This is a genomic window from Halomonas sp. 707B3 (assembly GCF_024158645.1).
Classification (GTDB): Bacteria; Pseudomonadota; Gammaproteobacteria; order Pseudomonadales; family Halomonadaceae; genus Vreelandella; species Vreelandella lionensis.
The window spans coordinates 1-49424 of record NZ_JAMZBE010000004.1; the positions used below are offsets into that span (position 1 = coordinate 1).

The following is a 49424-nucleotide window of genomic DNA, read 5'->3' on the forward strand; positions in this document are numbered from 1 at the left end:
AAATAGTAGATTGCTCCCGCCGCTACTACGGCTGCGCCGACTGGCCCACCAACAAGAGCCATGGCCCCGGCAGCGACCCGACCCGATGCCGCCAAAAGTCCGTTAGCGCGAGTGGCGGCAGTGGCAGCAGTGGTATATGTGCCCATTGCAGCAGTCGCAGCAGCATCGGCCCGTGTTTTTTCCACGCTCGCCATGGTGGCAGCGCGCTTAGCCGATGCCTCGGCAGCTTCTGCTTGTGTCAAGCGCTGGTTGGCTGCTGTGAGCTGGTTGGTAACCGCTGTTTCAGAGGCGCGCAACTCGGCTAAGCGAGCGATAGACTGCTGGCGACCTGTGGCGCTGATTTGCGCCTGTAGCCGCTGCGTTTCGAGCGCACGCTCGGCAGCCAAGGCGGCTTGTGTAGAGGCTAAGCGCTGGGCATCTTGGGCAATGGCGGCACGGTCTTGCGCGGCTCGCTGTGCGGCAATGCTGGCACGCTGTGCAGCGGCGGCTTGCTCGGCTGCCGTGGTGCGCGCCATGGTCGCAGCTCGACCGGCTTCCATCGCCTGATTCTCAGCCAGGGCGATAGTGTGGGCGCGAGTTACGGTGATATTGTTAACTATGCCCGCTGCGCTGCTAGCCAAAGAGGCGGTTAATCGAGCCCCGTAAATAGCGGCAATTCCTATTCCCGCGTCAACTAGTAAATCAATATTTTCGGTCAGGCCTACAATGCTATCGCCTAGCACATTTACTGCGGAGCCAACCTGTTCGCTTGTGCCTACCCATTCAATAATCTGAGTATTGGCAACCTCCATCTTTTGCCCAAAAGAGGCGATAGAGCCACCGAAGGTCTGGTCGATTTCCTCGCTTGCTAACTGCAATGCTTCAACGACAATCTCAGCGGTAATGCCGCCAGTGGCCGCAAATTCGCGAAGCTCGCCAATGTTCATGTTGAGCGATTCAGCGACAGCTCGCAGGATTCCAGGGGCTTGCTCAGCAACGCTGTTGAACTCGTCGCCCCGCAGCGCTCCAGCCGCAAGACCTTGGCTTAGCTGGGTTATGGCGTTAGCGGCTTCCTCGGCAGTCGCGCCGGATACCGCGAAGCTCTGGTTGATGGTGGTGGTTAGGTTTAAGAGATCTTGCTGGCTAAGGCCAAGCTCAGTGGTGCTGCGCGCTAGGCGCGAATAGAGGTTCGCTGTTGACTCAAAGTTGGATCGGGTATCCAGCGCCACTTGAACTAGCTTTTGCTGTACGTCCAAAAGCTCTTCGGAGGTGCTGGTTACTTGCTGAATCTGGTTAGTGGTGTTTGTCCAGGCGTCAGCGTAGCGGATGATTTGACCGGCAGACATAGCTCCAGTCAGTCCAGCCAGAGCGCCAGTCGCGGCCATTGCTACGCCGCGAGTGCTGGCGATGCCATCGTTAACGCGTTCAACAGCCCCAGAAGTGCGAGTGCCTGCGCGGTCTACCTCGTTCAGCCTGCTTTCAAAGCGCCGCAGCTCACGCTCTCCAGAGCGCGCATCGACAATTAGTGCTAAACGGCTCTGGTAAGCCATGAGCTTTCCTCCAGGCAATAAAAAAGGCCGCCGAAGCGACCTTTTGGTTGTTTGCTATTTATATCTCAGCAGAGAATCGGGTGAGCTTTTCTGTCCCAGGGTCAAAGTACCAGCGACGCGCCTTATTCATTGGCTCGCCACAGTACAGAAAGTAATAGTCCTCGCCCGTTGCGCGAGAAAACCCGCCGCCATCACGCATGACTGCAGCGCTACAATCATCGTCCTGCATTAGCTCAGCAATCGCACCAGCAAACCCTTCCAAGTGCTGATCGGCATCTTGTGATAGAGCGGCTATCTCACGCGCTTCTTGCATGCGCGCCTCTTGCTCCTCCTTTGGCTCACCACACCCGGACAGCAAAAGAAGAACCAGGGTTACCAAAATCATCCGCATCATTGCCATTCCCTCACGCATTCTTGAGCTAGCCGAATATCAGGGTCGCGCTTGATAGCGCTCATGGCCCGCTTAAGGTCTGGCTCTTTCGCGGCCTTGAACTTGCAGCGCTTGAAGTATGATGAAACCTTGGCAGCATCAGCCTTCGTAGGCCTGTTGGTAGATGCTACGGCATACATGATGGTTGCTAAAGCATCTCTATGATTACCTTCGAGGCGATGAATGTTTGCGCGGTCTACCCAAATAGGAGAGAGAAGATTCAGAAGCTGCTGAGGAGTAAACCCACGCTGAGTCGCGCTAGTAGTCCATTCATCTTGCTGGCTTTGAAGGTGGGTCCATGCATCGTTATAACGCTTTTCGCGAACTGCTTGCTTGGATGCATGCTTCGCCTTAGCCGCTTCCCCTAGATGGTCCGTCATCCTCCCCCCCTTATTATCCTTGCTCAGACTCTTCTTTGTTTTTGCTCTCTTTCTGCGCCGCATGGCTGCGCGTGCGTATAAATACGGCAGCTATTGCGGCCACCCCGCCAAGCGTCATGGCAGAAGCCACGATCTCCATACCCTCGGTAGCCAGATAGACGGTTGCAGCGAGATAGCCGAGCGACAAGATGAAAGCCATCCATTGACCCCGGCGGATTTCGCCGTTGGCGGCGTCCTGCGCTCTCGCGTTAGCTTCAGCAGTCTCGATATTGGCCTTCATGGCCTTCGTATTGATGTCTTGCTGCTCTTTTTCGCGCTCGTGTCGATGCGCCTGCTCCTTCTCAGCCATACCAAAGATGCGTTCAGCGGAGCCAGGAAAGGCACGCTCATAGTGCTCGATCTCTTGTGCCGAGGGGATAGGACTAGAGGATTTAGTGACGGTATGTTGCGACAAAAGAAGCCGGTGCTGCTGCCTCATCTGCTCGGAAAGGTCATTCCCTGATGATTGATTGCTCATGCTTCCTCATCGCCACGCGCATATCCGTGCCCACCGCCATGAAGTCGCTCCACAGCGCTTCCTGATCCGTGCGGCCTTCGTAACCTGTCTCCAGCAGTGGGATAGGTTCAATTTTGCGCCGACGTGGCGGCGTGATGCTGACGATGCTCGCGAGCGCTGAGCCAAGTCTAGCCATCTCCATGTAAGCCTCCGATTGAGCGGGGTTGTTACCTTAGATTAGCGCACCAGGGGAGGGCGGCGCTAGTTTGGGGTGTCGGGAACCACTGAAAACATCACCTCAGAACGGCAGCTCATCGGGAAAATCATCGAAGTTGCTATCACTAATACCCGCTTCTTTTTTTTGCTCGCTTGTTAGCACAAAGGGTTTTACTGCTGGGCTGTGCCTGAATTGGTCTACATGCTCAACTATTGAATCCCAGTATCGCCTGATAATGCCTACCTCCAGGGCATGCGCATGAATCGGCAGGTTAGGCGAGGGCATATAACCCGATCGCCATAAGTCAGGCGATGCTTTCACAGTCTCCCAAATTCGCATCTGATCGTAATCAAGCAAGGAAGGCTTATGCAGTGCTAGAGCGGTGAGTCGGGTGGCCTCGTCTGTTGACCAAAGCTCATCAATCATATCGTTGTAATAAGTACCGCTATTCTGATCAAACTGCACTTGAGCCGCCGCTCGCTCAATCGCCCATTCGATCACACCCGTTATTGTTCGCTTCTGATCTCTTGCAAGCAAATCAATAAGATACTTAGTTTTTGGATCGATTCGCAACGAGACACTAATGGTCGGGTTGCTAGATTTGTTCGTTGCTTTCTTAGTCGCCATATCTACTGCCCCGTAAACACTGTAAAGGCAAGTATTTACGGCATTGTTGCTAGCGTCAACGAGCACAATTTGTGTTTATGTGCAGATTTTGCTTGCAACAAATTATTTATGCTTCTAATCTACGTATACAAACACACCGGAGGTAACTATGAACGACCACAAAAAAGCTTACTCCCTTCGCTTGCACGAAGAGATTGGCAACAAGGTAAAGAAGCTTGCAGACGAGAATCGGCGCACCGTTAGCGCTGAAATGGGCCTGCTGATCGAGCAGGGCATGGCTTGGAGAGAGGAGAAATATAATGCCATGCAAGCGCAAAAATGAAGAAACCCCGGCGATGGGGGTCGCCAGGGTCTCAAAATCACGCAAACCGCTTAAGAAAGGTGATATCAAATGAATACTAACACTGTGCTTCATTCAAATCCAGATTCTTCCGCCGCCAGCATGACCAGTTTGGAAATTTCCGAACTTGTCGAGGCTCGCCATGACAGCGTTAAGCGGGCAGTGGAACGCCTCGCAACCCGCGCCGTTATCACTTTACCACCGTTGGTGGAAAAGCCTACAAGCGGTCGTCCGAGCACCTATTATGTTTTCGAAGGCGAAAAGGGTAAGCGCGATAGCTACGTTGTTGTCGCCCAGCTATGTCCCGAATTCACCGCTCGCCTTGTTGATCGCTGGCAGGAGCTAGAAGGGCAGACCGCTAAGCCAGCTCAACTCTCCCGCATGGAAATTTTACAAATCGCTCTTGAGTCAGAGCAGGCCCGTATTGCTGCCGAATCTGAACGCGACCAAGCGATTGCCACCAAGGCCCAAATTAGCAGCAGCCGCGAAGCCTCGGTAATGGGCAAGCTATCTGCCGCTTCTCGCAAAATGCAGAAGCTGGAGCAAGAGCTAGGCCGCAATGCTACAGAAGCCACCATGACCGCCGTGGAAAAAGCGATGAGCAAGAAATTCGGCGGCCAAGGCTTCCGGCCTCTAAAAAAGTGGTGCACGGACAACGGCGTAACGCCAAGCAAAGTGCCATGCCCGCGCTATGGCGAAGTGGTCGCTTGGCCTGCGCAAGCTTGGCTCGAGTGCTACGGCGTCGATCTGTCAGAGCTTTTTGGACGGGAGGATGCAGCATGAGAAACCTAGCCCACAACCTCGTTGAGCAAGCCGAATCCCTAGACGCCATCTCTCAGCTTTTGGAACTAGGCGCTCGCAAAGAGGGCGCTTCATTCGCTGCTATCGCCAAGTCCTGCGGTCGTGACATAGCCTGTGGCGCTCAAGCATTGCGTATTGTGGCAGGGCTAATTGAGCAGCCTAATAAACAGCTTGGCAGCACGACAATGCCTTTGGCGCTGCGTCAGCGCATCGCTGTGTGGTTTGCTGGCAAACACAACGAAGCCGATATAGGCGAGCTGCTTGAAGACTACGCCTCCTGTGCTTTTGAGCTTGCTGAGCATTCGCTATCCACGGCCTGTGAACTGGATCACGACAGCTTGGTGTTAATGCAGGCTCATCTCTGGTTGAGAAACTCAATCATGACCCTAGGCCCGTTAATGGAAGGCATATACGACTACTGGCGGAGCATTGATAACCAGAAGGTGGCCGCATGAAATTCATCACACTTGAGCTTAAATTCTTCAGCAACCTCTACTTCAAGCCCCGCTTCGGCGGGGCTTATTCATCCCGCCAGCGCTGCGACTGCTAATAGTCTCATCCTTCCCCCTTTTTATTTTTCACCCATTGGCTGAATAGCCCTGAAAATTACCAAAGGCGTCATTGAGAAAGTACCTGCCCCTCGGCCAATACCCGTTTTTAAAGCCTGTAGCATATGGCAAATAGAGTTGGACAGGTCGCTTGTGGCAAACGGAGTTGGCGGAGGAATTAAGTCATCATCTTTATGGCCATCCAGAATGCCGATCGCATGCCACTCCCCGCTCAAGAACGCACCATTCGAAAGAGAAAGGGATGTCGGGTTTACGCGCATGTGCCTTTGCTCAAGAGCAGACCAAATGACCTGTTTGTTCGAATCTTTTATATAGATTTGGGGGTTGTTGGGGAGAATCTTGATCATTTCTCCGATCATGTCCAAATGATCGATTTCGCTCTGATGAGTGCGTTTTTGGCTGCCCTTTGGCTTTCCGCTATTAATACCCTTATCTGCCAAGGCCATGCGCTTGAAAACGTCGATACCGGATTGGATGAAACTGATATCAAAAAGCTGAACACTGCCAGAGGTCTGCACCAGGGAGCCAATAGGGCAGGAATTGATGTCCTTATGGATCATCCCTTCACGGCTAAGAAGGTCTAGCAACATCAAAGGTCTTGACCACTCGGAACTGTACGTGCGCTCAATAGCATCTTGGAAAGATTCGGTGCTGGCCAGACCTCCCTCTAAACCAGCCTTAAAGCCAGCATTGCTCGCGCTGCCTTCGGTTTTTGAGCTCTTTGAGCTCAGGCTGTTTAGAACACCATCCTGGTCAAGCTGGGCAAGCCAGTGGTTGATTCGATCACCATCAAGATAAAAATAATCAAAGAGTGAATCGATGCCCTGAGTTTCTTGCTCCATTCTTCTTATCCCTATTGAACTCTTTACGCTTCTGCTCCATGCGCTTTGTCGCCTGCTGTATTTGCTCAGCAGCTCTGTCGAAATTTTCTTCCGCCTTTTTGAGGCGGTCATCTCGATTCAGGCGATCAAGAAGCTGTTCTATGTTCATGGTCTCCTCCCCGCATAGGGGCGATGGCATCAGCGCTCAGCGTTATAGTTTATTCGACAGCGTAGCGTATTTTTTGATCCTCAGCTTGCAGATTACTATCGTCATGGACTAATCGACAAGGGGAGGAGGGCTATGCGCAGATTTATGAGATTGTGTTACCCGTGCTTGTAGACGTCAAAAGCGCGATCCACCCATACAACATGGAATACGCGATCAAGCCTATATCCTACGATAGGTGCTTTCCCATTGAAGCGAAAAGCCAAGAGCTCGACGTCTTCCGTGATTGCAGGGGGTATGGGGGCTTGAAATGAGCTGCGGCCAATTTTTTCATAGCCAAGCCCATGACGAGGCGCTGCTCGAAGCTCTCGCCAAGTCAAGCTGCTCAACTTTCTTAGCGTTTCTGCAAGGGCTGAACGCTCGTCTCTGGTGCACTGAGAAATGCAGTGGCTAGGACGCAGGTTGGCGAAGCAAAACCAAGGCGTCATAGCGTCAACAGAACGCTTTTCAGGAGAGCGCTCTGCCACACCTTTGCCAGTAGGCTTGTTCCTGTTTTTGATCTTTGCCATGAAGCATTATTCCAATAGGCTAGGGAAAAACGCCTCAAGGTCTTCTAGTTTAATTTCGCTTGATCCGCTGTTGGCATCGAAGCGATTGATCCAAGGATCTTCTTCATGGGTCAGATTGCGTAGGTGCCAAGCTGAGTGCTGAGCGTACACATTGAAAACCTCATCAACCAGCTCTGCGGTTTCCTCATCTATCTCTACCTCTTCAAGAGGCATGATGGCCGGGATCTGCGCATTTCCATGATCTTTATAATGGTGGTAAACCGTTGGTATGACAGGGCCATGCATCCAAGCTTCGATTCTGTCATCGAAAGCCGGGCGCTTTAGTAGAACGGCATGAAAGCCCTGCACATAATACAAAAGCTTTTGCAGCTTGAGATTAGAAAGCTTTGCACGTTCGCCTTCTGATGCGGCGGCTTTAGCCAATAAATAGTTGGCAATATTCAATACGTTAGCCATATGTGTATATCCTCCCCTTTACGCAGTCGTGTCATTCAGAGGTATCACGATGCGCTTTTGCGTTGAGAATAGGGGCTGAAAGGAGTGATTACAACCTGTGCTGGTGTGTATTTTTATGGCTTGCGGTTTCGCACGCGCGCCGCTTCGCGTTAGGCCAGTGGCAAGCATAACTGCATGCGCTCCCTCCAGTAGCGCTCGCTTGCTTACAGCGGACGATTTTCCCAGCGCTAATGGACGAGACTGCGGCCTTCTTGTCTGCCAGCGCCTAGATGCCCCTTCCCCCAATGTGCGGTAACGACATCTGCACTTCCTGAAATCGGCGCTCAACCTCGTTGGCATACTGTGGGCGAACATGTTTGTGACGGTTAAGCTCTCGGCCTGCGCGGCTGCCGCGCTCATCTTGAGTCTTGAGCGCTTCAACTGCTTCTTGTAAGCGCTCCAGCGGCGAGGCGAAGTAGTTATCCTCTAGCGCCTCGAAAACATCCCACGCTTTATTCGTTTCCAGCATCTTGGCGTGACGTGCGGCGCCGCGCTGCGTCCAGAGGATGACAGACCGCGCCTTGAGCGAAATTTGTGAGTGTCTTAAAGACACTCGCAAATCAGAAAGCTCTTTCCCATCAACCTTGTAATAGTGCTTTCCCTCAATGAAGCGGGACTTGTTTCGGCTGTGGTTTTTGCGAATTTGGCTTTCCGTCGCCCCATAGAGTCGGGCGAGCATTCCTGATGTAACAACCGGCTTTCCGTGGTACTTGAATGCCGGAACACTTTCAGGGGTTAGCTTAACCACGTTTGACATGATGTTATTCCTCATTAGAAATGAGCCTCGTTGCCCAGAACTACAGCCCCAGAGCTAGCCGTAGCTCTCCGAAGCTCATTTCTGTTGAGGCCCTGGTGATCGCGCCGGGCATGGCGCATACGAAAAAGCCGCCTCAGTGGGCGGCTTGGTGTTGCTGCTTTGATTCGTGTAGTTCGCGGTAGGCGTTATCCATGCGGCTAATCACCTCTAGCAGCTCTTCGTCATCGCAAGGCCATCGTAGCCGGTCGGATAGATAGAACATGCTAGAGGGCGGTATCTGCGCGATGCCGCCCATGGTGACAGGGCGCTCCCGGTTGCAAAGCGAGAATGCGCGCATCCAGAAGCTTGTCCTGTTATCCAGTTCAGGTGCGTCGAACTCAACGCCCAGAAACTCACAGTCGCGCCGATATTCCTCAACCGCCTGTTCGTAGGTCTGACCTACTCGCTGGAAGCGGCCTTGCCAGGAGATGAAGTGCGCGGCTTTTTTGCTTGAGACTCGATATGCTCCTGCTCAAAGCGAGCCATATCACGCGATTTGCGGCGCACGGCATTGAACAGCGGTTCATCGTTCATTAGCAGCGTGGTAGCGTTTTCGATGGAGTAGGGGACGTTGCTACCGTCAGCGGCTTCCATATCCTCCCAGTCGCGCAATACGCCCTCTGCCCATTCGCGAGCCGTGGCGCGCAGGCGCTCCATGATCGGGACGTCACCTTCCGGGTATTTCTTGTTCAGCTCTTTGGAAATGCGCTCGCTCGCCTCCAAGTGGACTGTGTTGCCGCTCTTTGCGATCTTGAACCGACCGCCTTCAAACTCGGTCCATTCGCCATCAGTGATTTTTTCTTGATCGAAGCGGTTAAATTTGTAGCCCATGATGCTTTCCTCTCAGTCTGTGGTGTCTGTTGGAAGAAAAGAGGCCCCGCCACGCGACAGACGGGCACGCTTAGGGGCCAAACGGGTTAGGGGGCGACCGGCACGGTGCGGGTGATGGTAATCATCTGGCCATCGCTGGCTACGGCCGCCGTGCCTTCCACGCTCATGTCGAGAATGGCGTCGAGCGCACCAGAAGGCGGCTCAGTGGATAGGTCAACGTGCCCAAGCGCGAAGTCATAGGTGTAGCCATCAGCACCCATGGTGAAGGCCAGCTCAACCGGCACGTTGGCGATAGAGTTGCGCCAAAGATCCAGTGCTGACGACGCCATGCGGATGGTGCTGCTGGTGGTGATATCGCAAGAGCCTTTGAAATGGTTCTGGAACTGGAAACCAATGCACTGGTCGGTCTGATGGTTGTTGTTGATCGTGATATCCAGTGCCTTGAAGCACGTATTGGTCAACGCTGATCCATCCACCGTAATGCCATTCAGGTTGCTGGACGCATCGAAGATAATGCTGGTCGTGGCATCGGTGAATGTGGCGCCAGTCACGTCATAGTCATCATCCACGGCGCGGCCCATGAAGGTGATTTGGCCGGTGATTTTCTGCCCGGACTGGGCGCTTAGAGAAAGCTGGCCCACCTCCATATCGCTGAACATGATGTGCTCATCGTCAGCCAGGTAGCTTTTCAAAATGTCGAACCGCTTGGTTGTGGTACCAACGGTCAGGACATCTGCTGTCCAGTCGGTGCAGAGCGCAGCCGCCAGGAAGTCATCAAACGAACCGGCGGACATTTCAAAGTCCACGGTGCCGCCCGCGGTAATCGTCGTGACTTTTTGGCCTGAGCGCTGACGGTCGGAGCGCACTTCATCGGAGCGCTGAACCTCAGTGCCCGCTGTTAGCGCGTCATTGGTTCGGCGGATGATCTTCCAGGGGTCTGTGCTGCCCGCTACGCGATACGCGATTCTGACGCGATTGCTTTCAGACATTGGGTTTTACCTCGTGGTGGAGTTACAAAAAAACCGCCACGAAGGCGGTTGGGGTGGTGCGGGTTTGCGGGCTAGCCCATTCGGAAAGGCAGGCTCACCCGATACATGTACCAGCCATCGGAGTCGCCTATGCGCTTAACGCTGGCGGCCTGCGTCTCGAACTGTCCATCCTGGTGATACTCGAAGTGAGCGGCCAGCGAGTCGGCCAGCAGAGCAGCAGGGCGGGAACCCTTGAGCCGGTCAGTAAATACTTGAAACTGAATTAGGCCAGTACGCCGAACGCATGGGCTGCTGCCAATGCCTGCCGTAAAGCTGTCACCATGCTGAATCGTGCACCGCACCCAGCTTTGTTTAGTGGTGATCGCCGTCTTCAGCTCTAGCGTTTGTGGCGCGCCGTCATATTCCACGGGGACGCCGTCCCAGCTCGCCAGTCGGCGCTCAATGGCCAGCCGGATGCCTTCAAACGTTGGATTCATCGTCCGTAGCGCTCCCGCGTGTTGTTGTAGGCGATGGAGTAAACGCCATACGGCGCTTGCCCAGACCAACCGTCCTCGATGCGCTCGCCATACGGGATGTTCGTCTGAATGGTGACCAGCTTGAACGGTGAGGGATTGGTCGCCAGGATCCGCTCGGCTTCGCGCATTGATTCATCGGGCCCGTAATGAGGCACCTTTTCATGGTCGACGTCATCGATCGTCAGAAAGTGGGAGCCACGGTAGGCGCCTTCATCGACGGGGGAATGAATGATCAGTTGCTGCAGGGCGTAGAGCACCATTTCAGCGCCTTGTTTGCTGAGCTGGCTTTCTACTTCCTGAATGAAGCCGCCGAGCGGCATGGACCAGCCACCCTTAGCCATTACGTCCTCCGAGCCTGGATGATCCAGGCGGCGTCTGCAGGATCCTTTCGGACGTCAAGCACTGTGAGGCCGTTGATCACATCATCAACCTGCGGCACTTCCGGCGTATTTGTGACCTCGCCATTCTCGACCCGCCAGATTTCGTTCTGCAGGGCCGTGATCTTGGTATCGGTGGCCAGAATGCGGCTGCCATCGATCTCGAACTGGCGGAAGCCGCCGAACACGCCGCGCCCCTGGTAGCCGATGGTGGTTTGGGGCGTGGTGCCGGTCTCGGCATCATAGTCACCGGTCACCACTTCGCGCGTACAACTGAAGGCTGTCACTGCGTCGGCCAAGCCGTCGACGTCATCAAATGCCTCGGCAATGTCGGCTTGTAAGTCTTCACGTAGTCCCATGTCAAAGCCTCGATAAAACGCGAACGCGGGAGCCGAACGGGTTCAGCCACGGCTTGAGCAGGTCGGTCACGTAGGCCATATCGCCAAGAACAGCGCGGGAGCCATCGGCGTACTCGGTTTCGGACTCGACGCTATCGGCTTTCACCCGCTTGCGCTTCACGTCGCCCCGGGTATCGGCGTACAAAGTGCCTGCCGCTGCCATCTTGGCGAGATAAGCACCGGCGCGAACAATGCGGTCGTCGTCAATGTCGGCAGGTATGTTTCGGCTGGTGAGCCAGTCATTGGCTTGCATCACAGCACTAGGCTTTGCTGCTTCCTGTGCCCAGGCATCACCCAGCGCTAAATCCACGTCTTCAACTGTCACATAGATGGTCATTTCGCTAGCTCCAGTTGATCGATGCGATGTTGCCGTTAAAGCCTTGCTTCACTGGCATGGGGAAAAGGTGGGCCAAGCGCTCAATGTCGCCCCGGTCCATGTGCAAGTCAGGCAAATCGGCTGGCCGCTTCCGGACAATGACACTCACGTTATAGCCGTAGGTCTTGGCCATTGCCTGTGAGCAGTCAAAGCTCGCCAGGATCAAGCTGTAGAGCAGCAGGCCTGCATTCCATAGCGTGAGGTGACCGCCCACAATCTCCGGCTTCATCGGTGGCACGGTGACCGCCAGGATGCCGTTATCGTTAAGGTCGGCGTAACATTTGCGTAGGAACTTGCCCGGGTCGGGCTGATGCTCCAGCACATGGCTAGCCCAAATGGCGTCAAACTGACCTACATCGGTTTCGCAGTAGTCGCCAATGATATCGGCCTCGCCTGTGTAAGCGATGGTCGTTACCTGCTTGCCTGCCTCACGCATTGCGCGGGCATGCTCGCCAGCGCCGGAGCCGACGTCCAGCACTGTCGAGAACTCCATGCTCAACAGCTTGCGAAACGCTATCTCGGCATTCATTGGTCACCGCCATGCTCAGCGTTGATTAACTCGGCATAACGCTGCTCAAGCGTGTCATCTTTGCTCCGTGCCCCAGGGCGCTTGCCGCCGAGTCGTTCGATCTCGTCTAGCAGGAAGTCACGGCGTGATGGCTCGCTATCGCCTCGCGGCTCACTGGCATCGCCTACACCCTCAAAGCCTTCACCGGTTAGCAGATGGTCGATAATGAACGCCGCGCACTGCTCGGCTTCACTGGCCAGCCATTGACCGTATGCCACGCGAGCGAAGTAGGCGCGACGATCATCCAGGCTAGGCAATTGCTCGCCGGATAGCTCGGCATAGGCCGCTGATAGGTCGCAGACCAACGGCACGCCAGCCATCAATGCCTCATGGCCTGCGTTGCTGTTGTAGGTGACCACCAGCCTTGCGCCTTCAAGCGCGTCGCTTAGAGAGCCTGTGTCACGCTCTACGCCTTTCAAATCAACGCCGCCACGTGGGTGCGGGCGATAGAGAATATTGTCAGCGCCGTAACGCTCGACCTGTTCTTTCAGCCATGCCTCGTGGTTCACGCCAGCATGGGCAGCGTCACCGGGCATTTGCCCGATGAGCAGAATATAGCCCTCGGCATCGCCACCTTTTGCGGCAATTTCCAGGCCGAGGGAGTCAAAGCGGTCGGTTGGGCAAGGGAAGGGCGGCAACCGGTTAAGATTGCCAATTCCCACTTGCCAATGACCGCTGTGCACTTCATCGTGGTTATTCACCCGATGCAGGTAGCCCCAATCGACTACCAGCGCCGGTTGATCGTAGGCCGTCACAATGCGACGGCCTGCACGCATACCACCCACCACCAGGAAATCACACGGCTCAATCTCTCCGCGCCAATAGCGCGGGTTGCGCATTTCAATGCGGTGACCCATGGCAGACAGAGCCCCGGCCAGTGCCGTTGCCAGCACTGACTGAGAGTAGATAAGAACTCGCATGATTTATCCCGAGAGTGGTTTAGGAGCCAGAGCCAGAAGCGGACGCAGAGCCGGAGCCAGAAGCATCGGCCGTGCTGATCAAGAAACCGGCAGTGTTCTTGTTGCTGGTGGCGTACTTCGTCCAGTTGCCACCGGTGCCGATAGCCGCAAGGTTGGGGTTTTCGGAGCCGGTCCAGCTGTAGCCCATCAGCCCAACGTTGAACGTACCCTCAGCGCGGAAGCCCATCGCCAAGTTTTCTTGGTTATCGATAAGGTAGGAGCGGAAGCCGGGCGCCTGAGACTCGGTGATGCTGACAGAGCCGGACTGGAGGCCGAAGATGGTGTCGGCAGGGCACATATCCGTCACTAGGACAGGCTTACCCATAGTGCCGGGTTGTCCGCCGTAGATCACTACGTCTGTCTCACCGTAAATCTTGTCGGCGATAGACTGATCCACCAAGTCGAAGTAGGTGGCGGAATCCATTACCCAGATAGCGACACGACCAAAGCGGTCGCCCAGCGTGCGCAGACCCTTGGTAAGCACTTTTTTACCGTCGACAGCAAATGAGCCAGCGACCGACATAGCGCTGTTGCTGCCAATTGAGGCCTCTAGAGCGGCCATTGCGTACTCAACACGACCGACCATGACCGCGTCAGCGTAGTCTTGGCCGACCAGCATGGAGAACTCTTCAGGCGAGCGCGCACGGCGCTTGAAAGCTTCCTCAGTAGTTTCGTAGGGACCGTACTTGAACGGCACTTTAATGTCGGTCATTTCACCAGCGCCAATCTTGATGCCGCTGACCGTGGCGGTAGAGTTGACGTTGCGGTGCTGAATGGAGCCGCCGATTTTGTAGAAGGCGCGCTTGCGCAGGTCGCCTTCGATCAACTCGGAGTCTAGAATGATCGCGCCCTGGGAAGCGGCGTTGAATACTTCAAACACCTCTTGGATGCGCTCCAAGTAAGCGGTCTGCGCCAGATCGTTGTAGATGATCAGGTCAGAGTTGACGGTTGTTGCCATGTGAAATTACCTCAAGCAGGAAGTCGCAGATAGGCTTGCTGGCCGTGCTTCTGGATGTAGGCGTGCTTTTGCTCGGCAGTCATTGCAGACCGCTTCTGGCCGCCGCCTTTGCCATCATTACCAGGTGCTTGGCCGCCCTTGGGCGTTGGGAACCAGTGAGACGCGCTGTCGCGCATTGATTCCAGCCATGATTCAGGGGTTAAGGGTTTGCCGCTGGCATCAAGACCAGCCGCCTCGGTGGGTACGACATTGCCTTCGTCGTCTACTTCAAACAGGTCTTTGGCTCGATAAACGGCGTCAGTGACAGCGGTATCCACGATGCCGACCTTGGCGGCCGCGCTGCGGATTTCGTCGCTCAGAACGCGAGACCGGAATTTTCCGGCAAACGTCTTTGCGGCTTCTGCCTCCTTTTGCGCGTCGGTCAGCTTGCGGTCATAGTCGGCCCGCATGCGTTCGGTGCGCTGTTGGATGACTTCATCCATCTTGCCTTCTGCAATCAGCTTGGCCTCTTCGTCCTGCTCCAGGCGCGAGAGCATTTCGCGAGTTTTTTCCGGGTCGATGCCGTCGAATTGCTTTTGCATCTCGCGTAGCTGACGGTCGCGCTCCTTCTTCTCGCTGCGCTCTTTTTCCAGGGCCGACTTCAAGCCCGTAGGGTCTTCGTAACCATCCAGGTCGAGGCGAAACTTACCGCCTTCGGCCTCAACGTATTGGTCACGCACCGTTTCAGGAATGTTATCCAGGCTGTCGACTTCAAAGGGTAATGCCATGAGATCAAACCTCTCGTTTGATTCGCCCGTCTCGGGCTGGTGGATGCTGCCCGGCGTCTCACCGGGAAGCGGAAACAAAAAAGGCCGCCCGAGGGCAGCCTGTTAGAAAGAGCTGGGGTTACGTGAGGCGCCGAAGCTCTTCAAGCGCGTCGTTATCAAGCGTGATGCTCGCGGTGTGATCAGGGCCGATGCCAATGCATAGATCAGTGTGCGGCGTGACGTAGGTGCGTTTCACTGGAGAGCCTGCTAATCGGTCACTGTTGCGGCGTAATAACTCGGCCAGTAGCTCAAGGTCTGTGAATTGATCCATTTCGCCTCCATCGGCTACAAAAAAGCCCCGGCGAATGCCAGGGCTGATATGAAAATGCCCGCTCGAAGGCGGGCAGGGTGGTTAAACGTATCGCACGTCGCGAGACCACATCATGTAGCGGCTGAGCACCGATAGAATCAACTCGTTGGTGAGCATATCTGGATCTTTATAGAGCCTGATGCAGTGCGCTTCGCGATGCCGCTGGGTTCGAATAAGCTTGCAGCACCCTACAAGCGCGGATTCTAGGCTGCTGGCGAACACGGTTTCAGGAAAGGTGGGGAACCTCGAGTCGAAAAGGTGGGCCTTGATATTGCTGCAAGATAGTTGCTCAAGATGAATTACGAAGCCTGCGGCGGGATGATTGATACGTATGATTTGGATTGGCGTCATTTTTTTCTCCGATAATTAATGACAGTGAAGACCATTCTTCACTACCAATATTTATATCTGGAGCAATTTAAACGCCGATTTTGGCCGTTTTTTGGCACTTTTTACACCGCATACGAAAACGCCCCGGCAATAAGCCAGGGCGTTGAATAGCGTCGGTGATCTGGTCGGGCACCAAAACCACACGTAGCAGAAACCGTACTCTAAACTATCACCCTTATCAAGCCACTAGTCATCCAGCGCGCCAAGCTTGCGCTGCATGGCCATGCTCAGCTCCCAAGTCATCTTCATGATGATCAGGTCGTGAAAGGTAGCAATGCCCGCTTGTTGCCGCTGCCAGCATTGCCACCAAGTGTGAAATTGCGCATCGCAGGGTGTCATTGCCTCAGCTTAACCTATGCAGCGTCGGCGAACAGCCTTTCAAACGTTTCACGGTCGCGAGCGCGCAGCTCGGCAATCGTCAGCTCACCGCCAAGCGGGTCGCTGAACCGCTCAATTTTGTAGCCGCCTTTCTTGTAAAGCTCGTAGCGGGTAGGGCCAAGCCATTCACGCTGCAAGCTGGCCGGTTGCCGTGCGAACCATTGCGGCCACTTGGTGTTTGCCGATACCTGCCCAATCATATCTTCGGGACGCTGATCTTTGGGTATCTGGCTAACTGGCTTGAATGCTTTGACGTAGGGCCGCTGGCCCATGATATTGGCACCGAACGACGGGGCCTGGACTGTGCGACAACGATAATGATACGGGGGCCTGGGGTGAGCGGTACCGACCTTGTGCCTACGGCCATCTATCGAAGCACAATATTTTGTGACCCTAAAATCAATCGTGGCCACGTCAACGACTTCTTCAACACCAAGCGCTTCATAGGTCGATTCGTACGCCACATTGCTGACATGCCCACGGCTGGTGCGAACTAAGTTATCAATCTCGTTGCGCGTCCAGTTCAGCGCGCCATCCTTGTACTTGAGCGCCTTGGTGCCGCGCAGCGCTCGAATGATCTGCTGATTCGTATTGCCGTTGCTAATGCCTTGCCTGATCTGGCTGTAAACGATGTTGCGGGTACGCCTAGGCACCTCGTCAAACATATCTTCAACCATCTGGCCTAGCACTGGCTGCTGCATGGCCGACTCATACACAGCAGCGGCGGCAGGGGCAGCGGCTACCGCACCGGTAACGGCATCGGCTACCAAGCTGCGAGCAAAGCCAGCCTCATAACCGGCCAGCTCTTCGAGCGACTTGGCATTTTCAGCGGTGACCGCCGTTGCTAGCGACTCAGCCCATTGGTCAATCAGGTTGCGCAGACCTTTAAGCCGGTCGGTCGTGTATCGCCCACGGCTAAACGCGGCAAGTTCGGCAGGCGCTAGGTTATCCAGGCGCTCGGCAAGCTTGGCGGCCAACTCTCCCGCTAGCTCATCAAATTCAGCCACCATGCGGTTAACTTGGGCGCTGCTAGCACGATGCAACCACACCGTGTGCGTGGTGATAGCCTCGACCACGACTTCCTGAGCAATGCGCCGTGATTCGCGGTCGTTTGGCATTAGGCATCCTCAAGACGCGGCATCACCTCACCGCCTTCTCTCATTATGTCGAGCTGATCGTCAGCAAGGTCGGTTAGGCCAATCTTCCGTAGCGCGTCATACAGCACCGCCCTTGGCGCATCGCCAGACAGAACGATATTCGAGACCACCTGGAGCATAGCCGCGTCCACTTCCTGCACTGAGAATTCAGGCTCAACTTTGAACGTCACTAAATCGGGATCAATCCCCATCCAGTAGGCAATGTATTTTAATTGCTGCTCCACAGCCTCAGCCGCAGTGATGCACACCGAATACAAAGCGCTGTGCTGATCTGCCTGTCGAGCCTTACGCGCCTCGCCTGACTCCTGACCACCAATGTCGATCACCTTAGCGCCTGACTCAGCGGCGGCGTTCTGCTGATCCTGCATAGCCTTGCGCAACGCCTCGATGCCTGCGCCCTGGAACTCAAGATAACCGGCCTGGGCATCCTTGGGCAGCATCCAGGCCGCCATCGGGCCGGTGACGCGGATATCGTCGTCTGCACCCATGCCGCTAATCCACGGCTGCGGGTGAGCCGTGTAGTGGAGCGCGGCGTAGTAGTCGGCACTGAGCTGGTAATACTTCAGCGCCGCCTTGGCCATCGTTTGCAGCGGGGTCTCGTCAACGTCGGGATTGTTGTCAGTGCTGCCAGCGAACACGACCGGGATGAAGTTCAGTGGTGTTGATTGGCTGCCACCCACTAAGCCGGGGTACTCCTCTGCTTCAATTGGATTTCCCGCTTCATTGAGGATGCGCACCCGGTACCGGTTGTCGATCAAGTCCAGTACGCGATAGACCGTCTCATATTCGGGCTTGAACTCATCAGCGCCGCCGCCTTCCTTGAGGCGCTTCTCGCTGAACACCACTAGCGTTAGGTCTTGGCGACCGCCAACGTTCGATGTGAGCCAATTGGGGGCTGTTTCGGCGGTGTAGGTGGCGATGTAGGGATTGCCTGCGTCGTCGAACTCAGCCAATAGCGGCTTGCGGCCCTTGGTCAGCAAATCAGAGACGATGCGGAGGTAGAGCTGCTTTAGGCCAAAGCCATCACAGGTAGCCTCATGCTCCAGCGCCTTCATGCGATCCGGCAGCACAATCTCCGGCTCTTGCCGAGATACCAAGCCGATCATCGTGCGAAGCGAGTCTTTCACCCACAGCGGATATTCGGCGCGTCGCTTGTACGCGAGGTAGAGCTGCTTAGCCTGCTCGACCGTTAGCGGGCTGTTATCCGTTGCCGCTAGGGATTCGGCCTCAATCATGCCCGAGGTTTTGGGCAGGTAGGTAATGCCGCCTTCCAGGATGGCACGCGGCCCGATAAGGGCATCTTCCATTTCCTGCCATTCGTCAATCATGGCGGTAAATTGCGGTTTTTGCGATGTGACCGCCATTATCCGAGGCCTCCGATTCGTTTCATGCCAGCACGTGGCTTGTGGATGGGGAACATGCGGTGAACAAAGTAGCCAGCCGCATCGGGCGCGTGGTCCAAGCCTTGCGTTTTATCCGGCGCGCCGTGCTTGTCGTAAGCCTGTTGCTCCAGGCAGGACGTGTACTCAGGGCACCGCTTAACGTTAACGCGATAGCGGCGCTCACCCTTGGCGTTGCTGAACGCGGAGCACATGGCTAGCACGCGGTCACGAACACTTGGGTTGGCGTTATCAACCTGCACCGAAAAGCCAGCCTGCCTAAGCAGTGCGAGATCATTTGTCGATGCGTCTACTGTCTTGCGTCCCTTACCAGAAGCATCGGGGTAAATCGTCAGCTTATGCTCTGGATAGCGAGCCTTTAGCAGCTCAATCATGGCGGGTGTGTCCAGCACGCCAGTTAGCTCACCAACAGCAATCGGGTCACCGTCGCGGATAACGTGGATCACGGCGCTCATGGCCTGGACGTTGAAGTCCATGCCTACATGAAGATGCTCGCCACGCTGCTCCACTGCGTCGCTGGCATTTAGCTCGCGGCTAAACGTGTGATAAACGGTGCCGCTAGTCAGGTTGACAAACTCGCCCATCAAGTAGGCTTGCAGAAGCGCCTCTGGGTATATCGCCCTTAGCGAGTCGATGTAACCTTCTGGTAGGTGAGGATTGGATTCCGTAGGCGCCTGGATGATCCGGTAGCCGGGTCGCGGGTTTTGCTTCCACGTTTGGTAGACAAAGCGGAACCCCTCGGGCGTTGTCGTGGTGCCAATTGTGTTTGGCTTGCCGTCGGGCTTCTTCTGGCGATTACGCGACAGGATTCTTCGCCATACCTCGGCGGCATCTTTGGCCTTGAGCGTATCCAGCTCGTCAACGTCAGCATCGCCATGCTCATAGCCGATAATCCGCTGCGGGGCGTCCATCGACCTGAAGAAGATGTTGCTGTAGCCCTCGATGCTGATGTAGTTCAGCGGCGTTTTGTAGAGCTTGTACGGTATATCCAGTCGCGTCAGCACCTCCTCAAAGCGCGGGAAGGCGATCATACGCACTAGGTCGTAGGTGGGCTCGTAGAATCCGCGATTCAGCGTCGGGTAGGCCAGTTTGCCGATAATAGAGCGAAGAACCGCCGCCTCAGTCTTACCCGCCCCAAACCCCGCTACCATTGCCGGGAATGGCTCCTCTGCCGTGATGTAATCGAACTGCGGGCAGGAGGGTTCAATTTGAGGCATGTGGGTTAACTATCTCAACGTGGATTGGGCGGCTCTTGTCGCCAACACCGGTGTCGGCAAACATTCCCAGGTGCCGGGCAATCTTCTCTAGAGCGCTGTTTTTGTCCCACAGCCTAATCTTGTGGACATGCTCAACCTCGGGCCGACCATCTTCGTCGTATTCGCCCGATGGCCTGACAACAACCTCTACGGCGGAGACGGCCGCCCCCAAGGCGTCCGACCACTCTTCTGGTCGGCGTAGGTTGCCGGTATCTGTGAATACTTCGCGAAGGTCAGCAAAACCAATTCGGGCCAGCTCTTGCAGCACGCGGTCCTGCGTTATTTCTGTACGCTGCTCACGCTTTTTCATCCGCTCCTGAATTGCAGCCTGAATGCTAACGTTTGCTAACAGACGCGCAGCCGTTGCATTTGCTCCTTTTGCGCTATAACCAGCACGTATTGCCGCCTGGGTAGCATTCAAATCAATCAGGTACTCATCAACAAATCTCGACTGCCGAGCCGTCAGCGCGACAGCCTCTTTGGCAGCCTTCTTGGTCATGTCGTTACCCTTGTACAGCTCATGTAGATTATTGCCCGTGATATTGGGCACCTATTCAAAAGCGCGTCTAATTATTCGCCGCTCTTGTACAGCTTTCACTTGCGATGCCAGTACGCCGACAGCAGGAAAGCGCCCACAATCCAGCGAACACGCACCCAGGCCGACAGGCGTCTACTCGCACAACGAATCCAGCAGCGCGCCTTGCTCGTCTGAAAACGCCCATACGCCATTGATATAGCGCTCCAGCTCGCGGTAACGGTCGTCACCCAGTGCGTCCCATAGCTCGCCCCGGTCGATCTCGGGCAGCGCGGGCTGCGGCGGTGGCGTGCATTCAGGTATGACGTGGATGTATTCGGTGGTGGTGCAGCCACTAACGGCGCAGAGTGCCAGTAGGGCGGCTGCCAGCAGGGCGTTGATCGGCTTCACGTTGCGTCTCCGCTGATTTCTGCCGAGCCTGCGCTCTGGCGTGGTCAATGGCTCGCTCGGCCTCGAGCACGGCGCTTTTGCTCTTGGCCTCGGCTTTGGCGCGACTGGCCGCCTCTTTGGCTCGATCACGCTGGCCACTGGTGTACAACAGGGCAGCGCCGAGCAGGCCAATGACAGCGACCAGGGCTCCGGCGACCTTGCTCCAGATCGTGCTAAACATCGGGCTTCCTCCGGCGTCGCTCTTGCTCGACAGGTTGCTGGGGGATCAGGCGGGCCACGACACCAGCGACAGCCACCGCGGACGCTAGCAAGGCATAGGCCCATTCGGGGATGACGCCCTCCCAATGCGGGAGCACGGGCTGCAGACCATAGAGTAGGGCGGCCACGATACCGAGGCGCACCGACCACATTCGGTGCGATGCTCGCCACTCAGGGATCAGGTTCATTTCTTCGCACCCCTCACGCGATCAGCCGCCGCCATTAACAACAGGTCAATACTGCGAGGCCCAGCCCAGCCGCACACACCAGCAATAGCCGCCGCTGGCCAGCCGTCCAGGTTGAAATAGACGTTGATACCTGCAGCCATCGTGATCATGACGACCAGCGCAGGCGCATCAAGCCACAAGCGGCGCGTAAAGAAGCGCTCACGCTCGCCGCTCTTGACCTCATGTGCGATTTTAGCGAGTAGACCCATAACGACTGCCACTGACGTGCCTAACGCCAGCAGCACCTCCTGTATCAGTCCGGAATTTCGCCATGGCATTAGGCGCCCCCTGTATCAATTTCGGAATAGAGCGAAACAGCTAAGCGCTCGCCGTAGTCACTCTCTACGTCGTTACGCAAATTAACGATCCGCTTGAACCATCCGTAAGCGAAGTCTTCTTGCCGCTCGTCACGCTCAGCCAGACCCCGGCAGAACGCAATGCGCACGCCGTTGATCGACTCAGCCAGTACATGGATGCCAGCACCACCGCGATGCTTACGATAGTCAGCGAGGGCATTCAGCGTGCTGGGCCCGATAGCGCCATCCACCTTGAGGTCAGGGAATAGACGCCCACGGTTATTGAGCACGTTCAATGTGCGCTGCAGCTCTTGGGCTGAACGACCTGGGCCAGAGTGGACGCCAAAATCAAACAGGTACTCGGCAAGCGTTGCGCTAATCGGCGCGATACGATCCAGGCGGATGCTGTTCCAGTAGCGAGCCTCGTAGATTTTTACCGCCAGGGAGCGGGGAAGGTTGCGCATATCGCCGTGGTAGCCGTTCTCACGCGCCACGGCCTGGGTGATGCCGTAATTGGTCGGGCCACCGCGATCAGATTTATGCGATACGTAACCACCTTCGCGGTCGATGACCGAGGCCACCAACCGTTGTTTTAGGCTGGTAGCCATTGGTCACCTCAGAAATAAAAAAGCCGCAGGGAAGGGCGGCAAGATCGAAAAGGGAGCCGCCCTGTGTTTGCCCGGGGTCATAGCCGGAGGCGGCATAATAAAAAACCCCCAAGCACTGCCGAGGCAATGATGGGGGCCGTGTTAAGACTGGCCGCGCATAACGGGGCCGTATCCGCTTCTACGCATGGTAGATCGGAAAGCAAAAAGGCCCGCCGGTTGGGGCGAGCCTTAGAATCAAGGGCTGGTGAAGCGCAATTTGTCCAGCTTAGTAATTAATACTTTATCCGAACCTTATTTGGGGGTCAAGGATTTATGCTGCTTTTTTATACAGCCGGTTGGTTTCTTTTATCACCCTGTATATCGGCTCCATGGCCTGGCTTTCCAGTGAAGCCATAATGTCGCCGATCTTTGACCACTCGCGGTGCCATCCATCCTGCAGCCAATTCTTGGCGACAATCTTAACGCCCATAAACTCCCGGCAGTAGAAGCAAACCTCTTTCGGCTGCCACAGCGGGCGGCTTCCGTCCATGTCGTTACGATCCTGCATCATGCGGGCCTGGATAAGCGCCTCCACTCGCTCTTTGCGGGCCTTGCGATAGCCTGCCCATTCCGGCGTTTTCTCGATGTACAGCGCCAAAACAGCCTCGGCCACATCGTCAAGATGCTGGTTAGCCGCGCCCGTATCCGCCAGACTCAGCCAATGCCCCACAGCAGCCAGTAACGGCTCCTCACGCTCCATGCGCTTGATAGCGGAATAAACCGGCGTGTAGTGGTCGCCATAGCAGCCACCGCTCTTAGCGCCGCTGGTTTGCACCTTAGCGCCCGCCTCCTCAAGGTCTGCCGCCGCCTGGGTGCGAATACCGCTCTCAAACGCCATTGCCCACGCAATGCGCGGATTGCTGCTCAAGTACGTCATACCACCCCCTTGCTATGCTTTTCTGCAATGCGCCGCGCTTCATTGCCGTTCTGTGCGTCACCAATCTCTTTTCCGCTGCAGTACACCGTGAACAGATCCGCGCCACCCAATGTGAAGCGGCTAATCTGGTAGTTGCCGCAATCGCTGACGATAGCGCGGTCATTGGCCTTGTCTTTGAGCCTCCACTTCATCACGTCCACTCCGTTAGCGGTCGCTGCTCAAGTGGTACCCAGTCAATGCCAGGGCGCAGCAACTGGCCTTGGTAGTTCTCGTAGTAGTGGCTGACATTGATGGCCATTGGCTGGTCTGGGCATTCCCGGTTACAGCAGCCCATGCGGGCCATGTAGGCGACGTGCCCGCACGTAAGGCACCTGGTCACCACGCTAGGCTCAAGCATAAAAATCTGGTCGCTTTCAGCCTGCCAGTATGCGCGCTGTTCATCGCTGACTTTTTCGGCGTCCTTAAACAGCCCTGCGAGATGATCTCTTAGCTTCGCGCTCACGCATCCCCCTTAGCCATTAGATGGCGACCAAATTCAGCAATGCATAGCGCATCAGCCATGCCATCATGGGGCTTGCGCTTAGCGCCTGGCGTAAGATTAACGTGCGGATATGCGCGGCGAACGAATGAGATGGCCGCGTCCTTGTCTTTAGTCGTGCCCGCAAGCACCTGTTTTTTCCATGCCTGGGGCGTAACGAGGCGATAAGGCAGCCCTAGGGCGTCACAAATGCCGATAATGACGCCGTACCCCATGCCGAACTTGAACGTGCTGGCAACGCCTTGCTTGGGCATGGAATGTACTTTTTCCACGTAAACCACGCTTGGCTGCCACTCACGCAGTAGCGCTGCAATGGTATGCCCGTCGATCTCTTTGCCAGCCACCGGCATCGGATACGCGAATGAGGCCGCGCCTGACTCGTGGATATACGCAATCCCGCCGCTCTGACCTGGGTCTATGCCGACAATCACTCATCACCCCCGATGGCATTGATCTTATGCGGCAGAAACCCCGCCCACTCGTCGGTATCTGTCACAACGACAGGCATGGACCGGTGGCCGCGGCTCTTGAGCTTTTCCCGCATCGCCGCATTGCCGGTAATGTCGATATGCTCAAACACGATGCCGCGCTTCTTGAGTGCCAATTTCGTCGTAAAGCACTGCGGGCAGTTGTCGGTGGTGTAGACGGTTACCATTGATCCTCCTCGCGGGGTTCGCCCATGTCGTCCAGGTCTTTAAAGATGAAAGCGGCGAAGGCAATCACCGCAGCGGTGCCCATGATGAGAAAAGCAGGGATGCTCCATAGGGTCATAGCGTTACCCCTTTGATAGTCACAACGCCTAGCTCCACCAGGCGGCGAAGCGTCCGCGTCTGGGCGCGGCGCATATACCACTCACGCGGCCCAGCGTCGCCGTGCGGCCACTTAGTGCGCCCATCGATGCAGTCGTGGCAGGCATGGCAAGCGAACACTGCGGAAATATCGTCGCTCTTACGGCTCATGCCGTGGCTTTCGTCCGGCAAATGGGCCAATACGGTTGTCTCAGGATTGCCGTTGCAGACGCCAATGATGCCTAGCGTGCATTGCTCACCTCGGGCGGCGTTGCGAATGTGTTTTGATTCGATGCGAACGGCTTTAAGCATCACGTAGTCTCCTCGCCAAGCGGCCATGCTTTATCAACGTGCGCCATTGCCGCCTCAAGCGTCTTAAATCGACGGCGTAGAATTTTATCCAGGCTGCCGGGGTCGCTTTTGTCGTCAGTGATGTATGGCGGCCAAGCCAGCCAGTAGTTACCTGTCACGCACCCATTCTCGTCGTGAGGCATTGCTGCGGCTGCGTAATCACTGCGGAACCATGAAGTGTCCAAGTGTTTGTGCCAGCTCACGCCACCTCCCGATATTCGTTCGGATTGATCCCTTTCAGCCCTGGATCAGTCAGGCGCATACCCAGGCTTGTGAAGTGCTGCCAGCACCGGTCCAGGTATTCGGTTTTCTGCTTCTTGCTCATAGCGCGGGTTACCGGGTAATCGTGCGGCTCCATCATCAATTCGATGCGCTGCTCATAGCTCAGGCTGCCCAGTACACGCTTACAGGCCTCACGGTAGGCGTCAGAGTCGCGGCACAGGATGGCGAGGCCGAAGTGATACTTGCAGTAACCGCGATACCACTCGGCATCGCAGTCGCCTTGCGCGGCGGCTTCCTTGCACCACAAGCGCTGCAGGCGGTTTTGATCCAGGCTGCGCTTCGGCTCGTGCTTCTGGATTACGATCTCGACTTGGCCCCACTGCTGGATAGCCTGCGTCAGCACGGATGGCAGCCGTCCGATGGCCGCCATAGCTTCCTGCAGGTTTTGGGCGCGTGATACGTAGGGTTTGTCTTTGCTCACGCCGCCTCTCCCTTTTTAAGCCCTAAATCGTGCGCCTTGCGGTAAATGCTTGCCTCACTACGACGAAGCTCTTTAGCGATACGCAGCACGAACCATTCGGGCTTTGGATACACTTCTGCCAGGAATGCCAGCTCTTCGCCGCTCCAGGGTTTATTGGTGCGCTCTATCGCGATGCGGCTCAACCGCTTCTTGGCAGATCCGCTGAGCACTCGCAGCGCCCCTTGCACACCGCCCTTGCTGCATTGCAGCTGCATGGCGATAGCCTCGTCACCCAAGCCCTTAGCCTTTAGCTCAGCGATGCGGTCATAGTCCAGGCGCCGCTTTGGCCGCTGCACGCCTAGCATCTTGGCCGCTGAGTAAATTTGGGCCGTGGTGCGCTCCAGGTGCGCGGCGATGCGCTTAGCGCTCCACTCGGGGTCTGCATAGACCTCCTCGATAAAGGCCAATTCGACAGCCTCCCAATTTGCTGGCTCTCCTCTCATGCCGCGCCCCTCCTGCGCTGATTAACCCGGTGCGCCGTGCGTGACGCTGCCTCTTTTTGTAAGCTGCTCACGCCACAGGGAAAGCGGATTCCCCACTTGTGCGCCCAAAATAGGAGCGTGGCGTGATTCACTTCCCACTCCCGCGCTAGGTCGCGCAGCGTGTAGCCGGTATCGCGTGCCGTGGCCGCTGCTTCCTTGAGGATGGAGCGCAGGCTGCGCCCCTCTTCTTGCTCAATGCGGTACATCCAGAGCGGCTTGCCCACCGGGCAGTTATCGGCCTCTTCCGGCGTGTAGCCGTAGCACTGGATGCGCTTGCGGCGTGTGTCGCGGTTGATGTTCATGCCGCACCTCCAATCCAGGCCGTGAAGCGATCCATAAAGCCCGGTTTCGCCAGCTGCTTTAGCTCGCCTGCCGTGTAGTAGCGCTCATGCCCTCGATCCCAGCACAGGACAGTTTTGTTTTGGAATTCAATCCGAACAATTATGTTGCGACGCTTCAGAGCAGCTATCTGGCTATAAGTAAGGTGCTGTGGCATTAGAAGACATCCTTTAAATGTGGAGCGAATTCAAGTCCATGCCCTGGGTCAAATCCGCTCTCGACGCGGAATTCCATAACCTCCATTGCCGCCTCATCCAGCTCCACGAAAGCTCCTAAGAAATGCAGAGCACTATTGACCCTCACTCTGGCAACCCATTTCTTGCGCGCCTTCACCCAAGAAACCCCAGACACCCCGCTCGTATTTATTCGATACTTCGATTTATTCCGATTATTCTCAGTCCTGCTAGATGCGCGCAGATTGCTCCATCTATTGTCCGTAGCATCACGGTTGCGATGGTCTATCTGCGGCGGTACCGGGTCATCTTTCATCCACATCCATGCAAGCCGATGCTCGGAAAACCTGACGTGCATTATTTTGATAGCACGAACCTGGTAACCTGTTTTCGAGTCGGTATAGAGAGATCCGGCACGCCTACCAGCAAACCTTGTATTCCATGCCTTTTGGTTTCCTGGGCTCTTAAACCAATGCTCTCCACGCTCTCGCCAAATAAAGATCCCTGTCGCGGGGTTGTACTCAAGAAGCTCTCTCACTGACTCAGGAGTTATGTTCAGCGCCTCTTTGCCGTACTCGATGCGAACGACGATTCCTTTGGCGCGGAGCTGGGCACGTTGTTTTACGGATAAAGTCATGCGGCAGCCTCCTGTCGGCTCGACCAGCTCACAAGCGGGGTGGGGCGATGCGTGGGCTTTCCGAGGTATTGGTTGCTCATGGAGTCAAACCAGAGCGCCACGCTCCCCTCCTGCCCGGTAGCGCGCTGCTTGGAGACAATCATGCGAACGTCGCCTTGTTCCTGATACTTGGGCTCGATCTCTTCGCCGTGGTGGAGCTTTTCAGCCTCGCGCTCTTTGGGCTTGTTGCGCCAAACCGTAACCACGTTATCGGCCATGTCAGTAAGGGCGGCACCGCCGCGAACGTCGAGCTTGTTGGGTGGGCGATCCTCGTCCATTCCTTTGCGAGGGTGGGCGACGAGGTGTATGTGAACTTCCATTTCGTGGGCAAACGAGGTTAGGCGGTCGATAGCTCGCTTCTGCGCGTCGTAGTCCTCTTCGCCAAGGCCGCACTTGGATAGAGAATCCACAATGAAATGGCCGACGCCGTAGCGTTTCGCGGCGTACTTGAACGCGGCCAACATCTCATCAAGGTTGGCACTACCCATCTGGTCATAGATCCAGAGCTTGCTAGTCAGCGCATCCAGGATACCGTCGATGTAGCCGCTGGCCGGGGAGTTGGTGCCTGCGGCTTGGCGAACCATGCGGGAAAGCGTGCGCTTGGCTGGCATTTCCATTGAAGCGATGCAGAACTTCTCGCCTTCCTTGACCATGCCTGTCAGTCCGATGAAGCCGAGTAGCTGAGACTTACCGTGGCCATTCCACCCCGTCCATACGGTGGTTTCAGTCGGGCGGAAACGCAGAAGATCCCGCGCCTTGTCCCACGGCAATGGCATTCCTGCGACCTCAACCGGGTTGGCAAACTCGTTTTGAACGTCATCGCGGAACGCATCTACGCTGACCAGCTTTTCAGGGTCTAGGGATTTGGCGTTCTTGTAGCAACGCTCGATAACTTCGTCAGGAATCATCCCGGTCAGGACTTCATTCCAGTCCTTGCTGGGCAGCTCAACGATAGAGCAACGCTCACGCCCCAATCGCTTGATGATCTCCTTGGTGGCAGCGCGCCCCTGGTCGTCGTTATCCAGCGCTAGGTAGATCATGTCGAAACGATCAAGGTTGTCGAATTCGTGTTCGATCCAGCGCTGCTTCTCACCTTCACCACCACCAAACGGAACCGAGAGAGCTGGGTATCCCGCTTGTGACGCGCTCATGGCATCAATCTCGCCTTCGGTGATCGTGACGGTGCGAGCGGTCGATGGGATAGCTTGCCAACCGAAAAGACAGGGCTCTGACTCGGCACTGGCTCGGATCTTTTTCTTGCCATCCTTGCGGTCGATCCCAATCCATTTCATGAAAACCAGCTCGGAACCGCGCAGGTACGGAAACACTATGTCCCGGCCATCCTCCGCGACCCGGAACGTCTGGATAGTCTGGTCTGTCAGCCCACGGCTACGCAGGTACTCCATCACTGGACTGGATGGCTGGAGCCTCTTGACGCTAGCCGGGCGCTCGGGCCGCTTGTACGTTTTCTGGCGCTTGGGCTCGGACAGCTTCACGTCACGAATACCCAGCCAGTCCTTGGCGTCGTCCATCGCGGTCTTGAGGTCACAACCCTTTACGGCGCACCAGAGATCCAGCAGGTCGCCGCCCTGGTCGGCGCTAAAATCGCACCACACGCCAGCTTTATCGCCAGTAAGGTGGACACCCAGACTTTTGCCGGATGCGCCATGAACATCACCAGCGCGCCATTCGTGGCCTTCTCTCTTGCCGTTGGGTAGCAGGTAGGTAGCGACGGTTTCCGCTCGCTGGGCGAGGCGATCCTTGAGTTCTGAGGGCGTCATGCTTGATTCCCCCACGTCACGGTGCCAGCGTCCCACTCGTCGATATGGCACTGGGTGCCGTCGGGTAGAGTCAGATTGCCATCGTCGTCAGGCTGGGCGCATCCGGCAGGCAGGGCGCGCCCACGGCTGGGCGTGTACTTGATATCCACGTCCAGCGTCTCGGGACGGTTGCGGTGGTCGTCGAGCTTATGAACTTTCGCGGTGCCAGCAAACTCGCGCCAATGCTCGTCTGGGCCGAAGAACGTAGCGGCTAGCTTCACGTACCGGGTGCCAGCAATACCCTCTTGCTCGCAATCGCTGGCGTACCGGGTCGCGCTCTGGATCAGGGTTTCAGCCTTCACGCCTTCGTTGATGCGGGCTTGCCATTTCTTGAATGCTGATTTCTTGTTATCAGGCTTGTGGCGCTTCGGATACGCCTTCCAACACACCTCAAATTCCGCCGTGTATCCACTCGTTGCATCGCCAGATGCTACATGTGGTTTTAATAACGGTTCTTCTAACGGATCAATAACGGTTAGGGTGTCATGGGTGCTACCCGTCTCCGCGCACCCATGCGACCCGTCTCGCGCATCCATGCGACCCCTCGCATCGGCGCTACCCCTCGCACCAGTGCTACCCGTATCGGTTCCGTACTCAGGCATTTCGGCGACCATTTTGACGTTCAAATGGTACTGTCGAGTTGAGCCCGGCGCGCCGCCATTGGCATTGCCAATAACGCGGACAAAGCCCTTGGCGATGAGGTTGTGCATGACCCGGCGGGCCTGGGATTCGCTAACGCGCATTTTCTTGGCGAGCGCTTTCATTGACGGGTAGAGTGAGCCGCCTTCGTCGTTGCACCAGTCAGCAAGAGCCAGCATGCAGAGCATCTCAGAACCGCCGTTTGGCCACTTCTCCCAGACCATTGAGGAAACCTTGATGCTCATAGTTGTAACTCCTGCCAGACGCGATTCTGGTACTCGTCAAATGTCTCAGTGATAGGGTATTCAAGCGATTCGATGACCTGACGCTCCATGAGCGAGTCATCAAAGGCAGCCAGACGCTCCTCGCGGGGCAAGTCTTTTAGCTGCCGGAAAATGGTCTGGACATGCGCCGTCGAGTGGCTTATATTTAGTTCATTCATTTTGTGTATCTCCAGTGAATGGCCCACCAGCTCCCCAGCTTTCGTGGGCTTTTTCATTACTTGACCGCCGCCAGGGTGGTCGTCCCGTTTTTGTGCATCGCCTCGATGCGGCTCATGACCGTGTTGCCGAACACCGCCAGTTCATGGCGTTGACGCTTGATCTCCTCCAATTCCTCGCTACTGATAACGCCATCGCGCTTCGCCTCTCGAACGGCGGCAACAAAGCGAGCGGCTTGCTCGTGCTGATCAAGTAGCAGTTCGCGAATTTCGCCTTCGAATGCGTCCGCGTCCTGGCTGATCGGCGTGGCCACCATGCCAAGGTCTTCCAGCGCGCGATCGATGCAGCGCGTGTCTTTCAGAATCCGGTTGATGCGGAAGAAGTCGGCCAGGGTCAGAGATACCGGGCCATCGGGGTCGAGCTTCTTGTAGAGGCGCGATTCCGACATATCGAGCTGGTAGGCCAGCTTCTTGACGCCGTACTCAAAGGCCGCTTCCCGTAGCCCTGCTGTATATGAATCCATGGGTTAAACTCCTGCTTTCCGTGTCCTCTCAGGTGATTTTGAGAGGCGCTAAAATAGGGGTGTGGTTAGGCGGCAACAGCGCCGAACACGTCAGGACGCAATTGGCTAGCCTTGATCTTTCCTTTGGTGGCTTTCACAACAGCCATAACCCGAGCTGCCGGAACGACCTTCCATTGGGAGATGGCCTGAGAGCTGATCCCGATGGATCGGGAGAGAGCAACCGGGCCGCCAGCTAGGCGAAGCGCCTCTTGCATTGCTTGTTCCGGGGTCATAGGGAAATCCATGCTTAACGTATTTGGTCAAAGTGTAAGCCATACTTACCCAATCGGGCAAGGCATTCTTCCGTTGCCAGATGTAAGCGATGCTTTCAGACTAAGGGGCAATTACACGCCTATTGGTGAAGGCATGACCGAAGACGAGAAGGTAGGGCAGCGAATAACGCGAGCCAGAAAAGAGGCGGGGCTTACACAGCAGCAGTTGGCCGCCGTACTGGGCGTTTCTCGTCCGGCGGTAGCTCAGTGGGAGAAAGGGCGTACCAGCCCGTCAGCGGAGAACCTGCGCAACGTAGCGACCGCAACAGGCAAGCCGCTGATCTATTTCTTTACTGGCTCAGGCGTCAAGACGGATGAATTTGACGAAGCCCCCAAGATGCGAGGCCAGGTGCCTCTGATCAGTTGGGTGCAAGCCGGAGCATGGACGGAGGCGTTTTGCCCCGTGGGTGATGACCTCGAATACTACCCAGCGCCGCCGACCTGCGGCCCAAGAGCGTTTGGGCTGCGCGTGCGTGGCGAATCAATGATCGAAGTGTACCCGCCGGGAACACTGATCTTTGTCGATCCTGACGTTGAGCCCGTCTCCGGTGACGACGTGGTTGTTCAGTGCGAGCAGCACGGCGGAGCAGAGGCCACGTTCAAGCGCTATATCATTGAGCCAGGTGTAGGCCCAATGCTAAAGGTGCTCAATAAGGATTGGCGAGAGCAATACATGGACTTCACCGAGGATTGCCGAATCATTGGTGTGGTCATGGCGCAAATGACCCTCCGAAGGCAGTAAAACCCCCTCAAAATAAGCACAGCTAACCAAGCCCGCCATTGAGCGGGCTTTTTTGTGCGCGTGGAAACAAGGGCTTACATTTTTATTGAAAGCTATGCTTACTTTTGTGTTGACGGCTTAGGTAAGTATGGCTTACATTTGAGTCATGGCAGCGGCGCTGACGCACAGCGAAACAGACAGCCCGCCATGGCTCTTTACACAATCTGCGATCCCCCGGTGCTTGGGCCAATGCATCCACCTACAGGCTAGGTGATTCCAACGATACCCAAGCGGGGCGGCCCCTAACAGACGTGGGGCAGCGGTTGGCACCAGGGCGTAGCGAGCCCACGTTGGATAAAGACCACGCCGGGGTCAGTACCGGCTTAGCCCGTTCACTGAGCGGGCATCGGGATGGGTGTAGCTCACAGGTGAGAGCAGCTAGGCATCGGAGTGCTAGCCAATGGTGCCAGAGACGGGGCCGGATCGTTACCGGCCACCCATCCCGATGCTTCACGAATTACACAGGAGAGCATTATGGCGAACAGAGTTTTAGACCCAGCTATTTCGGCTCTAAAGTCGAGGGCGAGAGAGCTAGGCTCCGAATCGGTGATGACGACCGACGAAAACGGTAACACGTTAATACTCATCGGAGCCGATGAGCATGATAAATCAGGCCGTTTGGCGGCATGCATGCTCCAGATAGAGCAGCAATCCAGAGCTAGCCGCTAATCAACAGGAGGTGGGTATGGGCGAAAAGCGCGTTGTTCAGTTCAGTATTCAGGCCCGAGCGACACTAATGGGTGAGGTTGAGCTGACTGAAGAGGAATACGACGAGTGGTGCAGCAAGATTGATTCAGCGAAAGGCTTTGAGCGAGAGCAAGTGGCTGAAGAATTAGCCTTCCTTGCTGGAATAGACTGGCGTGATGCTGATCTATCAGACGATGAAGTAGACGAATTTGACTGGAAAGAGCAATGACCCGATCCGCTGGGTAACGCGGCCTAGAGCCTGCCCGTTCGGCTGAGAATAGAGCGGGCATCGGGAAGCTGGGTGGTACTGGCGCGACGATGCCAGCGAAGGCATGGATGAAGTAATGAGCATTCTCGCCAGCCAGCTTCCCGATGCAGTGAAAGATACGCCCCAAAGCGGGTGCTCCCGTATGCCTTATCGGTGGGGGTTAATGGAACGAAAAGATAGGGCCACTGCATCACGCTATCAGGGGATCAAACGGCATTGCGTCCGCCCCGATGACGGCAAACACTACCGCAACCAAAAGCTAGGGTGTCACCGGCCAGCCCATTTGATCAAGAGCCGGATTCAGGAGGCTGCATCATGCTCTAACGCAAGCCCGCAAGGGCCCCATTGGAACTTGTGTGCGCGCCCTGGCTAGTTCAGGGCGCATCGGAAAGGGTGAAGGGCAAGCGCCCTGTAGCGTGAGTAGCGCGTCTCACGTACATGACAAGCTGGATACTAGCCGTCTTAACGGTGAAGTCACAAAGCCAGCGCTTGGTAGCGACAAGCACCCTTCCCGATGCCACCCGGCATCACGTGTCCGCTCAGGAAGAGCAAGCATTCGCCCGCGCCCAGCGGGCTTTTTTACGGCATGGCCTCTTGCTGAGTCGCCATGCCCGCGCTGCTTCCCCTTTAACTCCAAGCCGTTGGCACTGCGACGAGTAACGAGGCAGCGCGCCCAATTCTGAGAGAGGTGACCAATGAAACCGACTGAAACCGCCCGCCGCCACAACGACCCCGAAACCTTCCACGCCAACGAGTGTGCCGCATCGCGTCTCTATCGCACGCGGGTAGAGCTAGACCACCGGCGCGCTGAGATGGAGCTGAAAAAGCAGCTCAAGGAGGTCTGGGAGTTGTGACAGCCCGCTACCTGATCCGTGAAAAGCGCGGAGAGATCATCACGCCAAGGCCGGATCTTGGCCTCTATTCCAGCCGCCGAAGCGCCAAGCGCGCCGCCAAGCGCTACGGCTATCCACAAGAACTCATACACAAGGTAACCCGCCATGACTTCGAGAGCGCTTAGCCTTATCGCCCTCGCTGCCATTATCGGCAGCATGATCGTCGCCACCAAGTTAGACGCCTCCGACAACGAGCGGATGCACCGCAAATACTGCCAGGAAGTGGCCGTTTGGGCTGCTGAGGAAGCGCGGGGCATTGACCCGCACCACCGCACCGGTCACCCCGATTATCGCGGCAACGCTGCCGAAATTTGCCCAGGCATGAGGCCAGCGCCGTAATGCCCGCCACCCTGGAGTTAACCCTCACCGCCATTCTGTGCCTGGGCGCGATAGGGCTGTTGCTCGTCGCCAAGGGCTAGGAGGTTGAATGTCACATCTACACGCAGTACCCGACCAGAATGCCGTCCGCTTCCCTCAATTCCTAGCCGAAGCCGACAAGACCCCGACTGACTGTATCGAGGAAGGCGAGCGCGCCGCCTGTAATTCGCTGATCCGCTGGGCGCAGCAGCCCGAAAACGAGCACTGGCTGTGCGACATCTTCTTTGAGCGCAACGCCACGTCACGGCGGGATGCCGCTATTGCTGAGTGGGATAAGCAGGTGCGCAGCGGGGAATGGGTATGAGAGAGCGGCAAAGCTAAAAAAGCCCGCTCCTGGGCAAACAGGTAGCGGGCCGGATTGATCCACGTCGAAATAGATCAGGAGAAAGGCTATGTCATTTTTTGATGCCAAGCAAGAACTGGCGATGATGCTGCGCAATGGGCAGATGACGCTAGACGAATACGAGATTGAGTTAAAGGCGCTGAAATACGCGCACGCTGAAACAATGAGCCGGGCAGATGATCGGCAAGGAGTAGCGGCATGAGCATTACAACATTGGTGCTAGGCCAATCAGGCACCGGCAAGACGGCGAGCCTGCGAAACCTAGACCCGGCCAAGGTTGCGCTAATCAAAGCGACCGAAAAGCCTCTGCCATTCCGAGCGGCGGGATGGAATCAATACACCACCGACGCATGGGCAATGATGATTCAAGCTGCTCGAAAAGCGGTAGCTAATGGTAAGGAGATTGTGGTTGTAGACGACTTCCAATACCTGATGGCCAACGAGTTCATGCGCCGCAGTGACGAAAAAGGCTTCGAAAAATTCACCGAGATAGCTCGGCACGCATGGGAAGTGATTAGCGCCATGTCAGCGCTGCCAGCGCATGTTCGCGTTTACATCTTGAGCCACACGCAGGATGACGACTACGGGCGCACCAAGATCAAGACAATCGGCAAGATGCTGGATGAAAAGATCACCCTGGAAGGGTTGTTTACGACAGTTCTGCGCACCCAGGTGCAGGACGGCAACTACCAGTTCCGCACGGTCAACAACGGCAGCGACACGGTAAAGGCTCCTATGGGGCTCTTCGATAGTGATGTTATCGAGAACGACTTGGCGGCAGTCGATAAAGCCGTTGTTGAGTACTACACAATCACCGCACCGCAACAGGAGCAAATAGCATGAGCGCTATCTTTCAGTACAACGAAGCACAAGCCGAAGCCGCCGACGCAGGCGGCGGGGATTACATCACTGAGTCTTGCGTGGTGCGCGGCTTCATCGATCAAGCGAAGTGGGTAGAGGCGAACACAGGCGCTAAAGGCTTGGAGCTGACGTTCGAAAGTGAGAAAGGCCAAAAAGCCAATTACCTCACGCTCTACTACCAAAAGAAGGACGGCAGCCAGAACGAGGTTGGACACCAGCAGATTCAGAGCATGATGGGCGTCACCGGCGTGCAGTCGCTAAGCCAGCAACAAGGCAAGGACGGCTTGATTGCCCCAGAGCTAACGCGCAAGCCAGTGCAGGTCGCCTTGGAGCGTGAGAACTACATCAAGAGTAACGGCGATGAAGGTTTCCGCTTTCAGATCAAGTGCTTCATGTCGCCCAAGTCTGGCTTGACCATTGCCGAACATAAAGCGGGCAAGCAGGCAGAGTCAGCGGGCTATTGGGCTGAGCGTTTCGCCAAGAATCCAAAAGGCGCGCCACCGAAGCAGCAAGCGCAAAATGCACAAAGCTATGGCGGCGACCCTCGCCAGCAAGGCGATAGCTTTAGCTATGGTGCCCCAGCTGATGACCAGCTAGACGATGAAATACCTTTTTGATTCAATAGCTTACATTGATATATCTAGCCGCCATAGTGCGGCTTTATTTTTGCGAGGTCAATATGCAATCACTTTACGCCCTAACCAACGAGTTTCAGCAGCTTATCGATATGGATGCTGACAACGACGCTGAATTTGCCGAGGCGCTGGCCGATACGCTTGACGCCACCAGCGAGCAGCTTGAGGACAAGATCGAGGCCACGATCATCGTAGCGCGGCAACTCGACACCGAAGCCGAAGCGATCGACAACGAGATCAAGCGGCTGTCTGCGCGTAAAAAATCCATTGAGCGCAACGCTCAGGCGTGCCGTGACCGCGTTTTGTGGGCCATGGAAAATACCGGGCGTGACAAGATCAAGCGTCAGCTATTTACGATTACGCGCGCCAAACCGCGTGCAGTCTGCACCATTGAAGACGCCGAGAAGGTGCCGGAGCAGTACACAAAACTGATACCCGCAAGTCGCCAGCCAGTCAAAGCCGAAATATTGAAAGCGCTAAAGGCGGGCGAGAGCGTGCCGGGCTGCAAGCTCGACGAAGGCAAGGCATCGCTGAGGGTCAGCTAGCCGCCGAGCATCGCAGAGCCTAGCCCCGAAAGGGGCTTTTTATTTGGAGAACGTTATGGGAAACGCAATATCTGCACTAGCCGGATTCATGCTCATGATAGCCGTTATTCTCGCCACTGTAGGCGCTTGGGTTCAGCACTTCATCACGACGGTTAGCGAGGAAATGTGGGTGCTATTAGTGGTGGGCGCGATCATCCCGCCGGTAGGCGTGCTTCACGGCTGGCTGGTGTGGATCGGTGTGCTATGAGCCTGCTTACCGCAATCGCCAGCGCCTTCGGAGTGCCGTGGCGACCCATCCACTCACCACCGCCGATCATCCAAGGCTCCGGCCTCACCAAACCCCACCAGCGTCAGGCCAAGCGCAAACGAGCGCAGCGCCGAGCCAAGCGACTGAAACACTTCTAGCCCTGCCTGTGCGGGGCTTCTTTTTGGGAGGTTGTATGCAAGCTTTCATGAAAATGCCCAAGGCCTGCGTCAGCTGCGACCACTATCAGCAGGTAGGCAAAGACTACGACACGCACTGCCCCTTTCCTGATCGCTACCGTCTTGAAGGCCAAACTCCGTACGGTAGATGTAAGCACCACGGCGTGGAGGTATTCGCCACCCAGGTGTGCGGCGCCCACCAGCACGACCCGCTGATCGAGTGCGTTGACGTGACCAACCGGCCCGAACCCAGAGCGCCTATTCAGGAGGGCATGGCGTTATGAGCTGGATAGACGAAATCGAATACCTAGGCGAACTCGGTAGCCGCGCTAACGATGTAACCAGCGCGGCTTTTTTGTGGGAGCAATACATTGAAAGCCACGACTAAACGCTGCCCTAGGTGCGGCAGTGAGCGCTTGCGGCTGTTTCGCTCAATCAATCTGAAACAGTGCGACGAGTGCTTGCATGAATTCGACTGGCACTTAGCGCCTGGGCAGAAACCGCTAGTCGGCCCAAGCCGCGACCGCTACATCATTACTGGAGATAATCATGAGCGAATTTGAAATCGCCAGCGATGAGCTGGCTAATCAGTTATGCCAGCGCATAGAAGAACTGGAACACGAAAAATCAGCCGTGCTGGCTGAAAACGACGCGCTGACCGCTGAAAATATAGAGCTGCGCGTAGAGCTGGCCGAGCAGGCTAAACAGTTGGCTAGCATGAGGGCGGCTTAAAATGGCCAATCAATACGCAGAACGCGACATCATGGCCCTGGATAAACACGGCGGCCACTACACGCGGCACCTAAGCGCAATGACGGGCGAGGCGCTTCACGATAAGAGTGATATTGCTGCCGAGCTGGCGTGGCGCGATGCTGAAATTGCTCGCTTGGAGCGCGAGCGAGACGCCTACCGCACTGCCGAGGAGCACCAGATAGCGCTGCGGCAGAAGATTGAGCAGGAGCGCGATGCGCTGGCGGCTGATAGAGCTGACCTAATCCAGGAGCTCATCCCACTACAGAACATGACGCACGGATTGGCTCGCTCTGGCGGATGCTCTCCTGATTACCCAAATGACGCAAAGGCAGTTCTTGAGCGGGTAACAGGCGGCCACGCACCTTTCTTTGATGACAGCGGCCCCAGCGCCAAATGCCTCTCCCGCCGCGACGCGCTCAAGCAGGCGGAGTGGATAAGCGATTACCTGCGCTCGCTCCATTGGAACACAATGAGTATTTCGCCTATTGATCTAAATATTGAGGCGAAAAGACTGCGCCGCCAAGCCGAGGCTCAGCAATGACCCACCAGCCCAAAGGCAGCATGTGTATGTCATGCCGCCACGCGTTCGACGACTGCAGCCACCTCCCTTTCTCTACCATGCCCGCCATGAGCAAAAGCAAGGGCCGCATAATCGTGCGCTGCACGGAGTTTAAGCATGCTCAATCAACTACCCAACGCCCGGCGCATCGTCGCGCTGGCAGTGCGTAGGCGCATACCCGATACGCCGCCGTGGCGGTTATCGACACGACTGTTTAGAGACTATGGCCGCCGGTGAGCGGTTTCTTTTTGCCTGGAGGATTTATGTCACAGCTCAGATTTACCAAAGGCTCTCTGTATATCCGCCGCTTCAAAGAAGGTGATCAAGCCGACTCAATCTTCGACGCGGTGCGCATGGCTGCCGATCAACTGCTTAACAAGCGCAACGGTAAAAACCACTTTTACGTAGCAGTGCGGCGAGGTTTTCCAGGTCAAGTGCTTGCGACCGGGCGCTCCAAGCGAGATATACAGCGACGCTTTATAGGTCGCCCTTGGAGCGAAACTCAAAAATTCTTTCGCACGGCTAAATAGAGGTTTTTATGAGCCAGAATGAGCCGGTTATGAGCCAGCGCGAGCGGTTTGAGGCTAAATGCGGCTACTACCCATGGATGCTGCCAATCCAGCGCTGGGAGTCTACCGGCGAATACGTAAACCTAGAAACAAAGCGAGCATGGGCTATCTGGCAGGCCGCTTGCCCGGAGGGATGGCAAGCATTGCCCAGGGCGGCTACACCCGAAATGCTTGACTGCATCCATGACTGGACGCGGCACACCGAAGAACGCTACGCGGCGCTGTTAGAAGTGGCACCCAAGCCGGAGGACGCATGCAAAAGCCCCGACTAAGAAAAGACGGCACGTATTGGCGCTGCTGGATGCCCGATGCTCAGGACGGCCATATCAGCGTCAGTGGCAACACGACAACGGCGGCGCTGATTCGCTGCCTTTATGAGTACGCGCACCGGTTACAGCTGGATGGCACGCAGAAAGAGCGGGTGCTTTACAACGCGGTGCTGAATATATGGCGAGAGGTGGATGGCAACATCGACGAAACGGCGCGGGAGATTCTGGTGCATACCGATAACGGTCGCGGAAATGAGATTCGCGAGAGCTGCGAGAAGATCAACGGCATGGTTGATGAGGCTTTAGAAGTGATGGAGTGCCTGGGGTGAGTGAACGAAAACACCTCGGCCAGATGGTGCTGGCCAACTGCCCGGTATGCGGCGGCATCGTGGCGTCGGCGTGGATCAATGATGGCGAGGCCGACGCAGAGCGCGGTTATCTAGTCTCTGACTGGTGCAAGCGCGGGCTTTCGATCCGCACGATTGAGCGATACGAAGGCGACCCGCTGCCGCCGCCGTGTACTGAGCGAGAAGCGCATCGATAACCGCCGCCACCAGGGCGGCTTATTTGTGGAGACGATCATGCAACTTGCAAAGCACTGGCTAGCCATGGCCTTCGGGCTCTTTCTTTATTACACGCTGCGCTTTCTGCCCGGCAGGTGGTGGGTATCCGGCGGCTGGCTGCACTGGCTATTGCCCTTTATGGGCTACTACGCTTACCAGCCGCCCGCGCTGGGGTGGCGAGAGCCGATGAAGCCAGGGGTCAATGAACATAAATGGTAGACGCCGCCCACGAGGCGGCTTTCTTTTGCCTGGGAGGCAGCATGAAAGCACTGGTCACTTACGCCGAGGCCGCTGAAATGCTCAGCGTCTCACACTGGACTGTCCGGCAGATGGTCCGGCAGGGAAGACTCACCGCCAGTGGGGAAGGAAAAGGCCGGCGGGTCACGATGGGTAGCATTCGACGAATCGGAGAGCTTGACGCCGAGGCGCTAGAGTTGGAGAGTCACAACGCGCCCGGCGTGCAGAAAGGGGAAAAATCTGTATGCCACATAAAAGGAAAGGCTCGCCATTCTGGTGGGCATCGTACAACGACCCAAGCGGCAAACGAATTAGACGCTCTACTGGGACAGCGGACTTAAACGAAGCGAAAGCCGTGGAAGCGAAGTGGCGAGCCGAATCGCACCAGAGTAAACACTGGGACGTGAAGCAGCCACGCAGCTTTGAAGAAGTAATGGTCGAGTATCTGCGCGGGTCGGCACACCTGCGCAGCCTCCACACCATCAAGTATCAGATCGGCAACCTGCGGCGATATTTCGGCGGCGTTGAGATTGGAGCGATTACCGGCGCGGATATCAAAGGCTATATCCGCCACCGGCAAGAGCAGGGAAGGGCTAATGCCACCATCAATCGGGAGTTGGCCGCGCTTTCGTCGGCGATCAACTACTGCAACCGAGAATGGGAGTGGGGGCTGGAGAATCCGGTTAAGGGCAGGCTGACGCGGGAGGCTCGGCACCGGGAGCGGTACTTGTCTCGCGGGGAGGTTGGCAGGCTGGTGACCGCAGCCAGGCAACAGCGGCACGGCGATGTGCTGGCCGACTTTATCGAGCTGGCCGCGCACACCGGTTGTCGCCGTGGCGAGCTGCTGGGACTGGAATGGTCACGCGTCAGCCTGGACCCGGGCAAAGAGTCGCTAACGCTGCTCAGCAGCCACACAAAATCCGGCAAGCCGAGAACGGTGCCGCTGAACAGCGTGGCTCAAGCGGCGATAAAAAGGCGGCTGGCGTGGCGGGCAGGAAACGTGCCCGGGTGCCCGTGGGTTTTCGCTCGAGCAGACGGTGAGCCAGTCAAGTCACTCAGAGCAGGATTCGCCCAGGCGGCAAAGAGGGTGCGGCTGGATGATTTGCGGATACACGACTTGCGGCACACGGCAGCATCTTGGCTGGTGAGCGATGGAGTTCCACTGGAGGTAATAAAGGAGCTACTGGGGCATTCCAGCATTACGATGACCGAGCGATATGCGCATTTGGCACCGCAACGAGTGCGCGAAGCCGTAAATAGGCTAGGTCACAATCTGGTCACACAGGATAATCTAGTGAGTATTGGGATAAAGCAGGGAGGGATAAAAAACTGAGGTAAATCAAATTGGTGCGGATGGGGAGACTCGAACTCCCACACCTTACGGCACTAGAACCTAAATCTAGCGTGTCTACCAATTCCACCACATCCGCAGAAGACGAGGCGTATATTATCAACATTTGCGCTAATGTCAAATCTTACAGCGCTATTTTTTAACATGAAGGCAAAGGAGGACTTGAAGCGGTGAAGAAATGGATCGTGACCATTAACCAGTGGCTCAAGCAGGGGCTGCCCGGCTACTGTGCATTTTGCCTTACTGGGCGCTCATCAAGTGCAGGGTGGTGCGATGAATGCTTTGCATTGCTTCCCTGGAATCTTCATAGCTGCGAGCAGTGTGCCGAGCCGCTGGCGGGGGTGGCTGGTAAACGGTGTAGTCACTGTCTGACGGAGCCACCTAGCTTTACCACCACGACAGCGTCGCTTTGCTACCAAGATACGATAACTTCCTTGGTGCACGACTTTAAGTTTCATGGCTCCCCACGTGCGGGAATGCTGCTAGTTGAGTTGATGTTATCCCGGTGCCCCAGCCAGATGGCCAGCGCATTGCTCCCTGTGCCTATGTATCCCGGGCGTGCCAAAGAGCGCGGATTCAATCAGGCGCAGTGGCTGGCTGAACGGCTAGGCGACCGGTTGGATCTACCGGTGATGCAGGCGCATTGTATTAAGCATTTGCCTTCTCAGCGCTCTTTAAACCGCCGGGAGCGACAGCAAAACTTAGCAAGTGCATTTATGGTGGATACTGAGATGCCCGCGCATGTGACTATTATCGACGATGTAGTAACAACCGGTGCCACCGGCCATGCGTTAGCGACCGTACTGCTGGAACAGGGTGCCAAGCGCGTTGATATTTGGGCCGCTGCCCGTACACCGCTGCAGAAGAGTTGATAAACTAGGCAGCCCATCCAAGGAGTCATCTATGCCGCATCCGTTTAGCGCGCTTTCGCCTGATCTGGTTATGTCAGCCGTTGAGTCGATAGGTATTTGGCCTGCTGGCGAACCGTTTGCTCTCAATAGCTATGAGAATCGTGTGCTGATGTTTCGTGATGACGACGGTGGTCGCTGGGTCGTGAAATTCTATCGGCCAAACCGCTGGTCAAATGAGGCTATTCAGGAAGAGCATGATTTTTTAACCGAGTTAACGCAGGCGGGCGTTTCGGTGGTGGCACCGTGGCGCAATGGCCAAGATGTATCGTTGCATGAGTATCAGCAGTTTCGCTTTGCCTTATTCCCACAGTGCATAGGGCAAGCACCCGAGTTAGATAACCCTGCCCATCTATTTGCCTTAGGTGAGGTGCTGGGTCAACTTCATGAAGTGGCTGCTAAAAAGTCGTTTCAGCATCGCGGCACGCTATTGCTCAGTGAAGGGGTGACCGAGGCCGAGCAGCGCGTAGTGACAAGCTCTTGGCTCAATAATCATCAAACCCGCGCCTATCAAAACGCAGTCGATAAGATTCGCCGCCAACTTGAGACAGTACATATCCCTTCTGCAAGCATGATACGTACCCATGGAGACTGCCATTTAGGCAATATTCTTGGCCGCGATGAGACATTTACGCTTGTCGATTTTGATGATTGCCTGATGGCGCCCGCCATCCAAGATATATGGATGCTGCTGCCCATGGAAAATCCGCAGCTATGGCGGGCGCAACTCAGTGAGATGATAGAAGGCTATGAAGAGACAAGTCCGTTTCCCCATCAGCAAATGTCGCTTATTGAGCCATTGCGTGCTTACCGCTTAATACGTCACGCGGCGTGGCTGGTAACTCGGTGGGATGATCCTGCCTTTCCTCGGGCATTTCCCTGGCTGGCAGAAAGTGGCTATTGGGATCAGCATATTCGCCAGCTTGAGCAGCAACTACTGCACCTGGATAAGCCATTATGGTTGGCCTAATGCATCGGCTGGATTAGTTTTATCTTGTACCTTTAAAGGCGACCCTTAGTGAGATGCTCGCGAAGGGCCGCCTGGGTCTTGCAGGTTGACTACTCAGGCTGCTCTGTTGGGGCTGGGTTTTCTACGCTTTGGTCAGGGTCTGGACGCTCACCAGGAATAGGGTTGCCGACACCTTCCCCATTGGCTTGGCGACGGGTGGCATTAATGTCAGCCGAGGGATTGTCTTGAGCCTCAATACGGACGCTTTGATCTAATGCCAAGACGAAGGTTTGTCCAGGAGTTAATGAGCAGGAGCCGTCGTCGCAGGCAAGACCATACTGGCCATCTTCTGCATAGGCGCTGGCTGAAAAAGTGCCTGAGTAGATGGCGCTTTCTGAATCGTGGGTTTCAATGCAGGTTGCGTCTTGGGTAGTAATACGGACGCGATCACCGTTTAATTGCGCATTGGCTACTAACAAGCAGTATTCAGGCAGTGAATGGGTGGTGCCGCTTGCTTGTTTTGGATGCAGCAGAATATCGCTGTAACGTGTTTGGCTGCTATCAAAATTCAAAGCTTCAACGACTTCAACGCCTACTTTCGCGCCGCTGGGAAGTTCCAGCGCCGACTCTTCTGCGTGCAAAGGTGATACAAAGAAAGTACCCAGCAGGGCAGTTAGCCAAAAGGGCGATGATTTAAATGACATAGCATACTCTCAACAGTGGCCCCTGCACTATTAGCAGGAAAATTGTGCTTTTATCATAGCACAGCTCAATTAGTGCCGAAGGGGGGTGCGTGTCACTCTGCCACAGCCTGCATAGGTGCGTTAAAATAGATTAATCTACTGTTAGTATTGTACATGAATTGATTAAGATATATTTTTTGTACAGGATAGGCGTTCAGCTAGCACTCGCAGGGTAAGGCAGCTAAACGGAAGAAACCGTAAGCTACTCAGTAGCTTGCCGATAATGGAAGCTCGCTGGCGCGATAACATTGCTGCAAGGCGATTAAGTGATAGCGAATAAGCACAGTTTTGATGAGGCCTACAATGACCGACGATCTCGCCCAACACTACCGTCAAATTATTTCCGCGCTCGGTGAAAACCCTGACCGTGAAGGGCTGCGAGATACACCAAAGCGCGCAGCTAAAGCCATGCAGTTTTTAAATGCTGGTTATCATCAATCATTAGAAGAAATAGTGAATGGGGCCGTTTTTGAGTCACAGACCGATGAGATGGTGCTGGTCAAAGATATCGAGCTCTACTCCATGTGTGAGCACCATTTACTGCCTTTTATCGGCAAATGCCATATCGCCTATCTGCCGAGTGGCAGGGTGCTGGGCCTTTCCAAATTTGCTCGTATCGTCGATATGTATGCACGTCGAATGCAAATCCAAGAGAATTTAACGCGTGAAATCGCCGAGGCGGTTCAGCAGGTTACTCAGGCAAGAGGGGTGGCTGTTGTGATTGAAGCCCGCCACCTCTGCATGATGATGCGCGGTGTGGAAAAGCAAAATTCCAGTATGACCTCATCGGTTATGTTGGGAGGTTTTCGCAGTAGCCAGGCAACGCGCCAAGAATTTTTAACGCTGATCAACTGATCTGAGTGAAACTCAGCAGGTTTCATGTCAAAGACTTGGTTAAATGCCTCGTTTCGTCTTAGCATGAACAAGTAAATGAGCCTGCAAGGCCGTCATTTGGTCAGGAGTCTGTCATGGAAGCGCTGAAAGAAACACAGCTGTATTGCCCGTTTGCCTATATTGACGGCAGTTGGGTAGCCGCCGACAGCGGTGAGCAAATCAACGTTTTGAATCCAGCCACTGGTGAGTCGGTTGGTGAGATGCCACGCCTAGGTAAGGCGGAAACCGAACGTGCCATTGATGCTGCCGATGCGGCGCTGCCGTCATGGCGGGCGTTAACCGCTCAGGAACGGGCAGACTTATTGCTCAAGTGGCATGACCTAATGCTTGAACACAAGCATGACCTTGCTCTGCTGATGACCCATGAGCAGGGCAAGCCAGTGAAAGAAGCAGAAGGTGAAATTGCCTACGCCGCGAGCTTCTTACGCTGGTTTGCTGAAGAAGCTCGCCGTGTTTACGGTGAAACCATTCCAGCCGCCAATGCTAATCAGCGTATTGTGGTGACGAAACAGCCGGTAGGCGTTGTTGGCGCGATTACGCCGTGGAACTTTCCCGCTGCGATGATTACTCGTAAAGCAGGGGCGGCACTGGCTGCTGGCTGTACCATCGTGGTGAAGCCCGCCAGTCAAACGCCTTTTTCCGCCACTGCGCTGGCGTTACTCGCCGAACGTGCTGGCATTCCCCGTGGGGTTTTCAATGTGGTGCCAGGCAGTGCGTCTGACATCGCGAAAGCGCTTACAGAATCTCCCAAAGTCCGTAAGATCACCTTCACGGGCTCGACGGAGGTGGGGCGCACTCTGATGGCTCAGGCCGCTGAGCATATCCAGAAAATTTCTTTGGAACTGGGGGGCAATGCGCCGTTTATCGTTTTTGAAGATGCAGATTTAGACGCGGCTGTTGAAGGTGCCATGGCGGCTAAATTCCGTAACGCCGGGCAAACCTGTGTATGTACTAACCGCTTTCTGGTGCAATCCAGCGTCATTAACGCGTTTTGTGAAAAACTTGCCGTTGCAATGAACAGCGAGCTAAAGGTGGGGGATGGAACAGAGCCAAATATTAATATTGGCCCGCTCATTGACGAGAATGCTGTTAAGAAAGTCAGTGAGCACGTTCAAGATGCCATTGATAACGGTGCGGAGCTGCTTCTGGGTGGACACCCGCACCCCTTGGGTGGCAACTATTTCACACCAACGCTGATCAGCTTTGCTACCGATGCAATGAAAGTGGCCCACGAAGAGACGTTTGGCCCGCTGGCAGCCGTTTTCCCCTTCGATGACGAAGAGACCGCCATTGAGATGGCCAACGACACCCAGTACGGCTTGGCTTCTTACTTCTACTCTCGCGATTTGGCTCGCGTGTGGCGCGTAGCGGAGGCGTTGGAGTATGGCATGGTGGGCATTAACACCGGGCTTATTTCCAATGCGGCGGCACCCTTTGGCGGGGTGAAAGCGTCGGGTCTTGGCCGTGAAGGTGGCCATCAAGGCTTAGAAGAGTATCTGGAAACGAAATACCTGTGCATTGATCTTGGCAAGTAATACGTCCTAGACCGAAAAAGCCCTCACTTGAAGCAAGTGAGGGCTTTTTTTAATGCAGGAGGCTATCCTCTGATTAGTGGCGGAAGTGGCGCATGCCGGTAAATACCATGGCAATGCCCGCTTCGTTAGCGGCATCAATCACTTCCTGGTCGCGCATGGAGCCGCCAGGCTGGATAACCGCCGTAATGCCCGCTGCTGCGGCGGCATCGATGCCGTCTCGGAAGGGGAAGAAGGCGTCAGAAGCCATCACTGAACCAGGAACGGAAAGCCCTTCATCTGCCGCTTTAATGCCGGCAATTTTAGCCGAGTAAACCCGGCTCATTTGGCCTGCTCCTACGCCAATCGTTTGGCCTGCTTTGGCGTAAACAATCGCATTGGATTTCACGAACTTTGCTACTCGCCATGCAAAGGCAAGGTCGCGCAGTTCTTCTTCAGACGGAGCGCGTTCGCTTACCACGGTAAGCTCATCTTCAGTGACCATGCCTTGATCACGATCCTGTACCAGCAGGCCGCCATTCACGCGTTTGAAGTCAAACGCAGGCTGCGCCGTACCGGGCCAATGAGCGCTTACGTCCAGTAGGCGCACGTTCTGCTTCTCGGCCACAATGGCGGCTGCGTCGTCGCTGACCCCTGGAGCGATAATGACTTCGACAAACTGGCGGTCAATAATCGCGCGTGCGGTTTTGGCATCCAGCGGTACATTGAAGGCGATAATGCCGCCAAAGGCGCTGGTCGGGTCGGTCGCGAAAGCTTTCTCGTAAGCTTCCAGAGCCGTTGCGCCCACGGCAACGCCGCAAGGGTTGGCGTGCTTGACGATGACACAGGCGGTATTCTCAAAGGCTTTTACGCACTCAAACGCCGCGTCAGTGTCAGCCACGTTATTGAATGAGAGCGGTTTGCCTTGAAGCGTCTTGGCGGTGGCAACGCTTGGCTCGCTGGCGGCGGGGTCCACATAGAAAGCCGCTTTCTGATGCGGGTTTTCACCGTAACGCATGTCCTGCTTTTTATGCAGCTGCAGGTTGAAGGTGCGGGCAAAGGTGTCGTCTTCGCTGGCTACCTGACGGCCAAGATAGTCGGCGATGGCACCGTCGTAACCAGCGGTATGCTCAAACGCTTTAACGGCTAGATCAAAACGGGTGGCGGCGCTCACTTGACCAGAGTGGTCGTTAAGTTCGCCCAGCACCCGGTCGTAGTCGCTGGCGTTAACCACAATCGTGGTATACGCGTGGTTTTTGGCGCAGGCACGTACCATGGTGGGGCCGCCGATATCGATATTCTCGATGGCGTCTTCCAGCGTGCAGTCTGGCTTGGCGACCGTGGCGGCAAAGGGGTAAAGATTCACCACTACCATGTCGATTGGTGAGATGTCATTCTCTGCCATGACAGCGTCGTCTTGGCCGCGGCGTGCCAAAATACCGCCGTGAATTTTTGGATGCAGCGTTTTAACGCGTCCATCCATAATCTCTGGAAAACCGGTGTGCTCAGATACTTCCTTAACCACAATACTGTTCTCTTGCAGTAAACGGAAGGTGCCGCCAGTGGATAGCAGCTCGACGCCATGTTCGGCGAGGCCGCGGGCAAACTCTACGATGCCAGTTTTATCGGATACGCTCAGCAGGGCGCGGCGAACGGGGGTAGCGGTACTATCGGCCATAAGGGTGCTCGTCGTGTGCAGGTCGGAGTTTAAAACAACAACGCCCCTTTAAGGGGCGTCACTTTCAATTAATCCATACAGCTTAAGCTTTTTGCGCAGCGTGCCACGGTTTAAACCAAGCACATCCGCCGCGCGCGTTTGGTTGCCATCGGTGTGTTCCATTACACATGCCAACAGAGGAGCTTCCACCTCTGCCATCACCATGGCATACAAATCGGTAGTTTGGCTGCCATCGAGATGTTCGAAGTAGCGGCGCATTGCCATCTCAACCGCTTCTCTTAGCGGCTGTGGCTGGGCACTGTCGGAAGGGTCTGCTAGCGTGCCAGAGAGATGGGAGGAGCGTTCGCTGGAGAACAGGTTGCGTTCATTCATGCAGCATGGCTTCCTTTGGCTAGCAGACGCTTAGCGGCGTCGTGGGTCATGGCGTTATTAATCCAGTCAAACTGCGCTTCAGTCGAGGCAAGGGCATTAAACTGCTGCTTGAGCGCTCGCTGTTCAACGTCTGAAAAGCGGTGGTCGTCATTGAGATACCAGCCGACATGTTTGCGTGCGATGCGTACGCCCATGGTATCGCCATAGAACGCATGCAGTGCCTGCAGATGCTCAAGTAGTATCTGGCAGCGCTCTGTCAAACTGGGTGGTGCTAACCTTTCACCATGAGTTAAGTAGTGAGTGATCTGTTGAAAAATCCACGGATTTCCCTGAGCGCCTCGGCCTACCATTACGGCATCTGCGCCTGTATAGCGCAGCACGTGGGCAGCCTTTTCGGGCGACGTGATATCGCCGTTGGCAATCACCGGGATAGCAAGGTGTGACTTAATCTCAGCAATCGTGTCGTATTCAGCCTCACCAGTATAGCGCTGTTCTCGGTGACGGCCATGGACAGCCAGAGCCTGAATGCCTGCAGACTCTGCCAGTTTGGCAATGCGCAGTGCATTGTTCGACGCGGCGCACCAGCCGGTGCGTATCTTGAGCGTGACGGGAATATCCACTGCGCTCACTACGGCATCTAAAATCTCAGCAACTAGCGCTTCATCGCGCATTAGGGCAGAGCCCGCCGCCTTGTTGCAGACCTTTTTCGCTGGGCAGCCCATGTTGATGTCGATGATTTGCGCGCCAAGCTCAGCATTAAGCCGGGCGGCCTGGGCCAGCATCTTGGCATCGCCACCGGCAATTTGCACTACCCGGGGGGCGGGCTCGCCTTGATGATCCATGCGTAGCTGAGATTTACGGGTATGCCATAGCGAAGGGTCAGCGGTGACCATTTCACCTACTACCCAGCCAGCGCCTAGCCGACGGCAGAGCTGGCGAAACGGACGGTCGGTGACGCCCGCCATGGGAGCCAGCATTACCGGGTTAGGCAGTTGGTAAGGCCCAATCGCAGGTGGCGAAGTAATCATCAAGGTCATTGCGGTGCACTTTGGTAGGCATGAAATCGACGAGTAGGACGTTTCAAGGGGGCGTATGATACGCCTACTCGACAAGGGATTGAAGGCCAATTCCGATTTTATGCGGGGCGGTGACCCGTCAAACGCACCCAGCCTTCGCGCACGGTGGGTTCATCCATATAAAGCCCTTGGGCTTCGTAGGCTTCCAGCACATCTGAGGCTTGATTGGCCAGTATGCCGGATAGTGCAATGTGACCACCGGGCGCTACGTGGCCAGCAATC

General features: G+C 55.9%; 85 protein-coding genes and 1 tRNA gene (1 of these 86 running past the window's edge). 30 read left to right on the plus strand and 56 right to left on the minus strand.

Annotated elements, in window-relative coordinates; translation table 11 throughout:
* From BIS10_RS00915 to BIS10_RS00940, 6 genes are all read right to left on the minus strand, one after another.
* Window positions 1-1529 (minus strand): tape measure protein (locus tag BIS10_RS00915; RefSeq protein ID WP_253501456.1); only part of this gene is annotated, 1529 nt, incomplete at its 3' end.
* A 58-nt stretch (window positions 1530-1587) separates the two neighbouring features.
* Window positions 1588-1923, minus strand: coding sequence for a hypothetical protein (locus BIS10_RS00920; RefSeq protein ID WP_253501459.1), 336 nt, complete (start codon window positions 1921-1923; stop codon window positions 1588-1590).
* On the minus strand, window positions 1920-2339 hold the full coding sequence (locus BIS10_RS00925; protein WP_253501462.1) for a hypothetical protein: 420 nt from the start codon (window positions 2337-2339) through the stop codon (window positions 1920-1922). Before BIS10_RS00925 ends, BIS10_RS00920 begins: the two co-directional genes overlap by 4 nt.
* 13 nt (window positions 2340-2352) lie before the next feature.
* Window positions 2353-2856 (minus strand): DUF2335 domain-containing protein, encoded by a 504-nt coding sequence (locus BIS10_RS00930; protein ID WP_253501465.1) that lies wholly within the window; start codon window positions 2854-2856, stop codon window positions 2353-2355.
* Window positions 2831-3037, minus strand: a complete 207-nt coding sequence (locus BIS10_RS00935) for a hypothetical protein (RefSeq protein WP_253501467.1) — start codon at window positions 3035-3037, stop codon at window positions 2831-2833. The genes BIS10_RS00930 and BIS10_RS00935 overlap by 26 nt, the downstream gene beginning before the upstream one ends.
* Window positions 3038-3133: 96 nt before the next feature.
* Window positions 3134-3679, minus strand: a complete 546-nt coding sequence (locus BIS10_RS00940) for a hypothetical protein (protein WP_253501470.1) — start codon at window positions 3677-3679, stop codon at window positions 3134-3136.
* Window positions 3680-3827: 148 nt separating this feature from the next.
* On the opposite strand from BIS10_RS00940, the gene BIS10_RS00945 reads away from it, so the two are divergent.
* The 3 genes from BIS10_RS00945 to BIS10_RS00955 all read left to right on the plus strand — a co-directional run bounded on the left by BIS10_RS00945 (window position 3828) and on the right by BIS10_RS00955 (window position 5275).
* Window positions 3828-4001: a hypothetical protein gene (locus tag BIS10_RS00945; protein ID WP_253501473.1), complete on the plus strand. Its 174-nt coding sequence runs from the start codon at window positions 3828-3830 to the stop codon at window positions 3999-4001.
* Between the two features lie 69 nt (window positions 4002-4070).
* A complete protein-coding gene (locus BIS10_RS00950) occupies window positions 4071-4802 on the plus strand; it encodes a Rha family transcriptional regulator (RefSeq protein WP_253501476.1) in 732 nt (243 codons plus the stop codon).
* Window positions 4799-5275, plus strand: a complete 477-nt coding sequence (locus tag BIS10_RS00955; RefSeq protein WP_253501479.1) for a hypothetical protein — start codon at window positions 4799-4801, stop codon at window positions 5273-5275. The genes BIS10_RS00950 and BIS10_RS00955 overlap by 4 nt, the downstream gene beginning before the upstream one ends.
* A 116-nt stretch (window positions 5276-5391) precedes the next feature.
* On the opposite strand, the gene BIS10_RS00960 is transcribed toward BIS10_RS00955, so the two are convergent.
* From BIS10_RS00960 to BIS10_RS01170, 44 genes are all read right to left on the minus strand, one after another.
* On the minus strand, window positions 5392-6231 hold the full coding sequence (locus BIS10_RS00960; RefSeq protein ID WP_253501482.1) for a hypothetical protein: 840 nt from the start codon (window positions 6229-6231) through the stop codon (window positions 5392-5394).
* Window positions 6194-6379, minus strand: a complete 186-nt coding sequence (locus tag BIS10_RS00965; RefSeq protein WP_253501485.1) for a hypothetical protein — start codon at window positions 6377-6379, stop codon at window positions 6194-6196. Before BIS10_RS00965 ends, BIS10_RS00960 begins: the two co-directional genes overlap by 38 nt.
* Window positions 6380-6534: 155 nt before the next feature.
* A complete protein-coding gene (locus BIS10_RS00970; protein WP_253501488.1) occupies window positions 6535-6945 on the minus strand; it encodes a hypothetical protein in 411 nt (136 codons plus the stop codon).
* Window positions 6946-6951: 6 nt separating this feature from the next.
* Entirely contained in the window at window positions 6952-7401 is a 450-nt protein-coding gene (locus tag BIS10_RS00975; RefSeq protein ID WP_253501490.1) for a Panacea domain-containing protein, read from the minus strand.
* Window positions 7402-7666: 265 nt separating this feature from the next.
* Window positions 7667-8197, minus strand: a complete 531-nt coding sequence (locus tag BIS10_RS00980; RefSeq protein WP_253501493.1) for an ORF6N domain-containing protein — start codon at window positions 8195-8197, stop codon at window positions 7667-7669.
* 133 nt (window positions 8198-8330) lie between these two features.
* Window positions 8331-8534: a hypothetical protein gene (locus tag BIS10_RS00985; RefSeq protein WP_253501496.1), complete on the minus strand. Its 204-nt coding sequence runs from the start codon at window positions 8532-8534 to the stop codon at window positions 8331-8333.
* A 101-nt stretch (window positions 8535-8635) separates the two neighbouring features.
* Window positions 8636-9067, minus strand: coding sequence for a hypothetical protein (locus BIS10_RS00990; protein ID WP_253501499.1), 432 nt, complete (start codon window positions 9065-9067; stop codon window positions 8636-8638).
* An 86-nt stretch (window positions 9068-9153) separates the two neighbouring features.
* Window positions 9154-10056 (minus strand): phage tail tube protein, encoded by a 903-nt coding sequence (locus BIS10_RS00995; RefSeq protein WP_253501502.1) that lies wholly within the window; start codon window positions 10054-10056, stop codon window positions 9154-9156.
* A 71-nt stretch (window positions 10057-10127) separates the two neighbouring features.
* Window positions 10128-10532 (minus strand): phage tail terminator-like protein, encoded by a 405-nt coding sequence (locus BIS10_RS01000; RefSeq protein WP_253501505.1) that lies wholly within the window; start codon window positions 10530-10532, stop codon window positions 10128-10130.
* Window positions 10529-10891 (minus strand): hypothetical protein, encoded by a 363-nt coding sequence (locus BIS10_RS01005; RefSeq protein ID WP_253501508.1) that lies wholly within the window; start codon window positions 10889-10891, stop codon window positions 10529-10531. Before BIS10_RS01005 ends, BIS10_RS01000 begins: the two co-directional genes overlap by 4 nt.
* Before the next feature lie 20 nt (window positions 10892-10911).
* Window positions 10912-11307 carry a glutamate 5-kinase gene (locus tag BIS10_RS01010; RefSeq protein ID WP_253501511.1) on the minus strand — a complete coding sequence of 132 codons (396 nt, stop codon included), beginning with the start codon at window positions 11305-11307 and terminating at the stop codon, window positions 10912-10914.
* A 1-nt stretch (window position 11308) separates the two neighbouring features.
* Window positions 11309-11683, minus strand: coding sequence for a hypothetical protein (locus BIS10_RS01015; RefSeq protein WP_253501514.1), 375 nt, complete (start codon window positions 11681-11683; stop codon window positions 11309-11311).
* A gap of 4 nt (window positions 11684-11687) precedes the next feature.
* Window positions 11688-12251: a bifunctional 2-polyprenyl-6-hydroxyphenol methylase/3-demethylubiquinol 3-O-methyltransferase UbiG gene (locus BIS10_RS01020; RefSeq protein ID WP_253501516.1), complete on the minus strand. Its 564-nt coding sequence runs from the start codon at window positions 12249-12251 to the stop codon at window positions 11688-11690.
* The gene (locus tag BIS10_RS01025) at window positions 12248-13210 is read right to left on the minus strand and encodes a hypothetical protein (protein ID WP_253501519.1); all 963 of its coding nucleotides are present in this window, start codon (window positions 13208-13210) and stop codon (window positions 12248-12250) included. The genes BIS10_RS01020 and BIS10_RS01025 overlap by 4 nt, the downstream gene beginning before the upstream one ends.
* Window positions 13211-13229: 19 nt before the next feature.
* A complete protein-coding gene (locus BIS10_RS01030; RefSeq protein WP_253501522.1) occupies window positions 13230-14207 on the minus strand; it encodes a major capsid protein in 978 nt (325 codons plus the stop codon).
* Between the two features lie 11 nt (window positions 14208-14218).
* Complete coding sequence (locus BIS10_RS01035; RefSeq protein ID WP_253501525.1) at window positions 14219-14974, minus strand: hypothetical protein; 756 nt, start codon at window positions 14972-14974, stop codon at window positions 14219-14221.
* A gap of 118 nt (window positions 14975-15092) precedes the next feature.
* Window positions 15093-15284: a hypothetical protein gene (locus BIS10_RS01040; protein WP_253501527.1), complete on the minus strand. Its 192-nt coding sequence runs from the start codon at window positions 15282-15284 to the stop codon at window positions 15093-15095.
* A gap of 81 nt (window positions 15285-15365) precedes the next feature.
* Complete coding sequence (locus tag BIS10_RS01045) at window positions 15366-15674, minus strand: hypothetical protein (protein ID WP_253501529.1); 309 nt, start codon at window positions 15672-15674, stop codon at window positions 15366-15368.
* A gap of 225 nt (window positions 15675-15899) precedes the next feature.
* Entirely contained in the window at window positions 15900-16052 is a 153-nt protein-coding gene (locus BIS10_RS01050) for a hypothetical protein (protein WP_253501532.1), read from the minus strand.
* A gap of 14 nt (window positions 16053-16066) precedes the next feature.
* A complete protein-coding gene (locus BIS10_RS01055; RefSeq protein ID WP_253501535.1) occupies window positions 16067-17209 on the minus strand; it encodes a phage head morphogenesis protein in 1143 nt (380 codons plus the stop codon).
* Window positions 17209-18612: a DUF4055 domain-containing protein gene (locus BIS10_RS01060; RefSeq protein ID WP_253501538.1), complete on the minus strand. Its 1404-nt coding sequence runs from the start codon at window positions 18610-18612 to the stop codon at window positions 17209-17211. The genes BIS10_RS01055 and BIS10_RS01060 overlap by 1 nt, the downstream gene beginning before the upstream one ends.
* On the minus strand, window positions 18612-19865 hold the full coding sequence (locus BIS10_RS01065) for a terminase large subunit domain-containing protein (RefSeq protein WP_253501541.1): 1254 nt from the start codon (window positions 19863-19865) through the stop codon (window positions 18612-18614). The genes BIS10_RS01060 and BIS10_RS01065 overlap by 1 nt, the downstream gene beginning before the upstream one ends.
* On the minus strand, window positions 19852-20403 hold the full coding sequence (locus BIS10_RS01070) for a terminase small subunit (protein ID WP_253501544.1): 552 nt from the start codon (window positions 20401-20403) through the stop codon (window positions 19852-19854). The genes BIS10_RS01065 and BIS10_RS01070 overlap by 14 nt, the downstream gene beginning before the upstream one ends.
* A gap of 171 nt (window positions 20404-20574) precedes the next feature.
* On the minus strand, window positions 20575-20829 hold the full coding sequence (locus BIS10_RS01075; protein ID WP_253501547.1) for a hypothetical protein: 255 nt from the start codon (window positions 20827-20829) through the stop codon (window positions 20575-20577).
* Window positions 20774-21049 carry a hypothetical protein gene (locus BIS10_RS01080; protein ID WP_253501550.1) on the minus strand — a complete coding sequence of 92 codons (276 nt, stop codon included), beginning with the start codon at window positions 21047-21049 and terminating at the stop codon, window positions 20774-20776. Before BIS10_RS01080 ends, BIS10_RS01075 begins: the two co-directional genes overlap by 56 nt.
* Window positions 21050-21271: 222 nt before the next feature.
* Window positions 21272-21592, minus strand: coding sequence for a phage holin family protein (locus BIS10_RS01085; RefSeq protein ID WP_253501553.1), 321 nt, complete (start codon window positions 21590-21592; stop codon window positions 21272-21274).
* The gene (locus BIS10_RS01090) at window positions 21592-22218 is read right to left on the minus strand and encodes a glycoside hydrolase family 108 protein (RefSeq protein WP_253501556.1); all 627 of its coding nucleotides are present in this window, start codon (window positions 22216-22218) and stop codon (window positions 21592-21594) included. The genes BIS10_RS01085 and BIS10_RS01090 overlap by 1 nt, the downstream gene beginning before the upstream one ends.
* A 310-nt stretch (window positions 22219-22528) precedes the next feature.
* Window positions 22529-23134, minus strand: a complete 606-nt coding sequence (locus BIS10_RS01095) for a hypothetical protein (protein WP_253501559.1) — start codon at window positions 23132-23134, stop codon at window positions 22529-22531.
* Window positions 23131-23325, minus strand: a complete 195-nt coding sequence (locus tag BIS10_RS01100) for a hypothetical protein (protein ID WP_253501562.1) — start codon at window positions 23323-23325, stop codon at window positions 23131-23133. Before BIS10_RS01100 ends, BIS10_RS01095 begins: the two co-directional genes overlap by 4 nt.
* The gene (locus tag BIS10_RS01105; RefSeq protein WP_253501565.1) at window positions 23325-23636 is read right to left on the minus strand and encodes a hypothetical protein; all 312 of its coding nucleotides are present in this window, start codon (window positions 23634-23636) and stop codon (window positions 23325-23327) included. The genes BIS10_RS01100 and BIS10_RS01105 overlap by 1 nt, the downstream gene beginning before the upstream one ends.
* Complete coding sequence (locus BIS10_RS01110; protein ID WP_253501568.1) at window positions 23633-24103, minus strand: hypothetical protein; 471 nt, start codon at window positions 24101-24103, stop codon at window positions 23633-23635. The genes BIS10_RS01105 and BIS10_RS01110 overlap by 4 nt, the downstream gene beginning before the upstream one ends.
* Complete coding sequence (locus tag BIS10_RS01115) at window positions 24100-24327, minus strand: glutaredoxin family protein (RefSeq protein ID WP_253501571.1); 228 nt, start codon at window positions 24325-24327, stop codon at window positions 24100-24102. The genes BIS10_RS01110 and BIS10_RS01115 overlap by 4 nt, the downstream gene beginning before the upstream one ends.
* Complete coding sequence (locus tag BIS10_RS18855; RefSeq protein WP_301281928.1) at window positions 24321-24443, minus strand: hypothetical protein; 123 nt, start codon at window positions 24441-24443, stop codon at window positions 24321-24323. The genes BIS10_RS01115 and BIS10_RS18855 overlap by 7 nt, the downstream gene beginning before the upstream one ends.
* Window positions 24440-24772, minus strand: a complete 333-nt coding sequence (locus tag BIS10_RS01120; protein ID WP_253501573.1) for a DUF1364 domain-containing protein — start codon at window positions 24770-24772, stop codon at window positions 24440-24442. The genes BIS10_RS18855 and BIS10_RS01120 overlap by 4 nt, the downstream gene beginning before the upstream one ends.
* Complete coding sequence (locus tag BIS10_RS01125) at window positions 24772-25014, minus strand: hypothetical protein (RefSeq protein WP_253501575.1); 243 nt, start codon at window positions 25012-25014, stop codon at window positions 24772-24774. The genes BIS10_RS01120 and BIS10_RS01125 overlap by 1 nt, the downstream gene beginning before the upstream one ends.
* A complete protein-coding gene (locus BIS10_RS01130) occupies window positions 25011-25514 on the minus strand; it encodes a hypothetical protein (RefSeq protein ID WP_253501577.1) in 504 nt (167 codons plus the stop codon). The genes BIS10_RS01125 and BIS10_RS01130 overlap by 4 nt, the downstream gene beginning before the upstream one ends.
* Window positions 25511-25996 (minus strand): hypothetical protein, encoded by a 486-nt coding sequence (locus BIS10_RS01135; protein WP_253501579.1) that lies wholly within the window; start codon window positions 25994-25996, stop codon window positions 25511-25513. Before BIS10_RS01135 ends, BIS10_RS01130 begins: the two co-directional genes overlap by 4 nt.
* Window positions 25993-26337, minus strand: coding sequence for a hypothetical protein (locus BIS10_RS01140; protein WP_253501581.1), 345 nt, complete (start codon window positions 26335-26337; stop codon window positions 25993-25995). The genes BIS10_RS01135 and BIS10_RS01140 overlap by 4 nt, the downstream gene beginning before the upstream one ends.
* A gap of 193 nt (window positions 26338-26530) precedes the next feature.
* Window positions 26531-27184 (minus strand): HNH endonuclease, encoded by a 654-nt coding sequence (locus BIS10_RS01145; RefSeq protein ID WP_253501583.1) that lies wholly within the window; start codon window positions 27182-27184, stop codon window positions 26531-26533.
* Window positions 27181-29019, minus strand: a complete 1839-nt coding sequence (locus BIS10_RS01150) for a toprim domain-containing protein (protein ID WP_253501585.1) — start codon at window positions 29017-29019, stop codon at window positions 27181-27183. The genes BIS10_RS01145 and BIS10_RS01150 overlap by 4 nt, the downstream gene beginning before the upstream one ends.
* Entirely contained in the window at window positions 29001-29927 is a 927-nt protein-coding gene (locus tag BIS10_RS01155; RefSeq protein ID WP_253501587.1) for a helix-turn-helix domain-containing protein, read from the minus strand. Before BIS10_RS01155 ends, BIS10_RS01150 begins: the two co-directional genes overlap by 19 nt.
* A complete protein-coding gene (locus BIS10_RS01160) occupies window positions 29924-30124 on the minus strand; it encodes a hypothetical protein (RefSeq protein ID WP_253501589.1) in 201 nt (66 codons plus the stop codon). Before BIS10_RS01160 ends, BIS10_RS01155 begins: the two co-directional genes overlap by 4 nt.
* Before the next feature lie 56 nt (window positions 30125-30180).
* Complete coding sequence (locus BIS10_RS01165; protein WP_253501592.1) at window positions 30181-30645, minus strand: phage regulatory CII family protein; 465 nt, start codon at window positions 30643-30645, stop codon at window positions 30181-30183.
* 65 nt (window positions 30646-30710) lie between these two features.
* On the minus strand, window positions 30711-30917 hold the full coding sequence (locus BIS10_RS01170) for a Cro/CI family transcriptional regulator (RefSeq protein ID WP_174788524.1): 207 nt from the start codon (window positions 30915-30917) through the stop codon (window positions 30711-30713).
* Between the two features lie 133 nt (window positions 30918-31050).
* Between BIS10_RS01170 and BIS10_RS01175 the strand changes: the two genes are divergently transcribed.
* The 23 genes from BIS10_RS01175 (at window position 31051) to BIS10_RS01280 (ending at window position 41053) form a co-directional block, all read left to right on the plus strand.
* Window positions 31051-31698, plus strand: a complete 648-nt coding sequence (locus tag BIS10_RS01175; RefSeq protein ID WP_253501595.1) for a LexA family transcriptional regulator — start codon at window positions 31051-31053, stop codon at window positions 31696-31698.
* Window positions 31699-32422: 724 nt separating this feature from the next.
* Entirely contained in the window at window positions 32423-32653 is a 231-nt protein-coding gene (locus BIS10_RS01180) for a hypothetical protein (RefSeq protein ID WP_253501598.1), read from the plus strand.
* A gap of 477 nt (window positions 32654-33130) precedes the next feature.
* Window positions 33131-33352, plus strand: a complete 222-nt coding sequence (locus BIS10_RS01185; protein WP_253501600.1) for a hypothetical protein — start codon at window positions 33131-33133, stop codon at window positions 33350-33352.
* Window positions 33353-33387: 35 nt separating this feature from the next.
* On the plus strand, window positions 33388-33546 hold the full coding sequence (locus BIS10_RS01190; protein ID WP_253501603.1) for a hypothetical protein: 159 nt from the start codon (window positions 33388-33390) through the stop codon (window positions 33544-33546).
* The gene (locus BIS10_RS01195) at window positions 33543-33710 is read left to right on the plus strand and encodes a hypothetical protein (protein ID WP_253501606.1); all 168 of its coding nucleotides are present in this window, start codon (window positions 33543-33545) and stop codon (window positions 33708-33710) included. Before BIS10_RS01190 ends, BIS10_RS01195 begins: the two co-directional genes overlap by 4 nt.
* A complete protein-coding gene (locus tag BIS10_RS01200; protein WP_253501608.1) occupies window positions 33691-33924 on the plus strand; it encodes a hypothetical protein in 234 nt (77 codons plus the stop codon). Before BIS10_RS01195 ends, BIS10_RS01200 begins: the two co-directional genes overlap by 20 nt.
* 88 nt (window positions 33925-34012) lie before the next feature.
* The gene (locus tag BIS10_RS01205; protein WP_253501611.1) at window positions 34013-34267 is read left to right on the plus strand and encodes a hypothetical protein; all 255 of its coding nucleotides are present in this window, start codon (window positions 34013-34015) and stop codon (window positions 34265-34267) included.
* Window positions 34268-34355: 88 nt separating this feature from the next.
* Window positions 34356-34508: a hypothetical protein gene (locus BIS10_RS01210; RefSeq protein WP_253501614.1), complete on the plus strand. Its 153-nt coding sequence runs from the start codon at window positions 34356-34358 to the stop codon at window positions 34506-34508.
* The gene (locus tag BIS10_RS01215) at window positions 34505-35149 is read left to right on the plus strand and encodes an AAA family ATPase (RefSeq protein WP_058578033.1); all 645 of its coding nucleotides are present in this window, start codon (window positions 34505-34507) and stop codon (window positions 35147-35149) included. The genes BIS10_RS01210 and BIS10_RS01215 overlap by 4 nt, the downstream gene beginning before the upstream one ends.
* On the plus strand, window positions 35146-35784 hold the full coding sequence (locus BIS10_RS01220) for a hypothetical protein (protein WP_253501617.1): 639 nt from the start codon (window positions 35146-35148) through the stop codon (window positions 35782-35784). The genes BIS10_RS01215 and BIS10_RS01220 overlap by 4 nt, the downstream gene beginning before the upstream one ends.
* A gap of 62 nt (window positions 35785-35846) precedes the next feature.
* Entirely contained in the window at window positions 35847-36347 is a 501-nt protein-coding gene (locus tag BIS10_RS01225) for a siphovirus Gp157 family protein (protein WP_253501620.1), read from the plus strand.
* Window positions 36348-36402: 55 nt separating this feature from the next.
* On the plus strand, window positions 36403-36594 hold the full coding sequence (locus BIS10_RS01230) for a hypothetical protein (RefSeq protein WP_253501637.1): 192 nt from the start codon (window positions 36403-36405) through the stop codon (window positions 36592-36594).
* Window positions 36591-36752, plus strand: coding sequence for a hypothetical protein (locus tag BIS10_RS01235; RefSeq protein WP_253501640.1), 162 nt, complete (start codon window positions 36591-36593; stop codon window positions 36750-36752). Before BIS10_RS01230 ends, BIS10_RS01235 begins: the two co-directional genes overlap by 4 nt.
* 35 nt (window positions 36753-36787) lie before the next feature.
* Window positions 36788-37054, plus strand: coding sequence for a hypothetical protein (locus BIS10_RS01240; RefSeq protein WP_253501643.1), 267 nt, complete (start codon window positions 36788-36790; stop codon window positions 37052-37054).
* A gap of 265 nt (window positions 37055-37319) precedes the next feature.
* Window positions 37320-37502, plus strand: a complete 183-nt coding sequence (locus BIS10_RS01245) for a hypothetical protein (protein WP_253501645.1) — start codon at window positions 37320-37322, stop codon at window positions 37500-37502.
* Window position 37503: 1 nt separating this feature from the next.
* Entirely contained in the window at window positions 37504-38064 is a 561-nt protein-coding gene (locus tag BIS10_RS01250) for a hypothetical protein (RefSeq protein ID WP_253501647.1), read from the plus strand.
* Window positions 38065-38345: 281 nt separating this feature from the next.
* A complete protein-coding gene (locus BIS10_RS01255) occupies window positions 38346-38612 on the plus strand; it encodes a hypothetical protein (protein WP_253501650.1) in 267 nt (88 codons plus the stop codon).
* 8 nt (window positions 38613-38620) lie between these two features.
* Window positions 38621-38923 (plus strand): hypothetical protein, encoded by a 303-nt coding sequence (locus tag BIS10_RS01260; RefSeq protein WP_253501653.1) that lies wholly within the window; start codon window positions 38621-38623, stop codon window positions 38921-38923.
* On the plus strand, window positions 38905-39249 hold the full coding sequence (locus BIS10_RS01265) for a hypothetical protein (RefSeq protein ID WP_253501656.1): 345 nt from the start codon (window positions 38905-38907) through the stop codon (window positions 39247-39249). The genes BIS10_RS01260 and BIS10_RS01265 overlap by 19 nt, the downstream gene beginning before the upstream one ends.
* Window positions 39246-39464 carry a hypothetical protein gene (locus BIS10_RS01270; RefSeq protein ID WP_253501659.1) on the plus strand — a complete coding sequence of 73 codons (219 nt, stop codon included), beginning with the start codon at window positions 39246-39248 and terminating at the stop codon, window positions 39462-39464. Before BIS10_RS01265 ends, BIS10_RS01270 begins: the two co-directional genes overlap by 4 nt.
* Before the next feature lie 37 nt (window positions 39465-39501).
* Window positions 39502-39702, plus strand: a complete 201-nt coding sequence (locus BIS10_RS01275) for a hypothetical protein (RefSeq protein ID WP_253501662.1) — start codon at window positions 39502-39504, stop codon at window positions 39700-39702.
* Window positions 39703-39743: 41 nt separating this feature from the next.
* A complete protein-coding gene (locus tag BIS10_RS18975) occupies window positions 39744-40061 on the plus strand; it encodes a helix-turn-helix domain-containing protein (protein ID WP_392567139.1) in 318 nt (105 codons plus the stop codon).
* Window positions 39965-41053, plus strand: a complete 1089-nt coding sequence (locus tag BIS10_RS01280) for a site-specific integrase (RefSeq protein WP_253501664.1) — start codon at window positions 39965-39967, stop codon at window positions 41051-41053. The genes BIS10_RS18975 and BIS10_RS01280 overlap by 97 nt, the downstream gene beginning before the upstream one ends.
* 12 nt (window positions 41054-41065) lie before the next feature.
* Here BIS10_RS01280 and BIS10_RS01285 read toward each other — a convergent pair.
* A tRNA-Leu gene (locus tag BIS10_RS01285) sits at window positions 41066-41150 on the minus strand.
* Between the two features lie 91 nt (window positions 41151-41241).
* Between BIS10_RS01285 and BIS10_RS01290 the strand changes: the two genes are divergently transcribed.
* Both BIS10_RS01290 and BIS10_RS01295 read left to right on the plus strand, forming a co-directional pair.
* Window positions 41242-41943, plus strand: a complete 702-nt coding sequence (locus BIS10_RS01290) for a ComF family protein (protein ID WP_253501667.1) — start codon at window positions 41242-41244, stop codon at window positions 41941-41943.
* Window positions 41944-41974: 31 nt separating this feature from the next.
* Entirely contained in the window at window positions 41975-42949 is a 975-nt protein-coding gene (locus BIS10_RS01295) for a serine/threonine protein kinase (protein ID WP_253501670.1), read from the plus strand.
* A gap of 89 nt (window positions 42950-43038) precedes the next feature.
* On the opposite strand, the gene BIS10_RS01300 is transcribed toward BIS10_RS01295, so the two are convergent.
* Window positions 43039-43632 carry a hypothetical protein gene (locus tag BIS10_RS01300; RefSeq protein WP_083023881.1) on the minus strand — a complete coding sequence of 198 codons (594 nt, stop codon included), beginning with the start codon at window positions 43630-43632 and terminating at the stop codon, window positions 43039-43041.
* Between the two features lie 342 nt (window positions 43633-43974).
* On the opposite strand from BIS10_RS01300, the gene folE reads away from it, so the two are divergent.
* Together folE and BIS10_RS01310 are read left to right on the plus strand one after the other, a co-directional pair.
* Entirely contained in the window at window positions 43975-44526 is a 552-nt protein-coding gene (gene folE, locus BIS10_RS01305) for a GTP cyclohydrolase I FolE (protein WP_044628002.1), read from the plus strand.
* Between the two features lie 113 nt (window positions 44527-44639).
* Window positions 44640-46100 carry an NAD-dependent succinate-semialdehyde dehydrogenase gene (locus BIS10_RS01310; RefSeq protein ID WP_253501673.1) on the plus strand — a complete coding sequence of 487 codons (1461 nt, stop codon included), beginning with the start codon at window positions 44640-44642 and terminating at the stop codon, window positions 46098-46100.
* Between the two features lie 73 nt (window positions 46101-46173).
* On the opposite strand, the gene purH is transcribed toward BIS10_RS01310, so the two are convergent.
* From purH to prmA, 4 genes are all read right to left on the minus strand, one after another.
* The gene (gene purH, locus BIS10_RS01315; protein ID WP_253501677.1) at window positions 46174-47754 is read right to left on the minus strand and encodes a bifunctional phosphoribosylaminoimidazolecarboxamide formyltransferase/IMP cyclohydrolase; all 1581 of its coding nucleotides are present in this window, start codon (window positions 47752-47754) and stop codon (window positions 46174-46176) included.
* A gap of 48 nt (window positions 47755-47802) precedes the next feature.
* A complete protein-coding gene (gene fis / locus BIS10_RS01320) occupies window positions 47803-48126 on the minus strand; it encodes a DNA-binding transcriptional regulator Fis (protein ID WP_083023880.1) in 324 nt (107 codons plus the stop codon).
* Window positions 48123-49163: a tRNA dihydrouridine synthase DusB gene (dusB, locus tag BIS10_RS01325; protein WP_253501680.1), complete on the minus strand. Its 1041-nt coding sequence runs from the start codon at window positions 49161-49163 to the stop codon at window positions 48123-48125. The genes fis and dusB overlap by 4 nt, the downstream gene beginning before the upstream one ends.
* Before the next feature lie 98 nt (window positions 49164-49261).
* Window positions 49262-49424, minus strand: the end of a protein-coding gene (gene prmA / locus BIS10_RS01330) for a 50S ribosomal protein L11 methyltransferase (protein ID WP_253501683.1). 749 nt of this gene lie beyond the right edge of the window; the window shows 163 of its 912 coding nt (coding positions 750-912); the start codon falls outside the window, past its right edge; its stop codon occupies window positions 49262-49264.

Bases quoted from the DNA above. Each gene is read 5' to 3' on its own strand.
- BIS10_RS01090 (WP_253501556.1), bottom strand. From the start codon at position 22,218: ATGGCTACCAGCCTAAAACAACGGTTGGTGGCCTCGGTCATCGACCGC.
- BIS10_RS01140 (WP_253501581.1), bottom strand. From the start codon at position 26,337: ATGAACATCAACCGCGACACACGCCGCAAGCGCATCCAGTGCTACGGC.
- BIS10_RS01085 (WP_253501553.1), bottom strand. From the start codon at position 21,592: ATGCCATGGCGAAATTCCGGACTGATACAGGAGGTGCTGCTGGCGTTA.
- BIS10_RS01260 (WP_253501653.1), top strand. From the start codon at position 38,621: ATGAGCCAGAATGAGCCGGTTATGAGCCAGCGCGAGCGGTTTGAGGCT.
- BIS10_RS01220 (WP_253501617.1), top strand. From the start codon at position 35,146: ATGAGCGCTATCTTTCAGTACAACGAAGCACAAGCCGAAGCCGCCGAC.
- BIS10_RS01145 (WP_253501583.1), bottom strand. From the start codon at position 27,184: ATGACTTTATCCGTAAAACAACGTGCCCAGCTCCGCGCCAAAGGAATC.
- BIS10_RS01200 (WP_253501608.1), top strand. From the start codon at position 33,691: ATGACTTCGAGAGCGCTTAGCCTTATCGCCCTCGCTGCCATTATCGGC.
- BIS10_RS01160 (WP_253501589.1), bottom strand. From the start codon at position 30,124: ATGAATGAACTAAATATAAGCCACTCGACGGCGCATGTCCAGACCATT.
- BIS10_RS01065 (WP_253501541.1), bottom strand. From the start codon at position 19,865: ATGCCTCAAATTGAACCCTCCTGCCCGCAGTTCGATTACATCACGGCA.
- BIS10_RS01205 (WP_253501611.1), top strand. From the start codon at position 34,013: ATGTCACATCTACACGCAGTACCCGACCAGAATGCCGTCCGCTTCCCT.
- BIS10_RS00955 (WP_253501479.1), top strand. From the start codon at position 4,799: ATGAGAAACCTAGCCCACAACCTCGTTGAGCAAGCCGAATCCCTAGAC.
- BIS10_RS01055 (WP_253501535.1), bottom strand. From the start codon at position 17,209: ATGCCAAACGACCGCGAATCACGGCGCATTGCTCAGGAAGTCGTGGTC.
- BIS10_RS01135 (WP_253501579.1), bottom strand. From the start codon at position 25,996: ATGAGAGGAGAGCCAGCAAATTGGGAGGCTGTCGAATTGGCCTTTATC.
- BIS10_RS01040 (WP_253501527.1), bottom strand. From the start codon at position 15,284: ATGGATCAATTCACAGACCTTGAGCTACTGGCCGAGTTATTACGCCGC.
- BIS10_RS01190 (WP_253501603.1), top strand. From the start codon at position 33,388: ATGAAACCGACTGAAACCGCCCGCCGCCACAACGACCCCGAAACCTTC.
- folE (WP_044628002.1), top strand. From the start codon at position 43,975: ATGACCGACGATCTCGCCCAACACTACCGTCAAATTATTTCCGCGCTC.
- BIS10_RS01225 (WP_253501620.1), top strand. From the start codon at position 35,847: ATGCAATCACTTTACGCCCTAACCAACGAGTTTCAGCAGCTTATCGAT.
- BIS10_RS01180 (WP_253501598.1), top strand. From the start codon at position 32,423: ATGGGCGAAAAGCGCGTTGTTCAGTTCAGTATTCAGGCCCGAGCGACA.
- dusB (WP_253501680.1), bottom strand. From the start codon at position 49,163: ATGACCTTGATGATTACTTCGCCACCTGCGATTGGGCCTTACCAACTG.
- BIS10_RS00950 (WP_253501476.1), top strand. From the start codon at position 4,071: ATGAATACTAACACTGTGCTTCATTCAAATCCAGATTCTTCCGCCGCC.
- fis (WP_083023880.1), bottom strand. From the start codon at position 48,126: ATGAATGAACGCAACCTGTTCTCCAGCGAACGCTCCTCCCATCTCTCT.
- BIS10_RS00945 (WP_253501473.1), top strand. From the start codon at position 3,828: ATGAACGACCACAAAAAAGCTTACTCCCTTCGCTTGCACGAAGAGATT.
- BIS10_RS01275 (WP_253501662.1), top strand. From the start codon at position 39,502: ATGCAACTTGCAAAGCACTGGCTAGCCATGGCCTTCGGGCTCTTTCTT.
- BIS10_RS01155 (WP_253501587.1), bottom strand. From the start codon at position 29,927: ATGAGCATCAAGGTTTCCTCAATGGTCTGGGAGAAGTGGCCAAACGGC.
- BIS10_RS01100 (WP_253501562.1), bottom strand. From the start codon at position 23,325: ATGAAGTGGAGGCTCAAAGACAAGGCCAATGACCGCGCTATCGTCAGC.
- BIS10_RS01010 (WP_253501511.1), bottom strand. From the start codon at position 11,307: ATGGGACTACGTGAAGACTTACAAGCCGACATTGCCGAGGCATTTGAT.
- BIS10_RS00940 (WP_253501470.1), bottom strand. From the start codon at position 3,679: ATGGCGACTAAGAAAGCAACGAACAAATCTAGCAACCCGACCATTAGT.
- BIS10_RS00925 (WP_253501462.1), bottom strand. From the start codon at position 2,339: ATGACGGACCATCTAGGGGAAGCGGCTAAGGCGAAGCATGCATCCAAG.
- BIS10_RS00970 (WP_253501488.1), bottom strand. From the start codon at position 6,945: ATGGCAAAGATCAAAAACAGGAACAAGCCTACTGGCAAAGGTGTGGCA.
- BIS10_RS00935 (WP_253501467.1), bottom strand. From the start codon at position 3,037: ATGGAGATGGCTAGACTTGGCTCAGCGCTCGCGAGCATCGTCAGCATC.
- BIS10_RS01185 (WP_253501600.1), top strand. From the start codon at position 33,131: ATGACAAGCTGGATACTAGCCGTCTTAACGGTGAAGTCACAAAGCCAG.
- BIS10_RS01210 (WP_253501614.1), top strand. From the start codon at position 34,356: ATGTCATTTTTTGATGCCAAGCAAGAACTGGCGATGATGCTGCGCAAT.
- BIS10_RS00995 (WP_253501502.1), bottom strand. From the start codon at position 10,056: ATGTCTGAAAGCAATCGCGTCAGAATCGCGTATCGCGTAGCGGGCAGC.
- BIS10_RS01295 (WP_253501670.1), top strand. From the start codon at position 41,975: ATGCCGCATCCGTTTAGCGCGCTTTCGCCTGATCTGGTTATGTCAGCC.
- BIS10_RS01250 (WP_253501647.1), top strand. From the start codon at position 37,504: ATGGCCAATCAATACGCAGAACGCGACATCATGGCCCTGGATAAACAC.
- BIS10_RS01310 (WP_253501673.1), top strand. From the start codon at position 44,640: ATGGAAGCGCTGAAAGAAACACAGCTGTATTGCCCGTTTGCCTATATT.
- purH (WP_253501677.1), bottom strand. From the start codon at position 47,754: ATGGCCGATAGTACCGCTACCCCCGTTCGCCGCGCCCTGCTGAGCGTA.
- BIS10_RS00920 (WP_253501459.1), bottom strand. From the start codon at position 1,923: ATGATGCGGATGATTTTGGTAACCCTGGTTCTTCTTTTGCTGTCCGGG.
- BIS10_RS01015 (WP_253501514.1), bottom strand. From the start codon at position 11,683: ATGACCATCTATGTGACAGTTGAAGACGTGGATTTAGCGCTGGGTGAT.
- BIS10_RS01280 (WP_253501664.1), top strand. From the start codon at position 39,965: ATGCCACATAAAAGGAAAGGCTCGCCATTCTGGTGGGCATCGTACAAC.
- BIS10_RS00975 (WP_253501490.1), bottom strand. From the start codon at position 7,401: ATGGCTAACGTATTGAATATTGCCAACTATTTATTGGCTAAAGCCGCC.
- BIS10_RS01120 (WP_253501573.1), bottom strand. From the start codon at position 24,772: ATGCTTAAAGCCGTTCGCATCGAATCAAAACACATTCGCAACGCCGCC.
- BIS10_RS01215 (WP_058578033.1), top strand. From the start codon at position 34,505: ATGAGCATTACAACATTGGTGCTAGGCCAATCAGGCACCGGCAAGACG.
- BIS10_RS00980 (WP_253501493.1), bottom strand. From the start codon at position 8,197: ATGTCAAACGTGGTTAAGCTAACCCCTGAAAGTGTTCCGGCATTCAAG.
- BIS10_RS00990 (WP_253501499.1), bottom strand. From the start codon at position 9,067: ATGGGCTACAAATTTAACCGCTTCGATCAAGAAAAAATCACTGATGGC.
- BIS10_RS01030 (WP_253501522.1), bottom strand. From the start codon at position 14,207: ATGGCAACAACCGTCAACTCTGACCTGATCATCTACAACGATCTGGCG.
- BIS10_RS01025 (WP_253501519.1), bottom strand. From the start codon at position 13,210: ATGCGAGTTCTTATCTACTCTCAGTCAGTGCTGGCAACGGCACTGGCC.
- BIS10_RS01060 (WP_253501538.1), bottom strand. From the start codon at position 18,612: ATGGCGGTCACATCGCAAAAACCGCAATTTACCGCCATGATTGACGAA.
- BIS10_RS01070 (WP_253501544.1), bottom strand. From the start codon at position 20,403: ATGACCAAGAAGGCTGCCAAAGAGGCTGTCGCGCTGACGGCTCGGCAG.
- BIS10_RS01300 (WP_083023881.1), bottom strand. From the start codon at position 43,632: ATGTCATTTAAATCATCGCCCTTTTGGCTAACTGCCCTGCTGGGTACT.
- BIS10_RS01255 (WP_253501650.1), top strand. From the start codon at position 38,346: ATGTCACAGCTCAGATTTACCAAAGGCTCTCTGTATATCCGCCGCTTC.
- BIS10_RS01000 (WP_253501505.1), bottom strand. From the start codon at position 10,532: ATGAATCCAACGTTTGAAGGCATCCGGCTGGCCATTGAGCGCCGACTG.
- BIS10_RS01095 (WP_253501559.1), bottom strand. From the start codon at position 23,134: ATGACGTACTTGAGCAGCAATCCGCGCATTGCGTGGGCAATGGCGTTT.
- BIS10_RS00965 (WP_253501485.1), bottom strand. From the start codon at position 6,379: ATGAACATAGAACAGCTTCTTGATCGCCTGAATCGAGATGACCGCCTC.
- BIS10_RS01245 (WP_253501645.1), top strand. From the start codon at position 37,320: ATGAGCGAATTTGAAATCGCCAGCGATGAGCTGGCTAATCAGTTATGC.
- BIS10_RS00960 (WP_253501482.1), bottom strand. From the start codon at position 6,231: ATGGAGCAAGAAACTCAGGGCATCGATTCACTCTTTGATTATTTTTAT.
- BIS10_RS01115 (WP_253501571.1), bottom strand. From the start codon at position 24,327: ATGGTAACCGTCTACACCACCGACAACTGCCCGCAGTGCTTTACGACG.
- BIS10_RS01265 (WP_253501656.1), top strand. From the start codon at position 38,905: ATGCAAAAGCCCCGACTAAGAAAAGACGGCACGTATTGGCGCTGCTGG.
- BIS10_RS18975 (WP_392567139.1), top strand. From the start codon at position 39,744: ATGAAAGCACTGGTCACTTACGCCGAGGCCGCTGAAATGCTCAGCGTC.
- BIS10_RS00985 (WP_253501496.1), bottom strand. From the start codon at position 8,534: ATGCGCGCATTCTCGCTTTGCAACCGGGAGCGCCCTGTCACCATGGGC.
- BIS10_RS01165 (WP_253501592.1), bottom strand. From the start codon at position 30,645: ATGGATTCATATACAGCAGGGCTACGGGAAGCGGCCTTTGAGTACGGC.
- BIS10_RS01005 (WP_253501508.1), bottom strand. From the start codon at position 10,891: ATGCCGCTCGGCGGCTTCATTCAGGAAGTAGAAAGCCAGCTCAGCAAA.
- BIS10_RS01080 (WP_253501550.1), bottom strand. From the start codon at position 21,049: ATGTTTAGCACGATCTGGAGCAAGGTCGCCGGAGCCCTGGTCGCTGTC.
- BIS10_RS01020 (WP_253501516.1), bottom strand. From the start codon at position 12,251: ATGAATGCCGAGATAGCGTTTCGCAAGCTGTTGAGCATGGAGTTCTCG.
- BIS10_RS01230 (WP_253501637.1), top strand. From the start codon at position 36,403: ATGGGAAACGCAATATCTGCACTAGCCGGATTCATGCTCATGATAGCC.
- BIS10_RS01240 (WP_253501643.1), top strand. From the start codon at position 36,788: ATGCAAGCTTTCATGAAAATGCCCAAGGCCTGCGTCAGCTGCGACCAC.
- BIS10_RS00930 (WP_253501465.1), bottom strand. From the start codon at position 2,856: ATGAGCAATCAATCATCAGGGAATGACCTTTCCGAGCAGATGAGGCAG.
- BIS10_RS01170 (WP_174788524.1), bottom strand. From the start codon at position 30,917: ATGACCCCGGAACAAGCAATGCAAGAGGCGCTTCGCCTAGCTGGCGGC.
- BIS10_RS18855 (WP_301281928.1), bottom strand. From the start codon at position 24,443: ATGACCCTATGGAGCATCCCTGCTTTTCTCATCATGGGCACCGCTGCG.
- BIS10_RS01235 (WP_253501640.1), top strand. From the start codon at position 36,591: ATGAGCCTGCTTACCGCAATCGCCAGCGCCTTCGGAGTGCCGTGGCGA.
- BIS10_RS01050 (WP_253501532.1), bottom strand. From the start codon at position 16,052: ATGACACCCTGCGATGCGCAATTTCACACTTGGTGGCAATGCTGGCAG.
- BIS10_RS01035 (WP_253501525.1), bottom strand. From the start codon at position 14,974: ATGGCATTACCCTTTGAAGTCGACAGCCTGGATAACATTCCTGAAACG.
- BIS10_RS01045 (WP_253501529.1), bottom strand. From the start codon at position 15,674: ATGACGCCAATCCAAATCATACGTATCAATCATCCCGCCGCAGGCTTC.
- BIS10_RS01175 (WP_253501595.1), top strand. From the start codon at position 31,051: ATGACCGAAGACGAGAAGGTAGGGCAGCGAATAACGCGAGCCAGAAAA.